Annotated in this window: 53 protein-coding genes (2 of these 53 cut by a window edge); 35 read left to right on the top strand and 18 right to left on the bottom strand. The window is 69.2% G+C overall.

The genetic code is table 11. The features are described from left to right. Positions 1-969, bottom strand: the 5' portion of a protein-coding gene (locus ACMGEZ_RS16995; RefSeq protein ID WP_436823444.1) for a LacI family DNA-binding transcriptional regulator. Its footprint begins 57 nt before the window's first position; the window shows 969 of its 1026 coding nt (coding positions 1-969); the start codon lies at positions 967-969; its stop codon lies beyond the left edge, outside the window. A 137-nt stretch (positions 970-1106) separates the two neighbouring features. Between ACMGEZ_RS16995 and ACMGEZ_RS17000 the strand changes: the two genes are divergently transcribed. The 7 genes from ACMGEZ_RS17000 (at position 1107) to ACMGEZ_RS17030 (ending at position 8140) form a co-directional block, all read left to right on the top strand. Further along, positions 1107-1973: a dioxygenase family protein gene (locus ACMGEZ_RS17000; RefSeq protein ID WP_436823445.1), complete on the top strand. Its 867-nt coding sequence runs from the start codon at positions 1107-1109 to the stop codon at positions 1971-1973. 31 nt (positions 1974-2004) lie between these two features. Next, complete coding sequence (locus tag ACMGEZ_RS17005) at positions 2005-2769, top strand: SDR family NAD(P)-dependent oxidoreductase (RefSeq protein ID WP_436823446.1); 765 nt, start codon at positions 2005-2007, stop codon at positions 2767-2769. Between the two features lie 76 nt (positions 2770-2845). After that, entirely contained in the window at positions 2846-3739 is an 894-nt protein-coding gene (locus ACMGEZ_RS17010; RefSeq protein ID WP_436823447.1) for a beta-keto acid cleavage family enzyme, read from the top strand. Further along, complete coding sequence (locus ACMGEZ_RS17015; protein ID WP_436823448.1) at positions 3736-4737, top strand: quinone oxidoreductase family protein; 1002 nt, start codon at positions 3736-3738, stop codon at positions 4735-4737. The genes ACMGEZ_RS17010 and ACMGEZ_RS17015 overlap by 4 nt, the downstream gene beginning before the upstream one ends. 12 nt (positions 4738-4749) lie before the next feature. Further along, a complete protein-coding gene (locus tag ACMGEZ_RS17020; protein WP_436823449.1) occupies positions 4750-5112 on the top strand; it encodes a cupin domain-containing protein in 363 nt (120 codons plus the stop codon). Positions 5113-5156: 44 nt separating this feature from the next. Continuing rightward, a complete protein-coding gene (locus ACMGEZ_RS17025; RefSeq protein ID WP_436823450.1) occupies positions 5157-6137 on the top strand; it encodes a Bug family tripartite tricarboxylate transporter substrate binding protein in 981 nt (326 codons plus the stop codon). Then, positions 6137-8140 carry an amidohydrolase gene (locus ACMGEZ_RS17030; RefSeq protein ID WP_436823451.1) on the top strand — a complete coding sequence of 668 codons (2004 nt, stop codon included), beginning with the start codon at positions 6137-6139 and terminating at the stop codon, positions 8138-8140. The genes ACMGEZ_RS17025 and ACMGEZ_RS17030 overlap by 1 nt, the downstream gene beginning before the upstream one ends. Before the next feature lie 43 nt (positions 8141-8183). Here the strand turns inward: ACMGEZ_RS17030 and ACMGEZ_RS17035 are convergent, their stop codons facing one another. Both ACMGEZ_RS17035 and ACMGEZ_RS17040 read right to left on the bottom strand, forming a co-directional pair. Next, positions 8184-8699: a cupin domain-containing protein gene (locus tag ACMGEZ_RS17035; protein ID WP_436823452.1), complete on the bottom strand. Its 516-nt coding sequence runs from the start codon at positions 8697-8699 to the stop codon at positions 8184-8186. Further along, positions 8696-9442, bottom strand: coding sequence for an NAD-dependent epimerase/dehydratase family protein (locus ACMGEZ_RS17040; RefSeq protein ID WP_436823453.1), 747 nt, complete (start codon positions 9440-9442; stop codon positions 8696-8698). The genes ACMGEZ_RS17035 and ACMGEZ_RS17040 overlap by 4 nt, the downstream gene beginning before the upstream one ends. 98 nt (positions 9443-9540) lie before the next feature. On the opposite strand from ACMGEZ_RS17040, the gene pdxR reads away from it, so the two are divergent. Then, positions 9541-10971 carry a MocR-like pyridoxine biosynthesis transcription factor PdxR gene (pdxR, locus tag ACMGEZ_RS17045; protein WP_436823530.1) on the top strand — a complete coding sequence of 477 codons (1431 nt, stop codon included), beginning with the start codon at positions 9541-9543 and terminating at the stop codon, positions 10969-10971. Positions 10972-10978: 7 nt separating this feature from the next. Here pdxR and ACMGEZ_RS17050 read toward each other — a convergent pair whose 3' ends face one another. Further along, entirely contained in the window at positions 10979-11446 is a 468-nt protein-coding gene (locus tag ACMGEZ_RS17050; protein ID WP_436823454.1) for an Lrp/AsnC family transcriptional regulator, read from the bottom strand. Positions 11447-11550: 104 nt separating this feature from the next. Between ACMGEZ_RS17050 and ACMGEZ_RS17055 the strand changes: the two genes are divergently transcribed. Genes ACMGEZ_RS17055 through ACMGEZ_RS17065 form a run of 3 tightly spaced genes read left to right on the top strand, consistent with a single transcriptional unit; the run spans position 11551 to position 13415 of the window. Further along, complete coding sequence (locus ACMGEZ_RS17055) at positions 11551-12519, top strand: threonine ammonia-lyase (RefSeq protein ID WP_436823455.1); 969 nt, start codon at positions 11551-11553, stop codon at positions 12517-12519. 10 nt (positions 12520-12529) lie between these two features. After that, the gene (locus ACMGEZ_RS17060) at positions 12530-12904 is read left to right on the top strand and encodes a VOC family protein (protein ID WP_436823456.1); all 375 of its coding nucleotides are present in this window, start codon (positions 12530-12532) and stop codon (positions 12902-12904) included. A 52-nt stretch (positions 12905-12956) separates the two neighbouring features. Further along, on the top strand, positions 12957-13415 hold the full coding sequence (locus ACMGEZ_RS17065) for a CopD family protein (RefSeq protein WP_436823457.1): 459 nt from the start codon (positions 12957-12959) through the stop codon (positions 13413-13415). A 7-nt stretch (positions 13416-13422) separates the two neighbouring features. Here ACMGEZ_RS17065 and ACMGEZ_RS17070 read toward each other — a convergent pair whose 3' ends face one another. The 3 genes from ACMGEZ_RS17070 to ACMGEZ_RS17080 form a co-directional block, all read right to left on the bottom strand. Next, entirely contained in the window at positions 13423-14550 is a 1128-nt protein-coding gene (locus tag ACMGEZ_RS17070; RefSeq protein WP_436823458.1) for a Fic family protein, read from the bottom strand. 86 nt (positions 14551-14636) lie between these two features. After that, positions 14637-15869: a CaiB/BaiF CoA transferase family protein gene (locus ACMGEZ_RS17075; protein ID WP_436823459.1), complete on the bottom strand. Its 1233-nt coding sequence runs from the start codon at positions 15867-15869 to the stop codon at positions 14637-14639. Between the two features lie 28 nt (positions 15870-15897). Further along, entirely contained in the window at positions 15898-17094 is a 1197-nt protein-coding gene (locus ACMGEZ_RS17080; RefSeq protein ID WP_436823460.1) for an acyl-CoA dehydrogenase, read from the bottom strand. Between the two features lie 177 nt (positions 17095-17271). On the opposite strand from ACMGEZ_RS17080, the gene ACMGEZ_RS17085 reads away from it, so the two are divergent. The 6 genes from ACMGEZ_RS17085 (at position 17272) to ACMGEZ_RS17110 (ending at position 22214) form a co-directional block, all read left to right on the top strand. Continuing rightward, complete coding sequence (locus ACMGEZ_RS17085) at positions 17272-18195, top strand: LysR substrate-binding domain-containing protein (RefSeq protein WP_436823461.1); 924 nt, start codon at positions 17272-17274, stop codon at positions 18193-18195. 109 nt (positions 18196-18304) lie between these two features. Continuing rightward, the gene (locus tag ACMGEZ_RS17090; RefSeq protein ID WP_436823462.1) at positions 18305-18469 is read left to right on the top strand and encodes an FmdB family zinc ribbon protein; all 165 of its coding nucleotides are present in this window, start codon (positions 18305-18307) and stop codon (positions 18467-18469) included. Positions 18470-18608: 139 nt separating this feature from the next. Next, the gene (locus tag ACMGEZ_RS17095) at positions 18609-19268 is read left to right on the top strand and encodes a peroxiredoxin (protein ID WP_436823463.1); all 660 of its coding nucleotides are present in this window, start codon (positions 18609-18611) and stop codon (positions 19266-19268) included. Positions 19269-19281: 13 nt separating this feature from the next. Further along, complete coding sequence (locus ACMGEZ_RS17100; protein WP_436823464.1) at positions 19282-20322, top strand: MBL fold metallo-hydrolase; 1041 nt, start codon at positions 19282-19284, stop codon at positions 20320-20322. 96 nt (positions 20323-20418) lie between these two features. Next, the gene (locus ACMGEZ_RS17105) at positions 20419-21234 is read left to right on the top strand and encodes a phytanoyl-CoA dioxygenase family protein (protein ID WP_436823465.1); all 816 of its coding nucleotides are present in this window, start codon (positions 20419-20421) and stop codon (positions 21232-21234) included. A 92-nt stretch (positions 21235-21326) separates the two neighbouring features. Then, the gene (locus ACMGEZ_RS17110; RefSeq protein WP_436823466.1) at positions 21327-22214 is read left to right on the top strand and encodes a LysR substrate-binding domain-containing protein; all 888 of its coding nucleotides are present in this window, start codon (positions 21327-21329) and stop codon (positions 22212-22214) included. A gap of 13 nt (positions 22215-22227) precedes the next feature. On the opposite strand, the gene ACMGEZ_RS17115 is transcribed toward ACMGEZ_RS17110, so the two are convergent. Continuing rightward, positions 22228-23034: a hypothetical protein gene (locus ACMGEZ_RS17115; protein ID WP_436823467.1), complete on the bottom strand. Its 807-nt coding sequence runs from the start codon at positions 23032-23034 to the stop codon at positions 22228-22230. Between the two features lie 491 nt (positions 23035-23525). Between ACMGEZ_RS17115 and ACMGEZ_RS17120 the strand changes: the two genes are divergently transcribed. Both ACMGEZ_RS17120 and ACMGEZ_RS17125 read left to right on the top strand, forming a co-directional pair. Beyond that, complete coding sequence (locus ACMGEZ_RS17120) at positions 23526-24131, top strand: hypothetical protein (RefSeq protein ID WP_436823468.1); 606 nt, start codon at positions 23526-23528, stop codon at positions 24129-24131. A gap of 10 nt (positions 24132-24141) precedes the next feature. Beyond that, positions 24142-24543 (top strand): phage holin family protein, encoded by a 402-nt coding sequence (locus ACMGEZ_RS17125; RefSeq protein WP_436823469.1) that lies wholly within the window; start codon positions 24142-24144, stop codon positions 24541-24543. 24 nt (positions 24544-24567) lie between these two features. Here ACMGEZ_RS17125 and ACMGEZ_RS17130 read toward each other — a convergent pair whose 3' ends face one another. Next, positions 24568-25788, bottom strand: a complete 1221-nt coding sequence (locus ACMGEZ_RS17130) for an MFS transporter (RefSeq protein ID WP_436823470.1) — start codon at positions 25786-25788, stop codon at positions 24568-24570. Positions 25789-25849: 61 nt separating this feature from the next. Next, the gene (locus ACMGEZ_RS17135) at positions 25850-27892 is read right to left on the bottom strand and encodes an acetoacetate--CoA ligase (protein WP_436823471.1); all 2043 of its coding nucleotides are present in this window, start codon (positions 27890-27892) and stop codon (positions 25850-25852) included. A 133-nt stretch (positions 27893-28025) separates the two neighbouring features. Here ACMGEZ_RS17135 and ACMGEZ_RS17140 point away from each other — a divergent pair, with 133 nt between their 5' ends. Genes ACMGEZ_RS17140 through ACMGEZ_RS17150 form a run of 3 tightly spaced genes read left to right on the top strand, consistent with a single transcriptional unit; the run spans position 28026 to position 30225 of the window. Further along, positions 28026-28733 (top strand): phosphatase PAP2 family protein, encoded by a 708-nt coding sequence (locus ACMGEZ_RS17140; protein WP_436823472.1) that lies wholly within the window; start codon positions 28026-28028, stop codon positions 28731-28733. 32 nt (positions 28734-28765) lie between these two features. After that, entirely contained in the window at positions 28766-29014 is a 249-nt protein-coding gene (locus tag ACMGEZ_RS17145) for an acyl carrier protein (protein ID WP_436823473.1), read from the top strand. Further along, entirely contained in the window at positions 29011-30225 is a 1215-nt protein-coding gene (locus ACMGEZ_RS17150; RefSeq protein WP_436823474.1) for a beta-ketoacyl-[acyl-carrier-protein] synthase family protein, read from the top strand. Before ACMGEZ_RS17145 ends, ACMGEZ_RS17150 begins: the two co-directional genes overlap by 4 nt. A 6-nt stretch (positions 30226-30231) precedes the next feature. Here the strand turns inward: ACMGEZ_RS17150 and ACMGEZ_RS17155 are convergent, their stop codons facing one another. Continuing rightward, positions 30232-30474, bottom strand: a complete 243-nt coding sequence (locus tag ACMGEZ_RS17155) for a DNA-directed RNA polymerase subunit alpha C-terminal domain-containing protein (RefSeq protein ID WP_436823475.1) — start codon at positions 30472-30474, stop codon at positions 30232-30234. Positions 30475-30809: 335 nt separating this feature from the next. Here ACMGEZ_RS17155 and ACMGEZ_RS17160 point away from each other — a divergent pair, with 335 nt between their 5' ends. From ACMGEZ_RS17160 to ACMGEZ_RS17195, 8 genes are all read left to right on the top strand, one after another. After that, a complete protein-coding gene (locus ACMGEZ_RS17160) occupies positions 30810-31841 on the top strand; it encodes an ABC transporter substrate-binding protein (protein WP_436823476.1) in 1032 nt (343 codons plus the stop codon). A 3-nt stretch (positions 31842-31844) separates the two neighbouring features. Beyond that, positions 31845-32627, top strand: coding sequence for an ABC transporter ATP-binding protein (locus ACMGEZ_RS17165; protein WP_436823477.1), 783 nt, complete (start codon positions 31845-31847; stop codon positions 32625-32627). A gap of 15 nt (positions 32628-32642) precedes the next feature. Further along, the gene (locus ACMGEZ_RS17170; protein ID WP_436823478.1) at positions 32643-33494 is read left to right on the top strand and encodes an ABC transporter permease; all 852 of its coding nucleotides are present in this window, start codon (positions 32643-32645) and stop codon (positions 33492-33494) included. Positions 33495-33612: 118 nt separating this feature from the next. Beyond that, positions 33613-34992 carry an FAD-dependent oxidoreductase gene (locus tag ACMGEZ_RS17175; RefSeq protein ID WP_436823479.1) on the top strand — a complete coding sequence of 460 codons (1380 nt, stop codon included), beginning with the start codon at positions 33613-33615 and terminating at the stop codon, positions 34990-34992. After that, a complete protein-coding gene (locus ACMGEZ_RS17180; protein ID WP_436823480.1) occupies positions 34989-36152 on the top strand; it encodes a CaiB/BaiF CoA transferase family protein in 1164 nt (387 codons plus the stop codon). The genes ACMGEZ_RS17175 and ACMGEZ_RS17180 overlap by 4 nt, the downstream gene beginning before the upstream one ends. A gap of 58 nt (positions 36153-36210) precedes the next feature. After that, entirely contained in the window at positions 36211-36987 is a 777-nt protein-coding gene (locus ACMGEZ_RS17185; RefSeq protein WP_436823481.1) for an enoyl-CoA hydratase-related protein, read from the top strand. A 29-nt stretch (positions 36988-37016) separates the two neighbouring features. Beyond that, positions 37017-37355 (top strand): ferredoxin, encoded by a 339-nt coding sequence (fdxA, locus tag ACMGEZ_RS17190; protein WP_436823482.1) that lies wholly within the window; start codon positions 37017-37019, stop codon positions 37353-37355. 36 nt (positions 37356-37391) lie between these two features. After that, positions 37392-38306: a LysR family transcriptional regulator gene (locus ACMGEZ_RS17195; protein WP_436823483.1), complete on the top strand. Its 915-nt coding sequence runs from the start codon at positions 37392-37394 to the stop codon at positions 38304-38306. A gap of 197 nt (positions 38307-38503) precedes the next feature. On the opposite strand, the gene ACMGEZ_RS17200 is transcribed toward ACMGEZ_RS17195, so the two are convergent. Then, positions 38504-38707 (bottom strand): DUF3606 domain-containing protein, encoded by a 204-nt coding sequence (locus ACMGEZ_RS17200; protein ID WP_436823484.1) that lies wholly within the window; start codon positions 38705-38707, stop codon positions 38504-38506. A gap of 119 nt (positions 38708-38826) precedes the next feature. Then, positions 38827-39702, bottom strand: coding sequence for a LysR family transcriptional regulator (locus ACMGEZ_RS17205; protein ID WP_436823485.1), 876 nt, complete (start codon positions 39700-39702; stop codon positions 38827-38829). Positions 39703-39837: 135 nt separating this feature from the next. Between ACMGEZ_RS17205 and ACMGEZ_RS17210 the strand changes: the two genes are divergently transcribed. Both ACMGEZ_RS17210 and ACMGEZ_RS17215 read left to right on the top strand, forming a co-directional pair. Then, positions 39838-40806 carry a DMT family transporter gene (locus tag ACMGEZ_RS17210; RefSeq protein WP_436823486.1) on the top strand — a complete coding sequence of 323 codons (969 nt, stop codon included), beginning with the start codon at positions 39838-39840 and terminating at the stop codon, positions 40804-40806. An 88-nt stretch (positions 40807-40894) separates the two neighbouring features. Further along, positions 40895-41212: a hypothetical protein gene (locus tag ACMGEZ_RS17215; protein WP_436823487.1), complete on the top strand. Its 318-nt coding sequence runs from the start codon at positions 40895-40897 to the stop codon at positions 41210-41212. Between the two features lie 177 nt (positions 41213-41389). Here ACMGEZ_RS17215 and ACMGEZ_RS17220 read toward each other — a convergent pair whose 3' ends face one another. Next, a complete protein-coding gene (locus ACMGEZ_RS17220; RefSeq protein ID WP_436823488.1) occupies positions 41390-41923 on the bottom strand; it encodes a hypothetical protein in 534 nt (177 codons plus the stop codon). A gap of 294 nt (positions 41924-42217) precedes the next feature. Here ACMGEZ_RS17220 and ACMGEZ_RS17225 point away from each other — a divergent pair, with 294 nt between their 5' ends. Further along, entirely contained in the window at positions 42218-42475 is a 258-nt protein-coding gene (locus tag ACMGEZ_RS17225; protein ID WP_436823489.1) for a hypothetical protein, read from the top strand. A 7-nt stretch (positions 42476-42482) separates the two neighbouring features. Here ACMGEZ_RS17225 and ACMGEZ_RS17230 read toward each other — a convergent pair whose 3' ends face one another. Further along, entirely contained in the window at positions 42483-42641 is a 159-nt protein-coding gene (locus ACMGEZ_RS17230; RefSeq protein ID WP_436823490.1) for a hypothetical protein, read from the bottom strand. 249 nt (positions 42642-42890) lie between these two features. Further along, a complete protein-coding gene (locus ACMGEZ_RS17235) occupies positions 42891-44795 on the bottom strand; it encodes a hybrid sensor histidine kinase/response regulator (RefSeq protein WP_436823491.1) in 1905 nt (634 codons plus the stop codon). A gap of 281 nt (positions 44796-45076) precedes the next feature. Between ACMGEZ_RS17235 and ACMGEZ_RS17240 the strand changes: the two genes are divergently transcribed. Next, positions 45077-45643 (top strand): GNAT family N-acetyltransferase, encoded by a 567-nt coding sequence (locus tag ACMGEZ_RS17240; RefSeq protein ID WP_436823492.1) that lies wholly within the window; start codon positions 45077-45079, stop codon positions 45641-45643. Between the two features lie 13 nt (positions 45644-45656). On the opposite strand, the gene ACMGEZ_RS17245 is transcribed toward ACMGEZ_RS17240, so the two are convergent. Next, positions 45657-45809 carry a hypothetical protein gene (locus ACMGEZ_RS17245; RefSeq protein WP_436823493.1) on the bottom strand — a complete coding sequence of 51 codons (153 nt, stop codon included), beginning with the start codon at positions 45807-45809 and terminating at the stop codon, positions 45657-45659. Between the two features lie 394 nt (positions 45810-46203). On the opposite strand from ACMGEZ_RS17245, the gene ACMGEZ_RS17250 reads away from it, so the two are divergent. Continuing rightward, positions 46204-54723, top strand: coding sequence for a glycoside hydrolase family 94 protein (locus tag ACMGEZ_RS17250; RefSeq protein WP_436823494.1), 8520 nt, complete (start codon positions 46204-46206; stop codon positions 54721-54723). A gap of 87 nt (positions 54724-54810) precedes the next feature. On the opposite strand, the gene ACMGEZ_RS17255 is transcribed toward ACMGEZ_RS17250, so the two are convergent. Continuing rightward, positions 54811-54949, bottom strand: partial view of a Crp/Fnr family transcriptional regulator gene (locus ACMGEZ_RS17255; protein WP_436823495.1) — the final stretch only. It continues 584 nt past the right edge of the window; the window shows 139 of its 723 coding nt (coding positions 585-723); its start codon lies off the right edge, out of view; it ends in the stop codon at positions 54811-54813.

A 54949-nucleotide genomic window follows, 5' to 3' on the forward strand; every position in this document is an offset into this window, starting at 1 on the left:
GGTGGACGCCGACAACGACTTGCCCTCGATCTCGTCGAACAGCATCTCGGCCGCGCGCCAGCCCAGCTCCCTGTGCGGCAGGCGAATGGTGGTGAGCGGCGGATCGACCATGTCGACCAGCGGCATGTCGTTGTGGCCGGTGATCGAAATGTCCTGCGGCACGCGCAGGCCCTGTGCGCGCAGCAGGTCGTAGGCGCCCAGGGCCACGAGGTCGTTGCAACACACCACAGCCTCGGGCCGCTCATGCTGCGCGAGCAGTTGCGCCATGGCATGGCGGCCGGCCTCACGACTGTAGCCCTCGCATTCGACGACCGCGGCCAGCTCCAGCCCGCGATCGCGCAGCGCCTGCTCCACGCCCTGGCGCCGGGCCACGCCGGTGGGCACGTTCTGCGGCCCGGCCAGGTGCGCAATGCGCCGGTGGCCAGCGCCGACCAGGTGGTCTACCGCGAGCTTCATCGCCAGGCGGTCATCGCTGACCACGGCGGGCAGGCGCCCGCTCTCGTCGGCGCGGTTCACCAGCACGGTGTGCATGCCGGCCTTCTGCAGATAGTCGATGAGCGGGTCGTCGCGGGTGGCGATCGCCATCACCAGCCCGTCCACCTGCTGCGCCAGCATGCGCTCGACCACCGGGCGCGCCAGCGCGTGGTCCATCACGTTAGTCACGAAGACGAAGTAGCGGCGCGCCGCGGCACTGGCCTCGATGCCCTGGAGGATGGGCGGGAACACCGGGTTGGTGATGTCGGGCACCAGCACGCCGATGGTGTGGGTGCGGCCGGTGCGCAAGGCCGAAGCGGCACGGTTGGGCCGATAGCCCAGGCGCTGCGCCGCCTCCTCGACCACGCGCAGCACCTCCTCGCTGATCAATGCGCGCTTGTCCGGGTTGAGGGCGCGCGAGACGGTCGAGACATGCACGCCGGCCGCCTGCGCAACGTCGCGGATCGTGACGGTCGAAAACGAATTGTTGCTCATCTCATGCAAACGATTGAGGCCGGGGACGTGTCGTTCATCGCCCTATTGTCATAGGGGATTCTTGCAAACTTCGATTTTGCTGGAAATTTCCTTCCCGCCATAATGTGCAAACGTTTGCAAGGACCCAGAGGCACCCCATGAACATCGTGACCACCCCCGATTCCGTGCTCGAGATGGCGACCACCGCCATGTCCCGCACGCCCGACGAGCGCCTGAGGACCGTGATGGAGGCGCTCACCCGCCACCTCCACGCCTTCGTCCAGGAAGTGCGGCTGACCGAGGAAGAGTTCGAGCAGGCGCTGGAGTTCATCGTCGGCATTGGCCAGGCGACCGGCGAGAACAAGAACGAGGTGGTCCTGGCCGCCGACCTGCTGGGGGTCTCCACGCTGGTCGCCCTGCTGAACAACCAGGACCCGCAGGGCGAATCGCATGCGGCGCTGCTCGGCCCCTTCTGGCGTGCCAATGCACCGCTGTGCCGGGCCGGCGTGTCGATCGCGCGCTGCGAAACGCCCGGTGTGCCGCTCGAGGTGACGGGCGTGGTGCGCGACACGCAGGGCCAGCCGATCGCCGGCGCCATCGTGGACGTCTGGCAGGCCTCGCCCGTCGGCCTCTACGAGAACCAGGACCCGCAGCAGGACGACATGAACCTGCGCGGCCGCTTCGAGACCGATGCCGAGGGCCGCTTCCATTTCCGCACCGTCCGCCCGGCCGGCTATCCGGTGCCCACCGACGGGCCCTGCGGCGCGCTGCTGCGCGCGCAGCGGCGGCATCCCAACCGGCCCGCGCACCTGCACTTCATGGTGAGCAAGCCCGGCCACAAGGTGCTGATCACGCAGGTCTTCGCCGACGACGACGAGAACCTCGAGAGCGACCCGGTGTTCGGCGTCACGCGCCGGCTGATCGGGCGCTTCGAGGCGCAGCGGGACGGCCAGGCCGCCACGCTCGCGCACGACTTCGTGCTCGAGCATGGCGAGATGAAGTTCCCCAGTCCGCCCATTCCCTGATTCCTTTTTTCCATCGCACCCCCTCCATCGCATGAGCTTCGATCCCACACCTCGACTCGACGGCAAGGTGGCCGTCATCACCGGCGGCCTCGGCGCCATCGGCTACGCGACGGCGCAGCGCCTCGCGGCGCTCGGCGCCACCTGCGTGCTGCTGCACCGCGGCGCCGACGACGCGGCCCAGCGCGCTGCAGCGCTGCCTGCCGCAGCCGGCCAGCGGCACGCCGCGCTGCGCGCCGATATCGTCGACACGCCCAGCCTGCAGAAGGCAGCAGCCGACGTGAAGGAGCGGCTCGGCCGCTGCGACATCCTGGTCAACAGCGCGGGCCACACCCAGCCCGTGCCCGCGGCCGACCTCGACGGCCTGACCGACGAGCTCATCGACGACCTGATGCGCGCGAACTTCCGCGGGGTCTTCGCCACCATCCGCGCCTTCGCGCCGCTGCTCAAGGCGAGCGGCGACGGGCTGGTGGTCAACATCTCGTCGATCGCGGGCTTCACCGGTGTCGGCAGCAACCTGGCCTATGTCGCGGCCAAGGCCGGGCTGGACGTGGTGGGCGACGCGCTGGCCAAGGCGCTGGCACCCGCGGTGCGCGTGGTCTCGGTCTCGCCCGGCGCGGTCGAATCCGGCTTCGTGGCGGGCCGCGGCGAGGACTTCAAGGCCAAGATGGCGGCGACCACGCCGCTGGGCCGCATCGGCAAGCCCGAGGACGTGGCGGCCACTGTCGAGGCGCTGGCGACCACGCTGCGCTTCGTGACCGGCACGCGCATCGTGGTGGATGGCGGGAGGCATCTATGAGCGCCGCATGGCCGCCCAAAGGCGCGAAGGCCCCCTCGGGGGGCAGCGTAGTACACGAAGTGACAAGCGTGGGGGCATGATGAACACGAAGACCCTGATCACGTGCGCGGTGACCGGCAATTTGGTGAAGCCGGAGCAGACGCCGCACCTCCCCATCACGCCCGCGCAGATCGCCGACCAATGCCTGGCCGCGGCCGAGGCCGGCGCCGGCCAGGTGCACATCCATGTGCGTGACCCGGAGAGCGGCAAGCCCTCGATGCAGGTCGAGCTCTACCGCGACGTGGTGGACCGCATCCGCAAGCAGAACCGCGAGCTGATCATCAACCTGACGACCGGCCCCGGCGGCCGCTTCATCCCGAGCGAGGACGACCCCAAGGTCTACGCGCCCGGCACCAGCCTGCTGCCGCCGGAAAAGCGCGTGGAGCACATCGCGCTGATCAAGCCCGACGTCTGCTCGCTCGACCTCAACACGATGAACTCCGGCCCCGACGTGGTCATCAACACGCCGAAGAACGTGCGCCGCATGGCGAAGGTGATCCGCGACGCGGGCGTGAAGCCCGAGCTCGAGATCTTCGACTCCGGCGACATCCACATGGCGCTGGACCTGATCGCCGACGGCACGCTCGAGGGCCCGGCGATGTGGACGCTGGTGCTGGGCGTCAAGTACGGCTTCATGGCCACGCCCCAGACCGTGCTGTACGCGCGCGACATGCTGCCGCGCGGCGCCTTCTGGAGCGCCTTCGGCATCGGCCGCATGGAGTTCCCGATCGTGGCGCAGGCCTGGCTGATGGGCGGCCATGTACGCGTGGGCATGGAGGACAACATCTACCTGGAAAAGGGCGTGCTGGCCGAGAGCAACGCGCAGCTGGTGGCGAAGGCACGCGACATCATCGAAAGCCTCGGCGGCGAGATCGCGAATCCGCGCGAGGCACGCGCGATGCTCGGCCTCGCGGAAGGAGGCGGCCGATGAGCGCAGTCCTGAACACGGCGACGGCCGCCCGCGCAGTACGGGTACACGAGAAGGCCGCGACGCTCGACGCCTTGAAGCTCGACATCGCGGAGCAGTCCGAGCCTGCCGCCAGGCCCGGCTTCGCGGTGGTGCGCGTCGGCGCGGCGGCGGTGAACCCCAGCGACGTCAAGGCCAGCCTGGGCCTGATGCCGCAGGCCGCGTGGCCGCGCACCCCTGGCCGCGACTTCGCGGGTGTGGTGGTCGCGGGCCCGACCGAGTGGGTGGGCCGCGAGGTCTACGGCTCGGGCGGTGACATCGGCATCACGCGCGACGGCTCGCATGCGCGCTTCCTCTCGCTGCCGGTGGCCGCGCTGCATGCGCGCCCGCGCAGCATCTCGATGGACGAGGCCGGCGCCGTGGGCGTGCCTTTCGTCACTGCCTACGAGGGCTTCCGCCGCAGCGGCATGCCGCAGCCGGGCCAGACGGTGCTGGTGCTGGGCGCCAACGGCAAGGTGGGCCAGGCCGCGGTGCAGCTGGCCGCGCAAGGGGGCGCGCGGGTGATCGCGGTGCAGCGGCGCGCCGGGCCTTTCGAAGGCTTCGCCTGCGGGCCGGTCGACGTGGTCGACGCCGGCGCGGGCGATGTGGCCGCGCGGGTGCGCGAGCTCACGAACGGGCGCGGCGCCGACATCGTCTACAACACCGTGGGCAGCGCCTACTTCGAGGCCGGCAACAAGGCGATGGCCAAAGGCGCCACGCAGATCTTCATCGCCACGCACGACCGCGCGGTGCCCTTCGACATCTTCGCCTTCTACCGGGGCATGCACACCTACGTGGGCATCGACTCGCTGGCGCTGGACTGCGTGGCAGCGACCGCGCAGCTCGATGCGATGCGCGAGGGCTTCGAGCGCGGCACCCTGAAGCCTTTCCCGGTCGCGCGCGCCTTCACGCTCGACGAAGCGGTCGACGCCTATCGCCTGGTGCTCTCCGGCAGCACCGACCGCGTCGTGCTGCGGCCCTGAAGGATCGGGCCCATGCACGTCACCCGATTCGACCAGGCGCCCCCCTACGAGGCGCCCAACCACATCGACATGCGCTGCCTTCGCCTGCAGGGCAAGGAAGCCGGGCCCAGCACGCAGGTGTGGATGGGCATGAGCCAGATCCTGCCCGGCGGCCACACCGGCCTCGACGGCTCGCCGGTCGAGAAGCTGTACCTGGTGCTGGAAGGCCAGCTGCATGTCGTGTCCGAGCTCGAGGGCCGGCGCGACGAGCAGGTGCTCGGCCCCTATGACTCCTGCCGCTTCGCGCCGGGCGAGAAGCGGCAGTTGGTCAACCGCAGCCCGCGGCCGGTATTGGTCGCGCTGGTGATGGCGAACGCGCCGCCCGCAGGCAGCTGAGCTCATCCCCTCCTCTTCACCCCATCCAAAAACCGGAGACAACCATGACGCCATTGATTCCCGCCCGCCGCCGGCTCCTCGCTGCCGCATTGGCCGCTCTCGCCTTCACCGGCGCGCACGCCCAGGGCGACTGGCCCAAGGGCCAGACGATCAAGCTGATCGTGCCCTTCACCGCCGGCAGCGGCACCGACATCGTGGCGCGGCTGGTGGCCGAGCGCCTCGGCCCCGCGCTCGGCACCAGCGTGATCATCGACAACAAGCCCGGCGCCGGCGGCACGCTGGGTGCGGCGCAGGTGGCGAAGGCGCCGGCCGACGGCTACACGCTGCTGGTCCATTCGGCGGGGCACCTGGTCAACCCCTCGATCTACCCCAACCTCAGCTACGACACGCTGAAGGACTTCGCGGGCATCACGCCGATGGCCAGCCTGCCCAACATGCTGGTGGTCGCGCCCAACCGCTTCGCGGACGTGAAGGACCTGGTCGCGCAGGTCAAGGCCAAGCCCGGCAGCTTCAACTACGGCTCGGCAGGCAACGGCTCGGCCACGCACATGAACGCCGAGGTGTTCCGGCTGGCCGCGGGCGTGCAGGCGCAGCACGTGCCCTTCCGCGGCACGCCCGAGGCGATGAACGAGGTGATGGGCGGAAGAATCGACTGGTTCTTCGCGCCCATGGTCTCGGCCCTGCCGCTGGTCAAGGACGGCAGGCTCAAGGCGCTGGCGGTGGGCACCGGCAAGCGCTCGGGCGTGATGCCGCAGCTGCCCACCACCGTCGAGGCGGGCGTGCCGGGCTCGGAGTACCTGTTCTGGGTCGGGCTGTTTGCGCCCGCGAAGACGCCCAAGCCGGCCGTCGAGCGGCTGCAGGCGGAAGTCGCGAAGATCATGACGGCACCGGACCTGAAGGAGCGGCTGGACAAGCTCGGCGCCGAGCCCTTCGTCATGCCCTCGGCCGAGTTCGACAAGTTCCTCGTCGAGGAAACAGCCAAGGCGCAGCAGGTGGTGAAGGCGGCCGGCATCAAGGTCGACTGATGGCCATGAAGCTGTTCGGTGACGCGTCGCGGCGCGCCTACCGCCACTGGTGCGATGCGGCATGCGCGCACGGCGAAGATGTTGGCCGTGCAGAAACGCCACGCCGGCAATTCCTGCTCGCCGCCCTGGGCACCACCGCCGGCGGCATTTCGAGCACCTGGCTGTCCGGCTGCGCCACCGCAGCGCCTGCCGCCCCGGCCGACACCGTGGTGCTGAACGCCCGGGTCGCCACCATGGACGCGAAGACGCCGCGCGCGCAGGCCTTCGCCATCGCGGGCGACCAGTTCGCCGCCGTCGGCAGCGACAGCGAGATCTCGCGCTGGATCGGGCCGCGCACGCGCGTCATCGATGCGCAGCGCCGCTGCATCACGCCGGGCCTCATCGACTCGCATGCGCACTTCATCCGGGGCGGGCTCACCTACACGCAGGAGCTGCGCTGGGATGGCGTGCCCTCGCTCGCAGATGCCCTGCGCATGCTGCGCGAGCAGGCGCAGCGCACGCAGGCGCCGCACTGGGTGCAGGTGGTGGGCGGGTTCTCGCCCTACCAGTTCCGCGAGAAGCGGCTGCCGACGCTGGACGAGATCAACGCCGCCACGGGCGAGGTGCCCTGCTTCGTCATGAACCTGTACGACCGCGCATTCCTCAACCGTGCGGCCCTGCGCGTGCTCGGCTGGAACCGCGAGACGCCCGACCCCTTCGGCAGCACGCTCGAGAAGGATGCGGCCGGCAACCCGACGGGGCTGGTGGTCAACACCACCAGCCTGGGCGGCCTGGTGGCGCTGTTCGCGCGCGTGCCCAAGCTGGCGGATGCGGACCAGGCGCTTTCGACCGAGCTCTACATGCGCGAAATGAACCGGCTCGGCCTCACCAGCGTGGTCGACGCCGGCGGCGGCGGGCAGAACTACCCGGAGCACTACGGTGGCATCCGCAAGCTCGCGAGCGAAGGCCGCATGACGCTGCGCATTTCGTACAACCTGTTCGCGCAGCGGCCGGGCCGGGAGATCGACGACTACAAGCTGTGGTCGCAGCAGGTCTCGCCAGGCCAGGGCGACGACTACCTGCGGATGGCGGGCGCGGGCGAATACATCCTGTGGGCCGCGACCGATCCGGCGAACTTCGGCAAGAAGGTCACGCCGGCGCCGGCCATCATGGAATCGAAGCTGACGGAGGTGGCGACCTTCCTGGCCGGCAAGGGCTGGCCGATCCGCATGCACGCGAGCTACGACGCAACGGCCACGCGCATCCTCGACGTGCTCGAGAAGGTGAACCGCGAGGTCCCGCTCAAGAACCTGCGCTGGGCGCTCGATCATTGCGAAGACCTGTCGCCGCGCTCGATGGAGCGCGTGGCCGCGATGGGCGGACGCATCGCCATCCAGAACCGGATGTCGCTCGACGGCGAGGTCTACGCCCAGACCTGGGGCCGAGAGGCCGCCGCCGATGCACCGCCGATCGGCCGCATGCGCGCCATGGGCCTGCCCGTGGCCTGCGGCACCGATGCAAGCCGGGCCACGAGCTACAACCCCTGGGTCTCGCTTCACTGGCTGGTCACGGGCAAGACACTGGGCGACACGCGGCTCAATGCCGAGCGCAACCTGGTGAGCCGCGAAGTGGCGCTGCGCATGTGGACCCTCGAAGGCGCGGCGCTGACCGGCGAGGACGCGCGCAAGGGCTCGATCGCGCCAGGCAAGCTGGCGGATTTCGCCGTGCTGTCGGACGACTTCTTTGCCGTCCGCGAGGACGAGATCAAGGACATCACCGCCGTACTCACGATGGTCGGCGGCAAGGTGGTGCACGCAAGCGGGCCCTTCGCGGCGCAGGCACCGGCCATCGTGAAGCCGATGCCGGACTGGCTTCCCGTCAACATCTATGGCGGCTACCAGCAACGCCGTGGCGGCGCCGTCGTATCGCACGGCAGCGGCTGCTGTGGCAGCGCCGGTGCGGCGCCGATCATCATCGGCGACCAGGGCGCATGGCGGTACCAGTGCGGGTGCGCAGCGATATGAGCGCGCAACACACTGCCCTGGCAGGCAGCACAGGGCCGAGCCCTCACTCGTAGATGGTGAGCGGCCCGCAGTTCTCGTCGGTGACGAAGAAGGCAAGGAGCTTCGCGGTGCGTGCCGGGTCCGGGTTCTCTGCGAACACGTGCAGCGTGCCGGGCGGCTCGAAGAAGCTCTGGCCGGCCTGGTAGTCCGCGGGCGGCGTGCCTTGCAGCTGGGAGCGGACGGTCCCTTCGACCACCACTGCGGTGACGGAGCCCGGATGCCGGTGCGCCGGCGAATAGGCCAGCGGCGGAAACTCCACCAGCACGGTGGTCTGCGACTTGCCGGGCACGTTGGGCAAGGGCTCGCAGGACAGCGGCTTCACGATGGTCGCAGGGCGCGCGGCAGCGCCATCCGCAGCCGGGGCCGAGGCGAACATCGGCCGCCCCAGGCTGCTGCACAGATCGTCGAACCACTGCGTGGCCGAATGCGGCGCAGCGGGCGCGAGCAGCATCCACCCCGCGGCCAGCCCGATGGCCGCAATCGCCGCGTTGCGGCGGTAGGGGAGGAACAGGGCACTCATCGCAGGATCTCCGCCGGCCAGCGCAGCGCCGCACGCCAGCCGAGCTCGCGGCGTGCCTTCTCGGTGCTCAGCTCGGGGCCCTCCTCGGCAATGTTGTAGATGCCGCGCGCGTCACGTTGAACCGCCAGCAGCGCCGCCCATGCGGCCGCTTCGACATGGACCGGAGTGGCGCCGCGCGGGGTCTGGGTCGATGTGCCCGGACCGTAGAACTGCCCGTAGCGCAGCACCGTCCCCGCAAGGCCGGAGGTTTCGAGCGCGAGCGCTTCCAGCGCAGCCACGCCGCGCACGGTGATGCCGCGCGGGTCTTCGGCCGTGACATCCAGCGGCTGCTCCTCGCGCCAGGGTTTCGGGCCGGGCGCGTAGGCCCAGGCGATGCTCTGCGCGATCAGGCGCCGGCAACCGGCTGCGAGCGTCGCGGCGACCAGGTTGCGCGTGCCTTCGCTTCGGATGCGCGCGTTGCGCACCACCGCCTCTGTCATTCGCGCCGGGTCCAGGTCGCGCGGCAGGTCCGTGAGCTGGTGGATCACCACATCCGGTGCGATGCGCTTCAGGGCAGAGGCCAGCGCCGCCGCGTCGAAGACATCGACCACCACCGGTGCCACTTCCTGCGCCTCGAGCGCGCCGGCCCGCTCGGCGCGCCGGGTGCTGCCGTACACCGCGTAGCCGGCGTCCACCAGCAGCGGCGCCAGCACCGAGCCGATGGCGCCCGTGGCACCGGCCAGGAATATCTTCTTCTGCGTCATGTGTCCTCGAAGTCCTCTCTTGCGATCTCGAGGCTTCAGCTTAGGGCTACGATGCACTGCCCGAAAGATCCAAGAATCGCGAGAACGACCAGGCCATGATGAGCAGCGAAGGCGCCTTTCGCGCCGATCTTCTGACGCTCGACCGCAGCCGGTCGGAGCCGCTGTACCGGCAGATCGCCCAGCGGCTGCGCGACGCCATCGAGCAAGGTCTGCTGCGGCCCGGCGCGCGGGTCGCCTCGGCGCGCAGCCTGGCGAGCGAGCTCGGCGTGGCGCGCGCCACGGTGGAGCTGGCTTATGGCCAGCTGGCAGGCGAGGGCTACCTGCTCGCGCGCGGTCAGGCCGGCACGGTGGTCTCGCCTCGACTGCCGCCGCGGGCGCCCGCCCGCGCCAGCCGCGGCAGCACGCCGAGCGCTCCGACGCTGGCGCCGGTCGGCCCGCCACCGCCCTTCCAGCTCGGCATCCCGGCGCTCGACGCCTTTCCGCGCAAGCTCTGGGCGCGCCTGGCAGCCCGCAGGATCCGCGCGACCACCATCGCCGACATGAACTACGGCGACCCGGCCGGCTACGTGCCGCTGCGCGAGGCCATCGCCGCGTACTTGCGGGTGTCGCGCGGTGTGGCCTGCACCCCGGCCCAGGTGTTCGTCACGGCCGGGCATCGGGCAAGCCTGTCGCTGGTCTCGCGCGCACTGCTGGCGCCGAACGACCGCGCCTGGGTGGAAGAGCCGGGCTTTGCGCCCACGCGCGAGGTGCTGCAGGGCGCCGGCCAGCGCGTGGTGTCGGTCCCGGTCGACGTGCACGGCCTGCGCGTCGCCGAAGGCCGGCGCCGCGCGGCCGACGCGAAGCTGGCGGTCGTCACGCCCTCGCACCAGTCGCCGCTCGGCTATTCGATGAGCATGGCGCGCCGCCTCGAGCTGCTCGCGTGGGCCCAGGATGCGAAGGCCTGGATCGTCGAGGACGACTACGACGGCGAGTACCGCTATGCCGGGCATCCCCTGCCGGCGCTGAAGAGCCTGGACGGGCAGGACCGGGTGCTGTACGCAGGCACCTTCTCGAAGGTCATTCATCCGGGCCTGGCGCTGGCCTACCTGGTCGTGCCCGAGCCGCTGGTCGCGCGCTTCGGGCGGGCGGCCCGCACGTGGTCCAACGGCTGTCCGCAGCTCAGCCAGGCGATCGTCTGCGACTTCCTCAGGGAGGGTCACTTCGCACGTCACATCAAGAAGATGCGGCTGCTCTACGCGCGCCGGCGCGCGATGTTGGCCGCGGAGCTGCAGCACGTCTTCGGCGAGGCGGTGCACATCGAGCTGCGCAGTGGCGGCATGCACCTGATCGCCGGCTTCAAAGGCCTGGGCAGCGACGCCGCCCTGAGCCGCCTTGCGCAGGAGGCGGGCCTCAATTGCCGGGCGCTGTCGGAGCGCTACGCGGGCAGGCCCGCCCACGAAGGATTGCTCATGGGCTTCTCAAACATCGCCTCGGAGACGGAGGCCCGGCGACTGGTGGCCAGGCTGCGCAGGGCGCTCTTTGTGGACTAGGCGGCGCTCAGCGCTTCGGAATCTGGAGCGCGCCGCCGCGCTTTGCCGCGTCCAGCACGATTTGCGTGGTAAAGCTCCTGACGTTGGCGTCGTGCAAGAGGCAGGCGTTGCAGAACGCATCGTAGGCAGCGAGATCCGGCACGATGACCACCAGCACGTAGTCGACGTTGCCCGCGACCCCATAGCACTGCTGGACCTCGCCGCGCTGGATCACCTTGTCGCGGAACGCCCGCGTCGCGTGCGCCGATTCGTCGACCAGGTCAACATGCACGATCGCGGTCAAGCCCAGACCGAGTTTTGCGCAGTCGAGCGACGCGGTCTCGGCGACCACGACGCCGGTCTCACGCAGCCGCTTCAGCCGCCGCTGCACGGCTGCGGCCGACAGGCCGACCCGGGCGCCGATCTGCTCACCCGGCACTCGCGTGTCGTGCTGGTAGAGGTCGAGGATCTGGCGATCGAGCGCGTCGAGGTTCATGGTGTCCGGTCGGCCGCAGCGGCGGCACTCAAGATGCGGCGTGGCCGCGAAAGCAAGGTTCGAATCGAGGCCGAAAGCACCGGCCGCCTGTGCACACTCCCTGCATGCCGATTATCGAGACCCCCCACCGGCTCTCGCTCGCCAACATCGAGCGCGCAGCCACGCTGATCGACCCGCTGTTCCGCGAGAGCCCCCAGTTCGAGTCCGAACCGCTGTCGCAAGCGCTCGGTGCGTCTCTCATCCTGAAGGTCGAGACGCTGAATCCGCTGCGCTCCTTCAAGGGCCGCGGCGCCGACTTCTTCATGCATGAGAACGCTGCCCGCCTGCGTGGCCGAACCCTGGTGAGCGCGACCGCGGGAAACTGGGGTCAAGCCATGGCCTACGTATGCCGCGCGCGGCAACGGCGGCTCGTCATCTACAGCGCGACGACCGCCAGCGCGCTCAAGGTCGAGCGCATGCGCTCGATGGGCGCCGAGGTCCGCCTGCACAGCGACGATTTCGACGCGGCCAAGGAAGAGGCCCGGCGTTTCTGTGCCGACACGGGCGCCGCGTTCGTCGAAGACGGCCAGGAAGCGAGCATCGCCGAGGGCGCGGGAACGATCGGGCGCGAATTGCTGCGCCAGCACCGCTTCGACACCGTGCTCCTGCCACTGGGCAACGGCGCACTGGCCACGGGCGCCGGCCGCTGGATCAAGGCCCATGCGCCGGGAATCCGCGTGGTCGGCATCTGTGCCGAGGGCGCCGACGCGATGGCGGCCTCGTGGCAGCAGGGCCGCGTGATAGAACGTGAGGCCGTGCGCACCATCGCGGATGGAATCGCGGTTCGTTGCCCGGTCCCCGCAGCAGTGGCTGACATGCAAGGCACCGTGGACGAGGTGCTGCTGGTGGGCGAGGAAGCCATCCAGCGCGCGATGCGCCTGGTCTTTTCCACTGCCGGGCTGGTGAGCGAGCCCGCCGGCGTCGTTGGCGTCGCTGCCGTGCTGGAGCACCCTTCCCTGCGGTCTCAGCGCCTGGCCACGGTCCTGTGCGGCAGCAATCTCACCAACGAGCAGGTGGCTCGCTGGCTCCATTGAGGACGAAACCATGATCGATCACGTTTCACTCGGCACGAACAGCTATGCCCAGGCGGTGGCTTTCTACCAGCGCGCGCTGGCACCGCTGGGGCTGACGCTATTGCGAGATACCGGTACCGAGGCATCCTTCGGCATTCCCTCGCATTGGTCGTTCTTTCTCTACCCCGTTCCCATGGAGGAAAGGGTCACTGCGCGTGGCACCCACGTCGCATTCGCTGCGGCCTCGCGCGCCGAGGTGTCGGCGGTCCATGAAGCGGCCATGGCTGCGTCGGCCATGGACGTGTTCACGCCGCGCGAGCGGCCCGACATCAGCCCCACCTATTTCGGCGCGATCTTCCTGGACCTCGACGGCCACCGGATCGAGGTATTGACCAACGCGGACTGACCGACACCACACGGTGCCCCGCACGCGTTGTGGGCTAAGCTGCGCCCTGCCCATGACCCACGCCCTCCTGCTCCTGCTGCACCTGCTCTCCGCCGCCTTCTGGGTGGGCGGCATGGCGGTGATGCATTTCGCCGTTCGTCCCTCTGCCGTCGCAGTCTTGGAGCCGCCGCTGCGGCTGCCGCTGATGGCGCAGACGCTGTCGCGCTTCTTCGCCGGCGTGTCCGTCGCCATCGTCGCGCTGCTGGCCAGCGGCCTGGGGATGGTCTGGCTGGCGGGCGGCTTCGCGCGCGTGCACTGGAGCGTGCACGCCATGCTGGCCCTCGGGCTGGTGATGATGGCGGTGTTCCTGCACATCCGCTTCGCGCCCTACCCGCGCCTGCTGCGCGCCGTGGCCGGCCGCGAATGGCCGGTGGCCGCAGCCCAGCTCAACATGATCCGCCGGCTGGTGGAGCTGAACCTTGTGCTGGGCGTGGTGGTGTTCGCGCTGGCGATCGTCGGCCAGGTCTTGTGATGGCGCCTCAAGGCTGCGTGACCAGCTCGTAGCTGGTGCTGCGCCCGCCGGACTCAGACTTCTTCAACACCCCGCGTGCCACGAGGTCGCCGATGTCGCGCAGGGCCGTGTCGGCGGAACACTTGGCGATGGCAGCCCACTTGCTGCTCGTGAGCTTGCCCTCGAAGCCCTCGAGCAGGCGATTGAGGAGCTTGATCTGACGCTCGTTGAGCGGCAGCTCCGCCCAGCGCTGCCAGGCGTGCGACTTGAACAGCACCGCGGACAGCGACGCTTGCGCCCTCTCGACGGCGCGCAGCAGGCAGCCGAGGAACCAGGTCAGCCAGGGCGTCACGTCCAGCGCGCCCTTCTGGGTGCGCTCCAGCATCTCGTAGTAGTCCTTGCGCTCGCGCTGGATCTGGGCCGAGAGGCTGTAGAAGCGCTGTCCCGCGCGATCGGCGCGAGCCAGGGCCATGTCACCGACGGCGCGTGCGATACGGCCGTTGCCATCGTCGAACGGATGCAAAGTGACGAACCAGAGGTGCGCAAGGCCTGCATGCACGAGACGATCGCCTTCGGTGGACCGCTCGAACCAATCGAGGAAGCGCGCCATTTCTGCCTCGAGCCGCGACGCGGGCGGTGCCTCGAAGTGCACCGTTCGCCGGCCTACGGGGCCGGAGACCACCTGCATCGGCCCCGATGCATCGTCGCGCCACGCGCCCGTGCGGATCGGCGCCAGCCCGCTGTAGCCGGTGGGGAACAGTGCCGCATGCCAGCCGAAGAGCCGCTCGCGCGTGAGCGGCTGCGCATGCGCACCGGTGGCGTCGAGCACCATGTCGACCACGCCGTCGACATGCCGGTCCGCAGGCGCGAGCGCGCCGATGTCCAGCCCCAGCCGGCGCGCGATGGAGGATCGCACCGTCTCGGGGTTGAGCCGCTCGCCCTCGATCTCGCTGGTCTTGAGGACGTCGTCCGTCAGCACCCGCAGCGTGGTGGCGTCGCGCTGGGACAGCCCCAGATCGGCCATCCGGCCCAGCAGGTAGCCTCGAGCGGCGTGGACCGCGGCCAGCGGCTCGGCGAGAACCGCGAGGTCGTAGCGCAGGCGCGGCCAGCCGGCGTTCTCCCAGATGTAAAGCCCTTCGCTTTCTCCGCTTTTCATGCGGAGATTGTGCGCCTAATCGCCGCACTCGGCCGTGATTCACCGCAAGATATGCGGCGAATACGACTCCATTCGCCGCAAAGCGGCTAGATCACCCCAGCACCGCGCAGCGCCGCACGCTGCAACTCGTCGAGCCCCAGCTCGGCGAGCACCTCGTCGGTGTGCTGCCCCAGCGCCGGCGGCGCCCGGCGCAGCACCGGCGGCGTCCCCTGCAGGCGCAGCGGGCTGGCCACGCCGGCGATCTGCGAGATGCCGTCGCCGGCGTCACGCGGCAGCGTCACTGCGAGGCCGCGCGCCTTGACCTGCGCGTCCTCGAAGGCCTGGGCAATGTTGTTGATCGGGCCGCAGGGCACAGCCTTGTCCTCCAGCAGCGCGATCCATTCGGCGGTGGTTCGGGTGCGGGTGACGGCTTCCATCATCGGGATCAGCACCTCGCGGTGCCGCACCCGCAGGGTGTTGGTGGCAAAGCGTGGATCGCTCGCCCACTCCGGATGGCCCGCAGCCTCGCAGAAGCGGGTGAACTGGCCGTTGTTGCCGATCGCCAGCAGCATGGCGCCGTCCTTCGTGTGGAAGTCCTGGTAGGGCGCGAGGCTCGGATGGCTGTTGCCCTGGCGCTGGGGCGCGACGCCGGTGTTGAGAAAGGCGCTGGCCTGGTTGGCGAGGATGGCCATGCCGACGTCGAGCAGCGCCATGTCGATGTGCTGGCCCTCGCCGGTGCGGTGACGCACTTCGATCGCCGCCAGGATGGCAGTCGCAGCGTAAACGCCGGTGAAGAGGTCGGTGAGCGCCACGCCCACGCGCAGCGGCCCGCCGCCGGGCTCGCCGTCGGGGCGGCCGGTGATGCTCATCATGCCGGTGGTGGCCTGGATCATCAGGTCGTAGCCGGCGCGCGAGGCATGCGGGCCGTCGTGGCCGAAACCGGTCACGCTGCAATAGACCAGGCGCGGGTTGACGGCGCGCAGGCTCTCGTAGTCCAGCCCGTATTGCCGCAGGCCGCCGGTCTTGAAGTTCTCGACCACGATGTCGGCCTGCGCCGCCATTTTCTTCAGCAGGTCTTGGCCTTCGGGGGTCGCCATGTCGATGGTGACCGAGCGCTTGTTGCGGTTGCACGAGGTGAAGTAGGTGGCCTGGTCGGTATCGCGGCCGTGCTCATCCTTAAGGAAAGGCGGCCCCCAGGTGCGCGTGTCGTCGCCGACGCCGGGCCGCTCGATCTTGACCACGTCCGCACCCAGGTCCGCGAGGATCTGGGTGCACCACGGGCCGGCGAGGACGCGAGAAAGATCGAGAACCTTGATGCCGTCGAGTGCTGCTGGGGTCATTTGATTTTGAGGATGCCCGTGCCCGGCTTCAGTTCGAGAACGCCGCGATGCCCGTCTGCGCACGCCCCAGGATCAGCGCGTGGATGTCGTGCGTGCCTTCATAGGTGTTGACCACTTCCAGGTTGACCAGGTGCCGCGCCACGCCGAACTCGTCGCTGATGCCGTTGCCGCCCATCATGTCGCGTGCCAGGCGGGCGATGTCCAGCGCCTTGCCGCAGGAGTTGCGCTTGAGCAGGGAGGTGACCTCGACGGACGCCGTGCCCTCGTCCTTCATGCGGCCCAGGCGCAGGCAGCCCTGCAGGCCCAGCGTGATCTCGGTCTGCATGTCGGCCAGCTTCTTCTGGACCAATTGGTTGGCGGCAAGCGGACGGCCGAACTGCTTGCGGTCCAGCGTGTACTGGCGGGCGCGGTGCCAGCAGTCCTCGGCTGCCCCCAGCGCGCCCCACGAGATGCCGTAGCGGGCGCTGTTGAGGCAGGTGAAGGGGCCCTTCAGGCCGCGCACCTCGGGGAAGGCGTTTTCTTCGGGGCAGAACACGTTGTCCATCACGATCTCGCCGGTGATGCTGGCGCGCAGGCCGACCTTGCCGTGGATGGCAGGGGCCGACAGGCCCTTCATGCCCTTCTCGAGCACGAAGCCGCGGATCGGGCCGACCGCGCCGCCCTCGCTTACTTCCTTGGCCCAGACCACGAACACGTCGGCGATCGGGCTGTTGCTGATCCACATCTTGGCGCCGGTGAGCGCATAGCCGCCAGGCACCTTCTTGGCGCGGGTGACCATGCTGCCGGGGTCGGAGCCGTGGTCGGGCTCGGTCAGGCCGAAGCAGCCGATCCATTCGCCGGTGGCGAGCTTGGGCAGGTACTTCTGCTTCTGTGCCTCGGTGCCGAATTCGTTGATGGGCACCATCACCAGCGAGCTCTGCACGCTGGCCATCGAACGGTAGCCGGAGTCGACGCGCTCGACTTCGCGCGCGATCAGGCCGTAGCAGACGTAGTTGAGTGCCGGGCCGCCGTACTGCTCTGGGATGGTCGGGCCGAGCAGGCCGAGCTCGCCCATCTCGCGGAAGATCTTGGGATCGGTCTCGCCGGTGCGAAAGCCTTCGAGCACGCGGGGCGCGAGCTGGCCCTGGCAGTAGGCATTCGCGGCGTCGCGCACCTGGCGCTCTTCGCTGGTGAGCTGCTGGTCGAGCAGGAACGGGTCGTCCCAATGGAATGCGGCGTGGGCCATGTGCGGTCTCCGGTGTAGGTGGCGGGGGGAAGCTGCCTGCCATGCTAAGCCGCAGGCCCTCCGAGCGCAAACGAAGATTCGGCACCCAGTTATGCGGTTTGCTCACTTCATCGCACAATGCTTTGCCCGGTGTTCATTGGGCCGAGGACTCGATCATCCATGTAAGCCCCGCATACCATGCGCCGAAGACTACCTTCCACCCAGGCCCTGATCTGCTTCGAGGCGGCCGCCCGCCACGAGAGCTACACCCGCGCCGCGCAGGAGCTCGCGCTGACGCAGAGCGCGGTCTCGCGCCAGATCAGGGCGCTGGAGGACTTCCTCGGCATGGCGCTGTTCCGCCGCACCCGCCACGGCGTTGCGCTGACCCCGGCCGGCGCCGACTACGCGCGCCAGATCGCGCGCCAGCTCGACAGCATGGAGCGCGACACGCTCGACGCGATGGCGCGCCAGGGCGTGGGCGGCTCGCTGCAGCTGGCGGCGGTGCCCACCTTCGCCACCCGCTGGCTGATCCCGCGCCTGCCGGACTTCGCCAGGCGCCAGCCCGACATCACGGTCCACATCGAGACCCGCACCCGCCCCTTTCTCTTCAACGACACGCCCTTCGACGCCGCCATCTACGCCGGCACGCCCGCCCAGGCCGCCAACTGGGCCGGCACGCGCTCGGTGCTGCTGCTGAACGAGGACGTGGTGCCGGTCTGCAGCCCTGCCCTGCTCGGCACGAAGGCGCAACTGTCGCCGGCCGCGGTCGCGCGCATGCCGCTGCTGCAGCAGAGCACCCGGCCCGATGGCTGGCACCGGTGGTTCGACGCCCAGAAGGTCGATGCGCCGCGCGCGCGCAGCGGGCCGCGCTACGAGCTGTTCTCCATGATCGCGGTGGCCGCCGCGCACGGCCTCGGCGTGGCGCTGATGCCGCGCATGCTGATCGAGCCGGAGCTGGCACGCGGCGAGCTGGCGGTGGCCTGCGACCGGCCGCTGCGCGCGGAGCGGGGCTACTTCCTGGTCACGCCGGCGAGCGCGGACGAGCGGCCCGCGCTCGCGGCCTTGCGCGAGTGGCTGGTCGCGCAAGCCTCCGGCGAAGCACCACCGGCCGAACGCCGCTGAAGGGCTGGCCCGCGAGGGGCCTTTCGGTTTAGCATTTTGTCCCCGGCATCGGAGCCCGCTCGCCCGCGGGGTGCAGCGCCGCTTCCGGCCGTCACGATGGAGACGCGCCATGCCTACCTACCAGTACCGTTGCCAGAAGTGCGGCGAGGTGTTCGAACACGCCGAGCACATCGCCGAACATGCGACCGTGCAGCTGCGCTGCCCCAAGTGCGGCAGCGAGTCGGTCGAACACAAGCCGACGCAGTTTTTCGCGAAGACCTCCAAGAAGAGCTGAACGCCCGGCACAAGAGGCCTGCTGCGCCGTTCGCGTTTTCGATGCTGGCATCCGGCGGCACAGTCTCTTATGCTTTCGGCTTGCCGCACGACGGCGCCAGCCAGGTTTGTCGTCCACCCATTCTTTTCGAGGAGCGAACATGTCACTGCGCATCAACGACGAGGCCCCCAACTTCAAGGCCAAGACAACGAAGGGGGAGATCGACTTTCACCAATGGATCGGCGACCAATGGGCGATCCTGTTTTCGCACCCCAAGGACTTCACGCCGGTATGCACCACCGAGCTGGGCTACATGGCGAAGATCGAGCCCGAGTTCACCAAGCGCAACGCCAAGCTGATCGGCCTGAGCATCGACCCGGTCGACGCCCATGACCGCTGGTCCGACGACATCGAGGAAACGCAGGGCGCACGCCCCAACTACCCGATGATCGGCGACACCGACCTGCAGGTGGCGAAGCTCTACAACATGCTGCCGGCCGAGGAGCCGGGCACCTCCGACGGCCGCACCGCGGCCACCAACGCCACGGTGCGCTCGGTCTTCATCATCGGCCCGGACAAGAAGATCAAGCTGATGCTGACCTACCCGATGACCACCGGCCGCAACTTCGACGAGATCCTGCGCGTGCTCGACTCCATCCAGCTGACCGCCAAGCACAAGGTTGCCACGCCGGCGAACTGGAAGCAGGGCGACGATGTGATCATCGCCGGCTCGGTCTCCGACGACGACGCCAAGAAGCTGTTCCCCGAAGGCTGGAACGCGCCCAAGCCCTACCTGCGCGTGGTCAAGCAGCCCGGCTGAGCCCGGCAGCAGCATGGTCTTCGAGCAGGTCGCGACCGGCGGCTGCCAGTCCTACCTGGTCGGCTGCGACCAGAGCTGCGCCGCAGCGCTGATCGATCCGGAGCTGAGCCAGATCGACCACTATCTCGGCCTGGCCGCGCGCCACGGCGTGCGCATCCGCTACCTGATCGATACCCACACGCACGCCGATCATTTCTCGGCCACGCGCGAGCTCGCGCGGCAGCTCCAGGTGCCGGTGGTGATGCACCGCGCCAGCCCGGCGCCCTTCGTCGAGCTGCGCCTGGCCGACGGCGAGATGCTGGTGCTGGGCAAGCTCAGGCTCTCGGTGCTGCACACGCCGGGCCACACGGCGGACTCGATGTGCCTGCAAGTGGAAGACCGGTTGTTCACCGGCGACACCCTGCTGATCGGCGCGACCGGCCGCACCGACCTGCCCAGCGGCGACCCCGAAGCGCTCTACGACAGCCTCTTCAACCGCGTGCTGCGGCTGGACCCGGCGCTCAAGGTCTGCCCGGCGCACGACTACAAGGGACGCACGCATTCGACCATCGGCGAGGAGCTGGCCAACAACCCGCGGCTGCAGAAGCGCGAGCGCGCCGAGTTCGTCGAGATGATGAGGAGCCTCAATCTCACGATGCCCACCCACGTCACCGAGGCGCTGCGGACCAACATGAGCGGCGGCAAGACGGTGGCGCGGCTGCTGGCCGAGGCCGCCGCGACGGTGCCCTTCATGTCGCTGGCCGAGCTCAAGGCGCGCGTGGAGGCCGGCGAGGACGACCTGATCGTGCTCGACGTGCGCGAGCGCGAGGCCTACGAGGCCGGCCATGTCCCGGGTGCACGGCTGCTGCCGCGGGGCCAGCTGGAGCTGCGCGTCAACCAGGACCTGCCCGATCCCACGCAGCGCATCCTCAGCTGCTGCGAGCTGGGATACATCTCCACACTGGCGGCAGCCACACTGCGCAACATGGGGTTCCAGCACGCGGTCGCGCTCGATGGCGGCATGAAGGCGTGGCGCGAGGCGGGCTATCCGCTCAAGGCCGGCAAGGAACCCTAGCGGGCCGAACGCCGAACCCGGCGGCGGCACACGGCTCACGGCACGGCACACGGCACACGGCTCACGGCTCACGGCTCACAACAACCGAGACACGACATGGCCCGACTTTCCCCCGGCGAGATCGCCCACTACCAGCGCGAAGGCTGGGTCATCCCCGAGTTCCGCCTGCCGCCGCGCCGCGTGGCGCAGATGCACGATGCGCTGGACGAGCTGATCCGCCGCAACCCCGGCGTGCGGCCCGAGAAGCTGGTCTCGGCCCACATCGAGGGCGACAACGGCGAAGGCGTGCGCGGCAGCCGGCAGTTCCTCGAGCTGGCGATGGACCCGGAGATCGTCGAGCTGGTCTCCGGCGTGATCGGCGAGGACGTGATCCTCTGGGGCTGCCACGTCTTCTGCAAGCCGGCCAGCGAAGGCTTCGAGACGCCCTGGCACCAGGACGGCCACTACTGGCCGATCCGGCCGCTGGCCAACTGCACGGTGTGGGTTGCACTGGAGCCGTCGACGCGCGCCAACGGCTGCCTGCGCGTCATACCTCGCTCGCACCAGGGCGGCGTGCTGCATCCGCACCTGCACGAGGATCGCCAGGATCTCACGCTCAACCAGCGCATGGCAGCGGGCAGCTTCGACGAGAGCGCGGCCGTGGATCTTGAACTGCAGCCGGGCCAGATGTCGCTGCACGACGTCTACATGATCCACGGCGCCCGCGCCAACACCTCGAACCAGCGGCGCACCGGCATCGCGCTGCGCTACATGCCGTCCACCTCGGTGTTCGAGCGCAGCCTTCGCCCGGCCGACGGCAAGACGGGGGTCGCGGTGAACTTCGCGCAGCGGCCGCTCTGGCTGCTGCGGGGCGTGGACCGCAGCGGGCGCAACGACTTCGAGGTGGGCCACCGCCGGCAAGTGGCCGGCTAGGGCCATCCGTCGTGCCGGGCCGCGGCTGAAAACTCGGAACTCGCGAACCGCGCCTCGGCCACGGCAAGGCCCGCGTGCTACGGTCGGGCGCCATGCGATTCGACCTCATCGACCTGCGCCTCTTCGTGAACGTGGCGGAAGCCGGCACGATCACCGGCGGCGCGGAACGCACGCACATGACGCTGGCATCGGCCAGCGAGCGGGTGCGCGCCATGGAGGCCGAGATCGGCGCCGCGCTGCTCCTGCGCGACCCGCGCGGCGTGCAGCCCACCGAAGCCGGCCACACGCTGCTGCATCACGCGCGCACGGTGCTGCTGCGGATGGAGCAGATGCGCCGCGAGCTCGGCGAGTACGGCGCGGGCCTCAAGGGCCATGTGCGCCTGATGTGCAACACCTCGGCCATCACCGAGCACCTGCACGAGGCGCTGAGCGGCTTCCTGGCGCAGCACCCGCGCATCTCCGTGGACCTGGAGGAGCGCGCGAGCCCGGACATCGTGGAGGCGCTGCGCCATGAGCTCGGCGATCTGGGCATCGTCTCGGACGCCGTGGACCTGGCGGGCCTGGAGGCCTTCACCTTCCGGCAGGACCACCTCGTGCTGGTGGTGCCCAAGGGCGATGCGCTGGCCGGGCGCCGGCGCACCGGCTTCAGCGAGGTGCTGGAGCGCGAGTTCGTCGGGCTGGGCGGCGCCAGCCCGCTACAGGAGCTGGTGTCGCACAACGCCCGCCGGCTGGGGCGGCGGCTGGCCTACCGCGTCCGGGTGCGCAACCTGGAAGCGGTGTGCCGCATGGTCGAGCAGGGCGTGGGCGTCGGCGTGGTGCCGCAGGCGGTGGCGCTGCGCTGCGCGAAGTCGATGGCGATCGCGCGCATCGCGCTGACCGACCCCTGGGCGCTGCGCAGCCTGGTGGTGTGCATGCGCCGCCGCGAGTCGCTGCCGGCCAATGCGCAGCTGCTGCTGCAGCACCTGCTCGGCAGCGCCTGAGCGAGCCCCGTGTTCAGGCGAGCGCAGCTAGGCCGCTTGTCTGGCCGCCGGCCTCGGCAAGGGCGCTCCCCGAGCCGGCGAGCACCGCCGCCGCGTGGATCTTGTCGTGCCCATGGAGCCAGGGGATGGTCTCGTCGTTGCGCAGCATGGCCAGCTCGCGTTCGTAGAAGCTCATCAGCTCGGTGCCCGTGCTGTGCGAGAGATACAGCCGCATGTCGTGCTCGGCGATGCCGAGGTAGCCGTCCAGCACCAGCTCGACGTGAAGGTGATGCAGGCCGCTGGCGCGCAGGTTCATGCCGGAGAGATAGAGTGCCTCGGCCGTCATGGCCGTGGATATGGCCAGGGTGGCGCGGGTGCGCAGCAGGGCTTCGGCCTGCGTGATCCGGGCGATGAAGCCGGCGAGGTTGTGGCCGCGATAGCGCGGATGCACCCAGCCGGCGCCGATGTAGCCGAAGAGCGCGTGGGCGTTGAGCTTCGGGCCCGTGTCCGGGAGCCAGCCTTCTTTCTGCTTGCAGCGGTAGAGCGCCCCTTGATCGTAGGCCTGGCCGACGCGGCGCACCGCATGGCCGTTCTGCATGGTCCGGAAGCCGCTCAGCGCCACCGGTGCGGTGCCGTCGTCGAAGCAGACCCAGAAGTTGTAGGGGTTCGCGTCCTTCGGATCGTCCAGTACGAAGGGCAACTGGACATAGCCTGTGCCGGTCGCAGCCTCGTAGGTCTTCAGGAGCACCGAGAGATCGTCCCCGAAAGTGACCGTCAGGCCGGATTCCTCCAGCTGCTGGACGAGTTGATCCTGGTATTCCTTGATCTCCGAGAGCTGCATGACGGGGGTCCTTGAAGTGATGGCAGTGAGCGGCTGCGGCTTCGTCCGGGCCCATCGACGGGGGACGGGCAGGCGATTCCGACGACGGATTGCGCATTACTCCACTTGCGCAGCCGTGACGCAAGTTGTATGCGACGCTCGCCCAAAAAGCAGTGGGGCAAAGAGTACAAAGTGTTACGTTAAGTAATCACATTCTTGCCGTTGCCGAAATCGTGGTAATGCTTTTGTGCTCTTTTGAGAAGCCGAATGTAGGCCACACTGCCGGGTGCCGCCGTCAGCCATGTCCACAGCACGTTGCGGGCGACGGCAAGCGACTCTCGGAAGTGCAAGGCAAAACCATGGATGGCCGCGGGCGCCATAGGCCGTATGGCGGAAGACGCCGTTCGATTGGCCCTCCATCATTCGCAATTGCCCGCAGAAATCGACGAAACCGATGAAACAAAGCGCCTGCAGGCAGCGCGCAGATCTACAGTGGGGCACTCAAGGGAATCATGACCAGAGCGAAACTGCGAATCACCGGGGCCCATTCGAGCTCCTATGTGCTGGGCGAGCCGATGTACCTCTATGACGGTTCGCTCCACATCGCGACCCTCGACCCGGTTCCGGTCAATCGCGAAGGCACCGAGGTCCACATCGAGCATTTCACGCCGACCGCCACCGTCACGCAGCAGAAGCTCGAGATCAGCAAGCTCGCGCTGGTCGAGATGGTTTACTTCATCGCCGAGAACTTCACCTCGGTACAGGCCATCAGCCTGTCGCTGAGCCGCCAGGTCGAGGGCTACGGCGACGGCATGCGGCTCGCCGGCGCCCGCTCGGCCTTCCTGCAGAGCCTGGGCGCGAGCCACATCATGATCGCGCCCCAGCCCAACGCCGAGCATATGGGCCACTTCGTCGTCAGTGGGTTGTGGGAGTACAACCCCGTGAACCTCGAGGCCCTGGTCTCCGTCCTGCAGCGCGAGCGCGACACCTACTATGGGGGGCGCCCCGCCATGGAGGAGCCAAGGCGCCCCGGGCTGGGCGCATGGGTGCGGCGCTTCATTCCCGGCGCTGCGCCGCGCACCGGCAGCGGCAGCGGCAGCGGTGAAAGCGATCGCTAAGATCCATCCGATGCTGAGCACCCTCGCACCCTTTCTCCTCCACTGGGCCATCATCGCCCTCTCGCTCTGGGTAGCCAGCCACATCTTCAACGGCATCCGTTTCGAAAGCACCTCGGCGCTGGTGGTCTCCGCGCTGCTGCTGGGCTTTGCCAACGCGATCGTCAAGCCGATCCTGGTCGTGCTCACGCTGCCGCTGACCTTGCTGACCTTCGGCCTGTTCCTGCTGGTGATCAACGCGCTGGTGCTGCTGCTGGTGGCAGCGCTGGTGAAAGGCTTCAAGGTCTCGGGCTTCTGGACCGCCCTGTTCGCCAGCCTCTTCGTCTCGCTGCTGAGCATCGTCTTCGGCGCGCTGTTCGGCGGCGGCGACCCTGCCATGACGATCCAGATGCCGGACGCCGGCAACTGGCTGTAGCGCGACCGAGGGCGCGCGCCCGACTCAGCGCCCGGGGCTGGCCGCCATGGCGCGCAGCCGGCCGCGCTCGCTGGCCAACGACCAGCCGAACACACCCAGGCCGGCCAGCGCCAGGAGCGCACCCACCCAGCCGGTCGAAGTCCAGCCCAGGCCGGCCGTGATGGCAACGCCGCCCAGCCAGGCCCCGAGCGCGTTTGCCATGTTGAACGCCGAATGGTTGAGCGCCGCGGCCAGGGTCTGCGCATCGCCCGCCACGTCCATCAGGCGGATCTGCAGCGCCGGGCCGATGGCGACGGTCGTGCCGATCAGGAACACGTTGATGGCCGCCGTAGCGACGTGATGGGCCGCGAAGGTGAAGGTCGTGAGCACCAGCGCCGCCCAGACCAGCAGGCCGCCGATGGTCGGCATCAGCGCCTTGTCGGCCAGCCGCGAGCCGACCAGGTTGCCGCCCACCATGCCGAGGCCGAAGAGCGCCAGCACCAGCGGCACGCCGCCCAGCGGCAGCCCGGCCACCTCGGTGAGCGTGGGCTTGATGTAGCTGAAGACCGCGAACATGCCGCCGAAGCCGATCGCGCCGATGCCCAGGGTGAGCCAGACCTGCTTGCGCTTGAGTGCGCCCAGTTCGCGCAGCGGGCTGGCGCCCGCGGGTGCGGCCAGGTCCGGCACGTCGCGGCGCAGCATCGCCATCGCAAGCACTGCGATCAATCCGACGAAGACGAAGGCCGCGCGCCAGCCGAAGTGCTGGCCCAGCCAGGCCGCGATCGGCACGCCGACCAGCGTGGCGCCGGTGAGCCCCAGCATCACCAGCCCGACGGCACGCGCGCGGCGGTCCGGTGGCGCCAGCGCCGCTGCCACCAGCGCCGCCACGCCGAAGTAGGTGCCGTGCGGCAGGCCGCTGGCGAAGCGCAGCAGGTTGAGGGACAGATAGCCGGGCGCCAGGGCACTGGCGAAATTGCCGGCCGCGAACACTGCCATCAGCGCGATCAGCAGCGCGCGGCGGCGCCAGCCGGCCGCCAGCACCGCGAGCACCGGCGCGCCGATCACCACGCCGAGCGCGTAGGCGCTGATCACATGGCCGGCCTGCGGGATGGTGGTGCCGATGTCGCGCGCGACCTCCGGCAGCAGGCCCATGATGACGAACTCGCCGGTGCCGATGGCGAAACCGCCGACGCCGAGCGCGAGCATCGCGCGCGCAAAGCCGGGGGCCGGAGCGGAGGGGGTGACTGAGGGTGAGAGTGCGGACATGAGCGGCGGCGTCGCAGGCCAGGGATAACCCTAGGCCCACGACCTTAGCACGCCCCGCCGTCTATTTGCTGCGCTGCGGCAACGATTCCCCACCCGGCGCCTGCGACCGTGCCCGCTCGGCGGCGAACTCCACGTACCAGTCCAGGCTGCCTGGGTTGGCCATGGCTTCGCGGTTCACCACCTTTTCGATGGGCTGGCCCAGCAGCAGCTTCTTGATCGGCAGTTCCTGCTTCTTGCCCGAGAGCGTGCGCGGGATCTCCGCGACCTGGAAGATCTCATTGGGAACGAAGCGAGGCGAGAGCCGGGTCTTGATCGCGTCGTTGATCTTCGCGCGCATCGCCGTGTCGAGCGCGACGCCCGGCCGCAGCACCACGAACAGCGGCATGTAGCTCTCGCGGCCCAGGTACTCCAGGTCCACCACCATCGAATCGAGCACTTCGGGCAGGCCTTCGACCGCGCTGTAGATCTCGCTGGTGCCCATGCGCAGGCCCTGGCGGTTGATGGTGGCGTCGCTGCGGCCGTAGATGATGCAGCCGCCGTCCTCGCCGATCTTGAGCCAGTCGCCGTGGCGCCACACGCCCGGGTAGGTGTCGAAGTAGCTCGACAGGTAGCGCGCGTTGCCCTCGTCGCCCCAGAAGTACAGCGGCATGGCCGGGATCGGCTTCGTGCACACCAGCTCGCCGACTTCGCCGATCACCGGCTGGCCCTGCTCGTTCCAGGCTTCGACCGCGGCACCCATGAAGCGGCACTGCATCTGGCCCGGCACTTCGGGCAGCTCGCGGTTGCCGCCGACGAAGGCGCCGCAGAAGTCGGTGCCGCCCGAAATGTTGTACCACCACACCCCGGGCGAGCCGGCCGCGAGCACCTGCGCCGTGCCCCAGCGCTGCACCTCCTCGGAAAGCGGCGATCCGGTGCTGCCGAGCGCGCGCACGCGCGAGAGATCGCCGCAGGCCTTGGCCTCGATGCCCGCCTTCATGCAGTTCGCGAAATAGGCCGCGCCGGCGCCGAGGAAGGTGACCTTGTGCCGGGCCGCGAAGCGCCACAGCACGCCCCAGTCGGGCTTCTCCTTGCTGCCGGAGGGATTGCCGTCGTAGATGCAGCAGGTCACCCCGAACGCCAGCCCCGACAGCTGCGAATTCCACATCACCCAGCCGGTCGAGCTGTACCAGTGATATCGCTCGCCGAAGTTGTTGGCGCTGTAGCTCGCGCCCAGGTCGTGGTGCAGGCCGCAGGCGTACATCGTGAGCAGGATGCCGCCCTGGCCGTGCACGATGGGCTTGGGCAGGCCGGTGGTGCCGCTCGAATAGACGATCCAGATCGGATGGTCGAAGGGCAGCCATTCGGGTTCGAAGGCCGCCGTCTCGGCGTCGTCGCGCGCGATGGCGCCGGTCCATTCGGCGTCGGCGGGGATCTGCTGCGCCGCGAAGGGCGTGCGCAGCAGCAGCAGCTTCTCGACGCTGGGCAGCGCGGCGCGCAGCTCCTGCACCACGGCGCTGCGGTCCAGCGCCTTGCCGCCGTAGTGCACGCCGTCCGCGGCGATCAGCAGCTTGGGCTCGATCTGGCGGAAACGATCGACCACCGCGGCCGTCCCCATGTCGGGCGCGCACACGCTCCACACCGCGCCGAGGCTCGAGCAGGCAAGGAAGGCGACCATCGTCTCGGGCACGTTCGGCAGGTAGGCCGCGACGCGGTCGCCGCGGCGCACGCCCAGCGCGCGCAGCGTGAGCGCGCACGATGCGATCTGCCGGCGCAGCTCGGGCCAGGACATCTCGCGCACCTCGCCCAGCTCGTTCTCGCTGACGATCGCCGGCATGCCGGCCGCGTGCGCGGCCTCGACATGGCGCAGCACCTCGTGCGTGTAGTTGACCTGCGTGCCCGGAAACCAGCGCGCGCCCGGCATTCGCGCCTCGGCGAGCGCAACCGTCGGCGGCACGGGCGAGCGGACGCCGGCCCAGTCCCAGACGCTGCGCCAGAAGGCTTCGAGGTCGGTGACCGACCAGCGCCACAGCGCATCGTAGGAATCGAAGACCAGTCCGCGCTGCTCGCGCAGCCAGTCCTGGTAGAGGCGGATCTGGGAAATGCAGGGGGAGGAGATGGGTTTCACGGGCGCAGCCTAACGCGCCGGAGCCGTTGGCTTCAATGCGGGAAAGCACAGGCCGGGCGCGATCATGCAAGCGGCAGCCTCCGGGGGCCCAGGGTTTCACGCCAGCGCGAAAACAGGCATGCTCGGCGCCTACATGCCCGATTCCCATCCCCCGCACTGGCGCGCCGAGCTCCTTTTTCGCATCCGCCACCTGCTGGTCCTGAAGATCGTCGGCGTCACGGCTTTCACCTGGCTCTTCTTCATCGGCTACTTCCAGCTGCTGCGCTATCCGGCCAATGCCATGACCGTGATGCCGCTGACCGCGCTCGACCGGCTGATCCCGTTCCAGCCCGAGATGCTCGTCGCGTATTTCTCGCTGTGGTTCTACGTGGGCCTCGCGCCCGGGCTGCAGCGCAGCTTCAACGAGCTGGTGGTCTATGGCCTCTGGGTCGGCGCGCTCTGCCTCGCCGGCCTGGGCGTCTTCCATTTCTGGCCGACCCAGGTCCCGCCGCTGATGGCCAGCAGCTCGGACTTCCCCGGCTTCGCACTGCTGCAGGGCGTGGACGCGCCCGGCAACGCCTGCCCCTCGATGCACGTGGCGGTCGCGATCTTCACCGCCATCCGGGTAGACGACGTGCTGCGCCGCACGCGCGCGCCCCTGGCCCTGCGGCTCGCGAACTGGCTCTGGTTCGCAGCGATTGCGTATTCGACGCTCGCGGTCAAGCAGCATGTGCTGCTCGACACGCTGGCCGGCGCGCTGCTGGGCATTGCCTTTGCATGGCCCTCGATGCGCTGGCGGCCTGTCCCGGGCCGGACGGCCGCCGTCGCCTTCGGGGGAGCGGATATCATCCCCCATCGATGACCCATGGCCCGCGTGAAGACGGACATCGCCCAATGAGTTCGCTGAAAGAATTACAGACCCTGATCCAGGAAAAATACGGCCTCGACCCGGCAGCGCTCGACCCCAACGCCTCCATGCGCGACAAGGGTTTCGATTCGCTGACCCTGGTCGAATTCGTGTTCGCGGTCGAGGACCATTTCAAGATCTCCATGCCCGACCAGGACGTGAACGTCGACACGCTGGCCGAGCTGGCCGCCATGGTTGACAAGACCCTGGCCGCGCAAGCAGCACAGGCCAAGTGAGCGCCGTGGAGGTCACGGTCACCGGATTGGGCGTCGTGAGCCCTCACGGCGACGACCCCGGCGCGATGTTCGATGCGCTGATGCGCGGCGAGTCCGCGCTGCGGCCCGTCCTTCCCGAGCTGCCCAAACCGATTGCCGCCGCGCTCGCACCCTTCGACGCGGGGCGCTGGTTCACCAAGCTGCAGCTCGCCGGCGTGGACCGCGTCAGCCAGATGGCCGTGGCCGCCGCCGACATGGCGGTGCGCGACGCCGGCACGCTCGGCGATACCGACCCCGAGCGCATCGGCGTCTACGTGGGCTGCGGCATGGGAGGCGCCACGGCGGTCGAGACCGCCTACCGGGGCCCCAGCACGCGCATGCCGCCGCTCACCGTTCCCTCCTTCATGCCCAATGCGCCGGCTGCGCACGTGGCGATGCGCCAGCAGGCGCAGGGGCCGGTGCTCACCTACTCGGTGGCTTGCGCATCATCCAGCGTCGCGCTGGCCGAGGCGGCCAAGGCGGTCGCGCGCGGCGAGGTCGACGTGGCCATTGCAGGCGGCAGCGAGGCGCTGATCGTGCCCGGCGTGGTGCTCGCCTGGCAAGCCATGCAGACGCTGGCCACCTTCGCGCCCGGCGAGGAGGCGCGCGCGATCCGCCCGTTCTCCAGCGACCGCAGCGGCTTCGCGCTCGGCGAAGGCGCCGCATTCGTGGTGCTCGAATCCGCCGAGCGGGCCCGCGCCCGCGGCGCCCGCAGCTATGCACGGCTGGCCGGCTGGGGCATCGGCTCCGACGCCACCCATCTCACCAAGCCCGACACGCCGGGGCAGGTTCGCGCGATCCGCGCCGCCCTGCGCTCGGCCGGGCTCGCGCCGCGCGACATCGGCTACTGCAATGCGCACGGCACCGCCACGCGCATCGGCGACGTGGTCGAGCGCAACGCCTTGGCGGAGGTCTGGGGCGAGCCCGCGCTCGACGATCTGCAGGTGAGCTCGACCAAGGCCCTGCACGGCCACCTGCTCGGCGCCGGCGGCGCGCTCGAAGCCGTGATCACCGTGCTGGCGCTGCACCGGCGCCAGCTGCCGCCGAGCGCGCACTGCGCGGCCATGGACCCGGAATGCCGGCTGAACCTGGTGCCACAGCCGGGCGTGGACGCGCCGAATCTCGAAGCGGCGATGAGCAACTCCTTCGCCTTTGGCGGCACGAATTCGGTGCTGCTCTTCAGTCGCGCCTGAGGGCGTTCAGTCCGCGAGCCGCAGCCCCCGGCGGTTCACGCTCTCGACGATCTCCCGCAGTGAATTGCGGCCCAGCCGCGAGAGCACGAAGAGCTTTTTCGCCGGCACGCGCGTGACATCGCGCACCGTGTGCAGTTGGTTGAGGCGCAACACGTTCGTGGTGCGAAGCGAGAGCTTCAGAACTTCGATGTCGGCATCCAGCAGCGACTCGGTCGCAGGCCGGACTGTGATGGCTTGACCAGCATCCATGGGGTGTCTCCGGGAAACGATGGCTGGAACTTGCACAGTTCATGCCATCGACCCAGAGCCTGGTGCACCACGCGTTCTCATTTGGAAGACACCTCGCAAGCCTGAATTTCGAGCAATCGAATTGCCTCGATTCCGGCCACCTGTCTTGCAGTCGTACAGGGTTTTCCAGAGGCTCGGGTGAGCTAATTTTTCGCCCGCCGGTTGCGAAAAACGGTTCTTGGAGGCAACGCCTTCAGCTCCTAGCATCCCTGTCGAAAAGCCTTCACCGCCGCAGCTTCCGCGACACGAAGGCACAGGTCGCGCTCTCATTTTTCTTGCCTTCAAAGGAATCTGCCATGGCCAATCTCCGGGACCCCGGTCGCCGCCGCCTTCTCAAGACCTCACTCATGGCCGCCGGCCTGTCCAGCGGTGGGCTGCTGTCCATCGACGCATTGGCGCAGGGCAAGGCGAAGGTCAACATGCAGCTCGGCTGGATCGTCGGCGTCAACCAGATCGGCGAAGTGGCGGCCAAGCGGCTGGGCTTCTACGAGCAGGAGGGCATCGACTTCGCGATCCAGCCCGGCGGGCCCAACATCGACGGCGTGGCCATCGTGGCGTCCGGCCGCTACGAGGTCGGGCAGGTGTCCTCCAGCCCCTCGGTGATGCTGGCCGTCTCGCAAGGGTTGCCGATCAAGTGCTTCGCAGTCGGTGCGCAGAAGCATCCCTTCACCTTTTTCTCGCTGGCCAAGAACCCGGTGCGCAAGCCGGCCGACCTGGTAGGCAAGAAGGTGGGCATCCCCTCCACGGCCGCCATCCTGCTGCGCGCGCTGCTGGCGAAGAACAGGATCCCCGAGAAGGACGTCAAGGTCATCACCGTGGGCTCCGACATGGCGCCGCTGCTGACCGGCCAGGTCGATGTCGTCACCGGTTGGCTCACCAGCACCACCGCCCTCAAGGTGCTGGGCCCCGAGCGCGTCGACCTCACGCTGTGGGACGCCGGCGTGCAGCTCTACGCCCTGCCCTACTACGCATCGACCAAGACGCTGGAATCGCAGCCCAGGGTGATCGAGGCCTTCCTGCGCGCCACCGCGAAGGGATGGCATCACGTGCGCGCCAACCGCGACCAGGCGGTGGAGCTGCTGGTCAAGGAGTACCCCAATCTCAAGGCGGAAGACGAGCGCGTGGCGGTCGACGTCATGCTCGACTACAGCTTCGGTGGCCTCGCGCAGACGCAGGGCTGGGGCGCGATGGACCCTGCCGTCTGGCAGCAGCAGATCGCGACCTATTCGGAGCTGGGCCAGTTCACCGCGCGCACGCCGAAGGTGGAGGAAGTGATCACGCTCGACGCGCTGAAAGCCACCTCGGCCCTGCGCCTGGGAAAGGCCTGACCCATGGCCGCCGTCATGAACGCCGCGCCGGCGATCTCCTGCCGCGACATCGGCATGCGCTTCTTCACCGAGCGCCGCGATGTCACCGCGATCAAGAGCCTGGACCTCGACGTGGCCCAAGGCGAGTTCCTGACCTTGCTCGGCCCCTCGGGCTGCGGCAAGTCCACCTTCCTGCGCGTGGTGGCCGACCTGCTGGAGCCCAGCCGCGGCCGCATCGAGGTGCTCTCCGCCAGCCCGCAGGCCGCACGCAAGAACCGCGACATCGGCTTCGTGTTCCAGGACGCGGCGCTGCTGCCCTGGCGCACCGCGCTGCAGAACGTGGAGCTGCCACTGCAGGTGGGCGGCGGTGCCAGCCGCAAGGGCCGCCGCTCGCCCAAGGAACTGCTGGAGCTGGTCGGCCTCAAGGACCGCGCCAACGCCTGGCCGCACGAGATGTCGGGCGGCCAGCGCCAGCGCGTGTCGATCGCGCGGGCGCTCGCCAGCGACCCGAAGATCCTGCTGATGGACGAGCCCTTCGGCGCGCTCGACGAGATCACCCGCGACCGGCTCAACGAGGAGATCCGCCGCGTGTGGAAGGAAACCGGCGTGACGATCCTCTTCGTCACCCACAGCATCCACGAGGCCGCCTACCTGGGCCAGCGCGTGCTGATGCTGGCGGCCAACCCGGGCCGCGTGCGCGAGATCGTCCCGGTCGAGCTGCCGGAAGACCGCACCCTCGATATCCGCGAGACCCCCGAGTTCGTGCGCCTCACCGCCCATCTGCGGCGGGTGCTGGAAACCTGCTGAGCGAGGCCCCTAGCCATGAACACGACTTCCATCGACGTGAGCAGCGCAACCGCCGCCAGCCTTGCCGCGGCCGACACCGAGTACCAGGCCTGGGCCGCGGCACGCCAGCGCCGCCTCTGGCGCCGCCGCATCCTGCCCGCGGCCGGCATCGCCGGCCTCATCGTGCTGTGGTGGGCGGTGATCGCCATCTTCGACGTCAAGCCCTTCATCGCGCCCACGCCCTGGGCCGTGCTGGAGACGCTCTACGCCAAGCGCGCGGTGCTGCTCGACAACCTGCTGCCCACCGCCATGGAGGCGGCCGGCGGCTTCCTGCTGGGCAACCTGGCGGCGATCGCCATCGCCACCGTCTTCGTGCACAACAAGACGCTGCAGGACATCTTCTTTCCCGTGGTGCTGATGTTCAACGCCGTGCCGCTGGTCGCCAAGGCCCCGGTGCTGGTGCTGATCATGGGCAACGGCATGGAGCCCAAGATCACCATCGCCGCGCTGGTGTGCTTCTTCCCCACGCTGGTGAACATGGTGCGGGGCCTCGAGTCGGTGAACCCGCAGGCCATGGAGCTGATGCGGGTGCTGTCGGCGAGCAAGACCGAGATCTTCTTCCGCCTGCGCCTGCTCAACGCCCTGCCCTACCTGTTCTCGGCGCTGCGTATCGCGGCCTCGATGTGCGTGATCGGTGCGGTGGTGGGCGAATGGGTCGGCGCCACGGTGGGCATCGGCGCCATGATCTTGCAAGCCACCTTCAACTTCGACTCGCCCCTGCTCTACGCCGCGATCGTCATGAGCGCGAGTCTCTCGGGCCTCTTCTTCCTGCTCGTCACCCTGGCCGAGCGCTGGATCATCCGGTGGCAACCAGAAGGCACGCATTGAAACCACCCCCGTATCGGCTCACTTCGTGTAGCCGAGTACCCCTCAAGGGGCCAACACCAGCGGCCTGGCAAAGCCAGTTCCGCGGTGTTCCCCGAACAGATTTCACTAGGAGATCCCTATGAGCCGTATTGGCGACTGGATGCAAGAACCTGCGCACGACATCCGCGTGGCAGCCGAATCGGATGTGGTGGTCGTCGGCGGCGGCCCTGCCGGCCAGGCCGCGGCCGTGGCCGCTGCGCGCAACGGGGCCAGCGTGACCCTGCTGGAGCGCTACAACCACCTGGGCGGCCTGGCCTCGGGCGGCATGGTGCTGGTGCTCGACGACATGTGGGACAGCCACCTGCGGGAGATCTCGGTGCGCGGCATCTGCCTCGAGATGATCGAGCGCATGGCCGAACGCGGCCTGGCCGAGTACCCCAGGCAGAAGGACTGGGGCACCTTGCCCGAGTCGGTGCGGCGCTGGAAGCGCTGGGGCACCTTCGACTTCCACAGCAAGCTCAAGCCGCACCCGATCTGCTTTGCCGCGGCCTTCGACCCCGACGCCTTCAAGCGCGCCTCGCTCGAGATGGTGCAGCAGGCCGGCATCCAGCTGCGCCTGCACTCCTGGTTCTCGCGCACGCTGGTGGCGGACGGCCAGGTCAAGGGCGTGGTGGTCGAATCCAAGAGCGGGCGCGAAGCCATCCTCGGCAAGGTGGTGATCGACGCCACCGGCGACCTCGACGTGGCGGCCTCGGCCGGTGCGCCGCACATCAGCGGCGCCTACATCGTGACCACGGTGTTCCGCCTGGGCGGCGTCGACACCGACGAAGCCGAGCGCTTCGAGCACGAGGAGCCCGAGGCCTTCGCGGCGATCGACCGCGAGGTCAAGCACATCCTGGGCGGTGCCTGGGATTCGTGGTGGCTCAAGACCCCGTTGCCCGGCGTGGTGTGGTGCAACTGCCCGCACATGTCGGGCCTGGACGGCCTCAAGGTGGCAGACCTGACGCGTGCCGAAGTGCAGGGCCGCGCCACCATCCACAAGGTGATCGAGTTCATCCGCGCCCGCCTCCCCGGCTTCAAGGATTGCTACCTGGTCGACCTGGCCCCGCAGACCGGCATCCGCCAGACGCGCCTCCTGGAAGGCGAGTACGTGATGACCAAGGAAGACGTGGCGCAGCGTGCCCGCTTCGAAGACAGCGTGGCGCGCGGCCGCGACTACTACTACCCCTACCGCACCCTCGTGCCGCGCAGCGTGGAGAACCTGCTGGTGGCCGGGCGCCACTACTCGTCGACCTCGGCCGCGCAAAAGATCTCGCGCGAGATCCCGCCCTGCATGGCAATGGGCGAGGCCGCCGGCACCGCCGCCGCGCTGTCGCTCGATGCCGGCGTCGCGGTGCGCAACGTGGACATCGCCACGCTGCAGCGCACCCTGCGCGCACAAGGCGCCGACCCCGGCGACCAGAAGGGCCCGAACGCCGACACGCCGGCCATCGCCCGTTCCTTCGCGGAGGCCGCATGACGAATCCGAACCTGCCGCTGGCCGGCATCCGCGTGATCGACTTCACGCAGGTCATGATGGGCCCGGTCTGCACGCAGATGCTGGCCGACCACGGCGCCGACGTGATCAAGGTCGAGCGCAAGGGCGCGGGCGACCTGAGCCGCTCCACCTTCGCGCCGGTCGCGGGCGAGGACAACCCGATCTTCTGCAGCCTCAACCGCAACAAGCGCAGCGTCGAGATCGACCTGCGCGACGCGGCCCAGATGGACCTGGTGAAGGCGCTCATCGCCGATGCCGACGTGGTCTGCAACAACTTCCGCGCCGGCGTGATGGAGCGCCTGGGCCTGGGCTACGAGGACTGCCGGCGCATCAACCCGCGCATCGTCTATGCCGTGGGCACCGGCTTCGGCGAGACCGGGCCCTACGCGCACAAGGGCGGGCAGGACGTGCTGGCGCAGGCGCTGACCGGCGTGATGGCGCGGCGCGCCGATGCCTCGGTACCGGTCTCGATCTACCCGACCGCGCTGGCCGACTACACCGCCGGCATGCACATGGTGCAGGGCATCCTGTTCGCGCTGCTGCAGCGCGAGCGCACCGGCGAAGGCCAGAAGATCGCCGTGTCGCTCTACAACTCCATGCTCGCCATGCAGATGCAGGAAGCCGCGATGGTCATGATGGAGGACTCCGAGGTCAACTGGGCCGCGATGCCGTTGTCGGGCGTGTTCGAGACGCAGACCGGCCCGCTGGTGCTGGTCGGCGCCTTCAAGGCCAACCCGCTGCGCGACATCTGCGCGGCGCTGGAGATCGAGGACCTGTCGCTGGACGCGCGCTTCGCCGACCTCGCCGCGCAGTTCGCGCACAAGGCCGAGCTGCACGCGATCTTCCGCGAGCGCTTCGCCAGCCACACGCGCGAACACTGGCTGGCGCGCCTGGAAGCGCAGGACCTGCTCTCGGCGCCGGTGCGCGACATGCGCGAGGCGCTGGTCGATGCACAGACGCTGCACAACGAGATGATCCTGGAGGGCCATTCGCCTTCGGGCCGCAAGCTGAGGTTCATTGCCAGCCCGATCCAGATGTCGGGCGCGCAGGCCGAGCTGCGCCGCGCGCCGCCACGGCTGGGCGAGCACACCGCCGAGCTGCTCGCCGAGGCGCGGGCCCTGATCGAGGAGGCCGACGCATGAGCGCCGCACGGCCGCCCGAAGGCGCTCGCACCGCAGCGCGAAGCGCGGAGGTTACCCAATGACCGTTCTCTTCAACGTCGCGAACCACGTCGCGACCGTCACCATCGACCGCCCCGAGGTGCTCAACGCGGTGGACATGCCCACCGAGGCCGAGCTGCTGCGCATCTGGGACGAGATCGAGCGCCGCGACGACGTGCGCGTAGTCGTGCTCACCGCCACCGGCGAGCGCGCCTTCTGCGCCGGCGCCGACCTCAAGAACACCTCGAACCTGAAGGGCGTCGAGTACTGGGCCGCCGCCCGCCCCGGCGGCTTCGGCGGCATCGCGCTGCGCGAGACGCTGGATGTGCCGGTGATCGCACGCGTCAACGGCCTCGCGCTCGGCGGCGGGCTCGAGATGGTGCTGGGCTGCGACCTCGTCGTGGCCTGCGAGGAAGCAAGCTTCGGCCTGCCCGAGCCGCTGGTCGGCCGCCTGCCGCTGGATGGCGGCATGGTGCTGCTGCAGCGCCAGATCGGCTTCCGCCATGCGATGGGGATGATGCTCACCGGCCAGCGCGTCAACGCCCGGCGGGCGCTCGAGATCGGGTTGATCAACGAGGTGGTGCCGCGCGCCGAGCTCGACACCGCCGTCGAGCGCTGGGTGCAGCAGCTGCTGGCCTGCGCGCCGCTCTCGCTCAAGGCCATCAAGCAGGTGGTGCGGCAAACCGGCACGCTGTCGCCGACGCAGGCCCACGGCCAGCGCCTGCCCGCGCTCATGGCGGCGCTGCAGTCGGAAGACGCCAACGAGGGCGTGCTCGCCTTCCAGCAGAAGCGCAAGCCGCAGTGGCTGGGCCGCTGACCTGGGCAGCACGGCACTGCACTTCAGCCATGGCCCACGTCATCACCACCGCCTGCATCGACTGCAAGGACGGCGCCTGCGTGCCGTGCTGCCCGGTCGATTGCATCTACGAAGGCGAGCGCACTCTGTACATTCAGCCCGATGAATGCATCGACTGTGGCGTTTGCGTGTCCGCCTGCCCCGTCCAGGCGATCTACGAGGAGCATCGGCTGCCGCCCGAGCTCACCCACTACATCGCCATCAACCGCGAGTTCTTCGATACCGAGGTCAGCGGCCTCGGCTCGCCCGGCGGCGCCGATGCGCGGCGCATCGCCTGCGACCATCCACGCATCGCGCAGGAAGTGCCGCCTACGGCGACAGCGGGATAAGACGAAGGCCCGCGCCTTCTTCGGGAGGGTGCAGCCATGCACGCCAGCGTCCTGAAATACTTCATCGAGGTGGCGAGCTGCGGCTCGGTGCGCAAGGCGTCCGAGCGGCTCTTCGTCGCGGCCAGTGCGGTCAACCGCCAGATCCACAAGCTGGAGGACGAGCTGGGCGTGGAGCTATTCGACCGGCTCCCCAACGGGCTGCGCCTCAACCCGGCCGGCGAGCGCCTGCTCAAGCATGCGCAGGAAACGCTGCACCAGTTCCAGGTGATGCGCACCGAGCTCGATGCGCTCAAGGGCGAGCGCACCGGCCATGTGAAGGTGGCGGCAATGGACTCCTTCTTCGAGGAGCTGCTGCCCGCCGCCGTCGAGGAGTTCCTGCAGATCTTTCCCGCGGTGACGTACACCATCACCTCGACCCAGCCGATGGAGGTGCCGCAGCTGGTGATGTCGGGCCAGGCCGACGTCGGCCTCAGCTTCGTGAGCCGGCTGCCGGGCGGCGTCAAGGCGGTGACCCTGGCCAACCTGCCGATCGGCATCGTGCTGCCGCCGGGCCATCCGCTCGCCAAGCACGAGCGCATCGCGCTGAAGGACTGCGCGGCCTATCCCTTTCTGCGCTCCAGCTCGCACCCGGTGATCAGCGCCACGCTGTCGCCCGAGTTCGCGGCCTTCTGGGACGAGATGGAACCGGCCGCCACCTGCAATTCCACGCCCCTGCTCAAGCGGCTGATCATGGGCGGCAAGGGCATCTCCTGCTTCTCGAAGATCGCCTTCATCGAGGAGCTCAAGCGCGGGGAGCTGCTGTGGCGGCCCTTTGCGCTGCCGACACTGAATCAGCTGCAGGTGGGCATCGTCGTGCCCAGCCAGCGGGCGCTGCCGCACGTGACGCAGAACTTCGTGGGGCGGATGGCGCGAAGGCTGACGCAACTGGAGCTGACCGCAGCGGCGCTCTGACCCGGGCTCTCGGCTGACAGGCAGGCCGTCCCGGCAGCACCAGAATGACTCGTCGGGCCCACGTGCGCACCCGCACGGCCCGCCCGAAGGAGACGATCATGAAGCTTCGGACACTCTCGCTGGTCCTTGCCTCTTTGACATTCGCAGCCCTCGCCGGCTGCGAGCCCAAGCCACAGCCGCCCAAGGCGCAGCAGGCGTCACTTGCCGAGGTGGTCGCGCACGTCCTGCACTGAGCTGCCCACGGCGGCGACGGCGAGCCGGAGCTCGGTTTCGCTCACGCCGAGGGCTTCGGTCCAGTAGTCGACGTCGGTGGGGTCGGTCACGTCGATCAGGCGCACGTTCGCCGCCTGGGCCACGGACGGGATGAACAGATGGGCGGGGGAGGTCGTGGCTTCTTGCATGGCGTTGGTGCTTAGGGTGGATCTTGGCTGAGAGCCTGCCCTGGCGTGCAGCCCGACCTCGTAGGAAAAGCCTGCATCGTCCTATGCGGGAAAGGCGCATGCGGCTGGCGCGCCGCCGATCAAGCCCAGGCGTCCAGCACCGCTGCCCGCACCGCGTCCACGGCCGGCGCCCGCCGGCCCTCGGGCTCCACCCAGCACAACCAGGTGTGCGAGCGCCAGCCCGGCCAGATCCGCAGCTCGCCATTGCGCTCGGCCTGCTCGGCCTGGTCCCGGCGCAGCAGGCCCGGGCCCAGCCCGCTGGCGACCATGCTGCGGATCGCGCTTTCGCTGTCGGCCGTGCGGCTCGGGCGGTACTCGCGGCCGACGCCGGCGAACAGGCTGTCGAGGTGCCTGCGCATCACGCAGGACGTGGGCGTGCCCACCCAGGACAGCTCGGTGAGCTCTTCCAGCTTGAGCGCGGGCCGCGTCTCGGCCAGCGGCACCGGCAGCGCCACCACCAGGTCGACGGCGCCCAGCCGATGCAGCGCCAGGCCGTCGATTGCCTCGGCGTCGCCGAGCGCGTAGGCGCAGTCCAGCTCGCCGCGCTGCACGGCCGACAGCGTCTGGTGCGACAGGCCCTGCTGCAGCTGCAGCGAGACCTGGGGATGGCGCTCCGCCAGCTTCACCAGCACCTCGCCCAGCCGCAGCGCCACCGGGTCTACCACCGTGCCGAAGCGCACCACGCCCTGCGCCGCGCCGCGGATCTGCTCGGCGGCCGAGCGCATGCGCATGGCCGATGCCAGGGTGCGCTCGGCTTCCTCGAGCAAGGTCTGCCCGGCCTCGGTCGGCGTCATGCCGCGCGGCGTGCGCTCGAAGAGCTTCACGCCGAGCTCGTCTTCCAGCGCCTTCAACTGCGCGCTGACCGCCGGCGCGCTGGTGAACACCCGCTCGGCCGCCCGCGTCAGGCTGCCTTCGCGGGCGATGGCCACGAAGGTCTTGAGTTGGTAGAGCTCCATGGCGGCGATTGTGAGCGTGTCGCGCGCATGCGGCCATTCGCAAATCCTGAGGCCCCTGTCCAAAGAAACGAATGGTTTTCCGCAGGCCGGCCCTCCATTCTTGGGGGCATCGATTCATCTTCCGGACCTGTACTCATGCGTATCCCTTCGTCTTCGCTCGGCATCGCCGCGCTGCTTGCTGCCACCGGTTCCTGGGGCGCCATGTTCCTCGTCAGCAAGGAGGTGCTCCAGCACGTCGACCCCTTCTGGTTCACCTTGATCCGCTACAGCCTTTCGGCCCTGCTCTTCGCCGCGCTGCTGGTCCCGCGCGGCGCCGCGCCGTGGCGCCAGCTGCGCAGCCATGCCGGGCCTCTCGCGCTGCGCGGCGTGGCCGGCTTCGGCGTGTTCAGCGTCATGGTGCTGACCGGCCTGGCCCACTCGGTGCCTTCGCATGGCGCCATCATCATGGCGACCACCCCGATCACGACGCAACTGCTGCGCTGGCTGCTCGACGGCGTGCGGCCCACCCGCATCACGCTGCTGAGCAGCGCGCTCGCACTGGCGGGCGTGGTCGTCGTCTCGGGGGTGCTGGTTTCGTCGAGCGGCGATGCGGCGTTGACCGCATGGGGCGACGCGATCGCCCTGGCGGGCACGCTGGGCTGGGTCTGGTACACCCGCGGCGCCACGCAGTTCGCAGGCCGGCTCGACGTCGTCGAATACAGCGCGCTGACCGTGCTGGCCGCGTGGCCCCTGCTGCTGGTGGGCGCGCTGGGTGCGACGGCCCTGGGCCTGGCGGAGCTTCCGCAGCCGCAGGGGCTGGAATCGACCTGGCATGCGCTGCTCTACGTGGGGCTGATCCCTTCCGCCATCGCCGTGCTGGCCTACAACTTCGGCGTGCGCACGCTCGGGCCGGTGACCGGCACCGCCTTCATCAACTTCGTGCCGGTGTCTGCGCTGCTGATGAGCATCGCGCTCGGCAAGCTGCCTTCGGGGAGCGAGCTGGTGGGGATGGCGATGGTGGTGGGGGCCTTGCTGATCCACACCGCGGGCAGCCGTTCGGCGGCGGCGGTGCTTCGCGACGCGAAGCCAGCCCAGCAAGGCAGGGCCTGTGGCGCGGTCTCGTGAGCGCCTGCGGCGGGCGCCAAGCGCTACCTGCGCGATCTGGGCCGCGAGCTCCTCGCAGCCGCCGCCCTGCTCTGCTGGTCAGTGACATTTGACCCATGGCACCCCCAGCAGCGTCGGCGCATACTTCCGGCAGAAAGATCACCCCAACCAGCAGATGAATATTTCCCCGGCGCGCCAGCCTTCCGACCCGCCTCCTGCTCCACCTGATTGGACCATCGAGATGGGATGCGAGCCTGCGGGAGAAGCCATGTATTTCTTCGCCGATGTGAAGCGATCCGGCAAGGTCATGTCCCGGGTCAGCGTCGGCGGCATCTCGGAAGAGGCAGCGGCCCGGAGGCACCTTGCGACAAAGGCGCGCGCCTGGATCGACGAGTACCTGACCCGAGAACAGCAAGCCGGTGCCTGATCGCCGATGGATCTTGCTTGCCCGCCGGCTTCAGCTTTGTGGAGCTTCGGAGCCTGCCGGCGCCGGCACGGCATCGACGTACGCCTTCCACGTCGAGCAACCTTGCCGCGGCCGTTGCGACGGCTGGCAGCTTGACCACGTCCAGCCGCTCACCGGTGGGACCGTTGATCGAATGACCTATTCCAGTCGGAAGGGCGCCACAAAGTACGTATCGAGCGGCACAGCTTCAGCAGGATAACCAAGCCGAGGCACCGGTTGGACCGGTTGGCAGTTGCCTTCAGGCGCACGCTGCGAGTAAATCGGGAAGCTTCCGATGGTCGTTGTTTTTGGCAAATAGGCGATGTAGCGGCCGTTCGTGTCCTTGAAGCCGGTCACCGGAATCGTGCCAGTCACACTCACCGTTATCGCCTGAAGAATAGGGTTGCCCGCGCAGTTGGGTGCGCCAAACCAAAGGCCGCCGCCGCCAGTGGCTTCGACAGGGCGAATGTCGCCGTGCGGGCCTTCAACTCTGAGTGAGACTAGCGCGTCGCCGTACCTGAAAACGACGAAGTCGCTGTTGCCCTTGCCGTAAAGATTCCCGACGACATGACCTGCAGCGTCGACAATTCTTAAAGGCTTGGGGTTGTAATCCGTCGCAAATGCTTCAATGGGCATCGATGCGCTCGCCACGATGCCGCAACCTGCAATAAGCGCTGCAATTTTCTGGTTCACATCTTCTCCTTAAAGGAGCGCTAGTATCAGAGGGGCAACAGCAGTGTGCAACCAAGAGTTCGCAGTCTACCAGCGTCGGCCTGCTATCGAGCAGTCCGGAGAGGAGCGCGGAGCGGGGGTGGAGTGAAGCTTTCCACCCTTCCGCTGTCGAAAATAATGCAACGGGGAAAAGCGACTCGCCCCAAGGCGGAGTGCCCATCCCGCGGGATCCCGAGCGGCTAGGCGAAGTAGAAACGGCCGGACAGCCCGACTGCGGTTCTCTGAAATGTCATGGGCGCTTTCCACAATCGCCGCATGGCCCGCCCTCTTCTCTCCATCGCCCTAACCGTAGATCAGCACGACGAGGGCGATTTCTATTGGGTGCTAATCGAGTCCTTTGACCGCTCGATGGAGTTCGAGCCGCTGATGGAATCGGGCAAAGGCTTCGCGACCTACATCGGTGCGCTTGAGGCCGGCTTCCTGGCACTCAAGGCCTTGTCCGACGACCTGATGACAGGCCCGCGCGACGAGGTCGACGAGGATGATTCCGGCGACGGTCTAGACGGCGAGTGAGACCGGATCAGGCGCAGCCGCCCATCACCCGGCTGAGGCGAGTGAGTTCCTGGGCCGGTCGCATCGCCTCGACGCGAGGGGAGCGCACATCGCGGCGCAGCAGGAGGAACTGCTTGGCATAGGCGTCCGTCAGGCGCGCCCATTGCCCGAAGGCACGTCCCCGCAATGCGGCAACGTGCCGGGTAAGCCAAAACTATTCGAGAGAGACTATTTTTTTGCGTCGTGTCGGCGCACTGCGACACCCCTGCGGAGCGGATTCTTAAACTTTGTCAATGGGATTGCGCAGCGGAGCTGGACACGCTACGTTCCGCAGCCCGACTGCGCCTTCCGAAGCGCTTCTCTGAAACACTCGGCCAGCCCGCCGATCCGCATCGGCAGCGCAGTCAGTCACCGCGATCGCCACACGATGTCTGCGTCACGCGGGTCCCAGCAAGCGGCCGAGGGTGTCGGCGAGCTGTTCAAGCTGGACCGGCTTGGTGAAGTGTTCATGGAAACCCACGTCGAGGCTTTTCGCTCGATCCGAGGGCTGCCCGTAGCCCGTCACTGCGATCAAAGGGGGAGGATCGGCCACCTCGCTGCGGACCTTCTGCGCCACTTCCCAGCCGCTCAGGCCGGGCAACCCGATGTCCAGCAGGACGAGGTCCGGCCGATGGTGCTTGATGGCCTCGATCGCCACATGACCGTCAAACGCCGAAGCGGGAAAGTAGCCCAGCGCCTCGACCATCAGTGCGAGCGTCTCTGCTGCGTCTTGATTGTCGTCAACCACCAGAACGCGCTTGCCCTTCTGCGGCCCTGCCTCCTGGGGAACCTGCATCGGAGCAGGGATGATCGGCAGGTTGAGGATGAATTCACTGCCTTCGCCAGGAACCCCCTTGCTGAACGCGCTCACCTCCCCGCCGTGCAGGCGCACGATGTTCTGCACGATCGTGAGTCCAAGACCCAGGCCACCCTGCGATCGGGCGATGTCCTGATCGCCTTGGGCAAACAGATCGAAAACGCGCGACAGGTACTTGGGCGCGATCCCCGGCCCGTTGTCCGCCACGCTGATTTCGGCTCCGCCAGGCCGGGCAGCCAGATACACCCTGATCCGGCCTCCCGTTGGCGTGAACTTGCCGGCGTTGTGAAGCAGGTTCGAAACGACCTGGACGAGGCGGCTGTGATCCCCGGTCATCCACAGTGACTCATCCCGAAGGTCCACCTCGAGCACGTGGTTCTTCGCGTCAAGAAACGGCCTGATCGCCTCGATGGCCTCCACCACCACCGAGGCAAGCCTGAGCGGCTTGAAATCGAGATGGATCTTGCCGTTCGCGATGCGGCCAACGTCGAGGAGGTCGTCCACCAGTCGTGTGATCTGCTTGACCTGGCGAGACGCCACCTGGGTCATCCGCTTGAGCTGAGGCTCGAGGGCCTGGCGCTCCATCATCTGCACAACGTTGGCGATGGGCGCCAAGGGGTTGCGCAGTTCGTGGCCCAACATGGCCAGAAAGGTCGAGATGCGCCGACCTTCATCCTCGAGTGCCGTGACCCGCCGCCGTTCCGTCAGGTCGCGCGTGACCTTGCCGAAGCCGCGGTGCTTGCCCGACTTGTCGAAGAGCGCGGTGATCACGACGCTGGCCCAGAAACGACTTCCATCCTTGCGCAGGCGCCAACCTTCGTCTTCGAAGCGCCCGGTTTCCAGGGCCGACTTCAGCTCCATGTCGGGGAATCCGGTAGCAACCACCTCCGGCGGATAGAACACGGAGAAGTGCTTGCCGATGATCTCCTCTGCTTCGTACCCCTTGGCAGCGCGCGCGCCCTTGTTCCAGCTCACCACATAGCCCGCAGGGTCGAGCATGAAGATTGCATAGTCCTTAACCCCCTCCACGATGAGCCGAAAACGCTCCTCGCTCGCGCGCAGCAGGTCCTCCTGCCGCTGTCGCTCGCTGAGGTCCCGGGTGATCTTGGAAAAGCCTTTGAGGGAACCGTCCGGATGGTTGAGCCGCGTCAGGACGATGCTGGCCCAGAAGCGCGTTCCGTCCTTGCGCAGGCGCCATCCCTCATCCTCGAAACTGCCTTGCTCTGCGGCGGACTTGAGTTCATGCGCCGGCCACCCCTGGTCAAGAAGTTCGGGGGGATAGAACACGGAAATGTGCTTTCCGATGATCTCCTCGGCCGCGTAGCCCTTGAGCACTTGCGCGCCGGCGTTCCACGTCAGGATGAACCCCGATGGATCGAGGAAGAAGATCGCGTAGTCGCGCACGGCGTCGACCATGGCATGGTAGTCGGCGTCGGAGATGGTGTCGTGTCGAAAAGGAGGGAAAGGCTCCCGTCTGTCTTCCATTGGAGTCGCCTGTCGAGCCGAGGGAGCGCGCAGCGTACAGGGCAGGCGACGCAACGTACGTGGGACGCGATCTACACATCGGCGTACGGTCGGGGCGGCGCACCGCCGTGCCCCGAGCAACGCGGCATTGATCAGAACCCGGTCTTGCTTTGGACATCGGCCGCATGGCCTATGTCGCGTCGGACAAGATGTCGCGTTCCTTCAATATGGCGCGCGCCCCCACGCCTAAGCTGAGCTCCTTCACCGGTCAACCGACCGCCCGAGGAATGAAGGAGAGAGCCATGCTGGACTTCGAGGGGACCATCGCCGTAGCTGCGGGCTGCCGCATCCGCCCCGCCGAGCGCCACGAGGCCACGCCGATCGCATCGATCCGCATGGCCGCCTATTCCCAGTACAGAAAGAGCGTGCCGCCGGCCGTCTTCGAGGCCTACCTCGACGATCTGCGCCACGTCGAGAAGCCGGGGGAAGGCACCCAGCTGCTGGTTGCCGAATGGCAGGGCCGGGTGGTCGGCAGCGTGGTGTTCTACCCCGATGCGGGCCTGGAGGGCCTCGGCCTGCCCAAGGGCTGGGCCGGGTTCCGCAAGCTCGCGGTGCACCCGGACGCCCGCGGCCGCGGGCTGGGGCGCCGGCTCGCGCAGTACTGCGTGAACCGCGCGCACGAGCTCGGCGCGCTGACGATGGGTATCCACAGCTCGTCGTTCATGACGGCGGCGTGCAAGCTGTACCACCGCATGGGCTTCATCCGCTGCCCCGAGCATGACCTGCGTGCCACGGCGATCCTGGGGTTGGCGCCGGTGGTGGACGATGTGACGGTGATCGCGTTTCGGATGAACCTGCGCGGGCGCTGAGCGCGGCCGGATGCTAGCGCCGCAGCAGGGCGCACAACTCCGGGTGCGCTGCAGGAACTTCGACACCATCGGGACGAGCAATCGCGTGGTGGTCGATGTCGCTTCGCAGGATTTCGTCGAGAACCGGCTTCTCGCCGCTGCTCAGTCGCGAGGCGACGACCCACACCACCGCGTCCTGAAGGCCCGGGGCATCAAGCGCCCGTTCAGGTAGACGCGAACCAGCGATTCGGCGGTGTTTTCGCGGGAAGTCATGGCAGTCCTGTCCAGGAAGGGGTACAGGACTGCAACGGTAGCGCCTCTGATCGGTTTGTACTGTGCGGTGGCGCACGGACGCCCGACCTGCGAGGCGAACGTGCGCTACCGCACAGACGCGCAATCTGCCCGCCCCTACCCTCATCGCAAAGGGCGCACCACCGGAATGCCGACCAGGTCGGTTCGAGTGGAGGCGCCTTCGTGCTCGCCGGTCATGTGCGAGCGCTCGACCTGCCCGTGGCCTAGCTGCGAAGCGCGGACCAGCGACATCCTTCGCCCCGCGCACCCGAGTTCGCGGAAAGGCGTTCATGGACTTCATTCTTCCCCGCGCCTTCTGGCGTGACACCCGCTCCACCCCGTGGGCCGACAGGGCACCGGTTCGAGAGGAGCTCTTCGGCATCGAGCGCCTGGAGCAGCATGCCCAAAGCCTCGCGGTTGCGCAGACCGTCACGCCGACGCCGCCCGCCGCGCGCCCCTTGCGGACCAGGCTGGACGACAACGCCCGCGTGCTGCTCGCTGCCTACCGGGCCAGCGCCGCCGAGCTGGAGGCGGGCCGGCGTGTCGCACCCGCCGCCGAATGGCTGCTCGACAACTATCACCTCGTCGAAAAGCAGATCCGCGAGATCCGCAGCGACCTGCCGGCCGACTACTACCGGCAACTGCCCAAGCTGGCGACGGGACCGCTCGCCGGCTACCCGCGGGTCTTCGGCCTGGCCTGGGCCTTCGTGGCGCACACCGACAGCCACATCGACGCGGCCGTGCTGCGCCGCTTCGTTGCCGCCTACCAGCGGGTCCAGCCACTGACGATCGGCGAGCTGTGGGCCGTCGCGATCACGCTGCGCATCGTCCTCATCGAGAACCTGCGCCGGCTGGCCGACCAGATCACCGTCGGGCGCACGGCGCGGGCGGATGCCGACCTGCTTGCAACCCGGCTCACGCTGCCGGGCTCGGCGCGTGCCGCCCTCGAGGAAGACATCGTCGCACGCTCGCCGCTGGCGCTGTCCGAGCTGTTCGCCGCCCAGCTGGCCAAGCGATTGAGGGACCACGACCCCGACACCATGCCCGCCCTTGGCTGGCTCGAGGAGCGGCTCGGCCAGCAGGGCGCCACCATCGACGACGCGGTCGCGCATGCCCAGCAGCGCCAAGGGGCCTCCAACGTCACGGTGCGCAACGTGATCACCAGCCTGCGCCTGATGTCGGACATCGACTGGGCCGACCTCTTCGAGAGCGTCAGCCTCGTCGACGCACGGCTGCGCGAGCACAGCGGCTTCGCCGCCATGGATTTCCAGACCCGCAATCTCTATCGCAGCGCCATCGAACAACTGGCACGCGGCTCGTCCTGCTCCGAGCTCGACATCGCAAGCCATGCGCTGGCGGCTGCGCGGGCCGCATCAGCCCACGAGACCGACGCGCACGAACGCGCAAGGGTCGAAGACCCCGGCTACCACCTGCTCGCGGAAGGCCGGCGCGCGCTGGAAAAAGCCATCGGCTTCCGCCCGCCGCTGCACCTGCGCATCGGCCGCTGGCACAGCAGCCTGGGCATCGGCGCCTATGCCGGCACCGTCTTCGCGAGCGCAGCCGCGCTGCTCGGCCTGGCGCTCTACCTCGTTCCCGGCGGCGGCGCCGCGGCCGTGCTGACGTTGTGGATGCTGGGCCTGCTGGTGCCCGCGACCGAGCTGGCGATGGCGCTGGTCAACCGTGCTGCAACCTGGCGCTTCGGCGCCATGCCCCTGCCGGGCCTGGAACTGGCCGGAGGCGTGCCCGCGCCGCTTCGCACCCTGGTCGCCGTGCCCACGCTGCTGACGAGCGAAGCAGACCTGCTGGAGCACATCGAGCGGCTGGAGGTCCACCACCTCGCCGGCGGCGGCGGCGACATGGTCTTCGCCCTGCTCACCGACGGCCTCGATGCCCACAGCGAAGAGCTACCCACCGATGCGCCGCTGCTCGCCATCGCTACCGAGGCCATCGCAGCGCTGAACCGGCGCCACGGCCCCGCGCCCGCAAGCCCGCGCTTCCTGCTGCTGCACCGGCGCCGCGTCTTCAATGCGGCCGAGAACACCTGGATGGGCTGGGAACGCAAGCGAGGCAAGCTCCACGAACTCAACCGGCTGCTGCGCGGCGCGGCCGACACCACCTTCGTCTCGCCAGACGGTGCCGCACCGGCCGTGCCCGAAGGCGTGCGCTACGTGCTCACGCTCGACGCCGACACCCGCCTGCCGCGCGGTGCCGCACTGAAGCTGGTCGGCAAGATGGCCCATCCGCTGAACCGCCCCCGCTTCGACAGTGCCTTGCAGCGGGTCGTCGGCGGCTACGCGATCCTCCAGCCGCGCATCACGCCGTCGTTGCCCGTGGGGCGCGAGGGCTCGCTGTACCAGCGGATCTCCTCCAGCCGCGGCGGGATGGACCCGTATGCGATGGCGATCTCCGACATCTACCAGGACCTGTTCAGCGAAGGCTCCTTCACGGGCAAGGGCATCTACGACGTGGATGCCTTCGAGGCCTCGCTGCGCGCGCGCGTGCCCGAGAACGCCATGCTGAGCCACGACCTGTTCGAGGGCGTGTTCGCCCGCGCGGGCCTGGCGAGCGATGTCGAGCTGGTCGAGGAGGCCCCCGCACGCTACGACGTCGCGGCCCGGCGCCAGCACCGCTGGACCCGCGGCGACTGGCAGTTGTTGCCGTGGATCGCCGGGCACCGCACCGGCCTGCAGGCCGCGCCCGCCCTCGGCCGCTGGAAGATGTTCGACAACCTGCGCCGCTCGCTCCTGGCGCCGTCGGCGCTCATCGCGCTGTGCGCCGCCTGGCTGCTGCCCCCGCACGTGGCGCCCATGGCCGTGCTGCTGGTGCTCGCGGCGCTCGCGATCCCCGCACTGCTGCCGGTCGTCTTCGCCCTCCGGCCGCCGCGCGGCGGCGTGCACGTGCGCAGCTACTTCATTGCGCTGGCGGGCGATCTGAAGATGGCCGCGCTCCAGGCCGGCGCCACGCTGGCCTTCCTGCCGGACCAGGCGTGGCGCGCGCTCGACGCGATCGGCCGCACGCTCGTGCGCCTGTTCGTCTCGCGCCAGCATCTGCTCGAATGGACGACGGCCGCGCAATCGGCCAGGCGCCCCCGGCTCGACCTGCTGGGCTTCTACCGCCTGATGGGCGGCGGCACGGCGCTCGGGCTGGCGCTCGGGGGCGCCGCGCTGCTGCTCGCGCCTTCGCTGCCGGCTGCGCTCGCGTGGGTGTTGCCGTTCATGCTGCTGTGGGGCGCGGCGCCGGCAGTGGCGCTGTGGGCCAGCAGGCCGCCGCAGATCGCGCGCTGGCGCGTCCTGCAGCCCGCCGAGGCCCGTGCATTGCACCTCATCGCGCGGCGCACCTGGCGCTACTTCGAGACCTTCGTCACCCCGGCGGACCACATGCTGCCGCCCGACAACTTCCAGGAAGTTCCGCGCCCGGTGCTCGCGCGGCGGACCTCGCCCACCAACATCGGGCTCTACCTGCTGGCCGCCGCCACGGCCCGCGATTTCGGCTGGGCCGGCACCGAGGACACCATCGAGCGCCTCGAAGCGACCTTTGCCACCTTGCACAAGCTGCCGCGCTTCAAGGGCCACTTCTTCAACTGGTACGGCACCGAGGACCTGCGCGCGCTCGATCCCCCCTATGTCTCTTCAGTGGACAGCGGCAACCTGGCGGGCCACCTGATCGCGCTCGCCAATGCCTGCGAGGAGTGGCAGGACGGCGCGCCCTTGATGGACGCCAAGGCCGGCATGGAGGATGCCCTTCAACTCGCCCGCGAAGCCGTCGACAGCCTGCCTGCCGCGCAAGGCAGCCGGGGCCGGCGCATCGTCGAGCTGCTCGACGACATGACGACGCAGCTCCAGGGCCCGCAGGCCATCGACGCCCTCGCGCCGGCGATCGGCCGCCTCGCCGACAAGGCCGCCGCCACCGCCCGCCTGCTCGGGGAAGCCGGCAACCACGAGGCGGACGAGCTGGTGTTCTGGATCGAGGCGCTGGGCCGCTGCGCCGCCGCGCATGCGCGCGACCGCCTCCACCGCGATGCGCCGAAGGCGCTGGCCGTGCGCCTCCAGGCGCTCGCCGACACCGCGCGCGAGATGGCGCTCGCCATGGATTTCGCCTTCCTCGTCGACCCCGAGCGCAAGCTGCTGTCGATCGGCTACGCCGTCGTCGAGCAGCGCCTGGACCTCAACTGCTACGACCTGCTCGGCTCCGAGGCCCGGCTGGCGAGCCTGTTCGCCATCGCCAAGGGCGACGCGCCCACGCGCCACTGGTTCCGCCTCGGCCGTGCCGCCACTCCCATCGGCAGCGGATCGGCCTTGATCTCCTGGTCGGGCTCTATGTTCGAGTACCTGATGCCATCGCTGGTGATGCGCGCACCCGTCGGCAGCCTCCTCGAACAGACCAACCGCCTCGTGGTGCAGCGGCAGATCGCCTACGGCGACGCGCTGGGCATCCCATGGGGCGTTTCGGAGTCGGCGTACAACGCGCGCGACCTGGAGTTCACCTACCAGTACTCCAACTTCGGCGTTCCCGGCCTCGGGCTCAAGCGCGGGCTGGCCGACAACCGCGTGATTGCGCCCTATGCCACCGGCCTCGCGGCCATGGTCGATCCGCAGGCCGCATGCCGCAACTACGCGCGCCTGGCCGCCATGGGTGCGCTCGGGCACCACGGCTTCTACGAAGCGCTGGACTTCACGCCAGCGCGCGTACCGCAGGGCAAGACGGCGGCCATCGTGCACAGCTACATGGCCCACCACCAGGGCATGACCATCGTCGCCATCGCCAACATCCTGCAGGGCGGCATCATGCGTGCGCGCTTCCATCGCGAGCCGATGATCCAGTCCTGCGAGCTGCTGCTGCAGGAGCGCCTGCCGCGCAACGTCGCCGTCGAGCATCCCCGCGCCGAGGAAGTGCATGCATCGCGCGACGAGAGCGCCGCGCAGACTCCGGCAGTGCGGCGCCTGTCGGCCGCCGCGCTCGGCCTGCCACCCGTCACGCACCTGCTGTCGAACGGGCGCTACACCGTGATGCTGACCGCGGCGGGCGGCGGCTTCAGCCGCTGGCGCGGCCTGGCGGTGACGCGCTGGCGAGAGGACGTCACGCGCGACCCCTGGGGCGCCTTCGTCTACCTGCGCGACGTGCGCAGCGGCCAGGCCTGGTCTGCCAGCGCGCAGCCGCTGTCGACCGACACGCGGCAGTGCGAGGTGGTGTTCAGCGAAGACCACGCCACCTTCACCCACCGCGAGGGCAGCCTGAGCACGACGCTCGAGGTGCTCGTCTCCGGCGAGCACGACGGGGAGGTGCGCCGTGTGTCGCTCGCCAATGCGGGGCGGCGTGCACGCGAGGTCGATGTCACGTCTTATGCCGAGGTGGTGCTCGCGGCCCAGGCCGCCGACGACGCCCATCCCGCCTTCTCGAAGCTCTTCGTCATCACCGAGCACCTGCCGGAGTTCGGCGCCCTGATCGCGAGCCGGCGCACGCGCACGCCCGAAGAGCCGCAGGCGTGGGCCGCGCATTTCGCGGTGGTCGAAGGCGACATCACCGCCGAGCCGCAGTACGAATCGGACCGCGCCCGCTTCCTGGGCCGCGGCCGGCACGCCGGCTCGGCCGCCGCCGTGCTCGACGACCAGTTGCTGTCGAACACGGTGGGCACAGTGCTGGACCCGGTGTTCTCGCTGCGCCAGCGGGTGCTCGTGCCGCCGGGCGGGCTTGCGCGCATCGCCTTCTGGACCGTGGTCGCGCCCTCGCGCCCCGCGCTGCTGGACCTGATCGACCAGCACCATGACCGCAACGCCTTCGGCCGCGCGGCAACGCTCGCGTGGACGCAGGCCCAGGTGCAGCTGCGCCATCTTGGCGTCGATGCGCAGGAGGCCGCCGACTTCCAGCGCCTGGCCGCGCCGCTGCTGTACGCCGATCGGCGCCTGCGCGCATCGCCCGAAGCCATCGTGCGCGGCGCAGGACCGCAGTCCGGCCTGTGGCCGCACGCGGTGTCGGGTGACCTGCCCATCGTCCTCCTGCGCATCGACGACACCGACGACATCGACCAGGTCCGCCAACTGCTGCGTGCGCACGAATACTGGCGCATGAAGCAGCTCGGGGTCGACCTCGTCATCCTCAACGAGCATGGGTCGTCGTACATGCAGGACCTGCAGGTGGCGATCGAGACCGCCGTGCGCAGCAGCCAGTCGCGCCCCCGGCTCGGCGCGGAGCTTGCGCAGGGCGCGGTCCATGCGCTGCGCGCGGACCTGCTCGGCGCGCAGTCCAGCGCGCTGCTGCGATCCGTCGCGCGCATCGAGCTCGTCGCCCGCCACGGGTCCATCGCCGACCGGCTCGCTCGCCTGGCGCCGCCGCGCGCCGCCCCGCCCGACGAACGCGCGCCGCCGCGGGCCCCCGCCCGGTACTTGCCGGTGCCGCCCTCCCCGCAGGACCTGGAGTTCTTCAATGGCCTGGGCGGCTTCGCACAGGACGGCCGCGAATACGTGGTGCGCCTGCATGCCGGGCAGACCACGCCCGCGCCGTGGATCAACGTCATCGCCAACCCCGGCTTCGGCTTCCAGGTGCCGGCCGAAGGCGGCGGCGCGACCTGGTGCGGCAACAGCCGCGAGAACCAGCTCACGCCCTGGTCCAATGACCCCGTCACCGATGCGCCCGGCGAGGCCTTCTATGTGCGGGACGAGGCCAGCGGCGAGTTGTGGACACCGACCGCGCAGCCGATGCGCGGCCCCGGCCGCTACGAAGCCCGGCACGGCCACGGCTACAGCCGCTTCACACACGCCGCCCACGGCATCGCGCTCGAGCTGCTGCAGTACGTGCCGCTGGCCGACCCGGTCAAGATCTCGCGCCTGACCCTGCGCAACCATTCGGGCGTTGCGCGCCGCCTCACGGTGACGGCCTATGCGGAGTGGGTGCTCGGCACCTCGCGCGGCGCATCGGCGCCCTTCATCCTGACGGAGATCGACGCCGCCACCGGCGCAATGCTGGCCACCAAGCCCTGGGCCACCGCGTTCCAGGGCCGCGTCGCCTTTGCCGACCTCGGCGGCCGGCAGACCGCATGGACGGCCGACCGCACCGAGTTCCTGGGGCGCCACGGCAACCCCGGCGCCCCCGCGGCGCTGACCGGCGCCCTGTCCCTGTCGGGCGCTACCGGAGCGGGACTCGACCCCTGCAGCGCCATGCAATGCGTCGTGGAGCTGGCTCCCGGCGAATCGATGGAGATCGTCGCCTTCCTCGGGCAGGCCGCCTCCACCGAAGAGGCGCAGGCCTTGATCGCCCGCTACCGCGCATCGGACCTCGATGCCGTGCTGGCCGAGGTCGAGGCGTACTGGGAGCAGACGCTTGGCGCGGTACAGGTGCGGACGCCCGACCGCGCGATGGACATCATGCTCAACGGCTGGCTGCTCTACCAGACCATCGCCTGCCGCCTGTGGGCCCGCGCGGCCTTCTACCAGGCCAGTGGCGCCTACGGCTTCAGGGACCAGTTGCAGGACGGGATGGCGCTGAGCTTTACCCACCCGGCGCAGGCCCGCGCGCATCTGCTGCGTGCGGCCGGCCGTCAGTTCGCAGAGGGCGACGTGCAGCATTGGTGGCTGCCGCATTCGGGCCAGGGCGTGCGCACCCGCATCTCGGACGACCGGGTGTGGCTGGCCTATGCCGCCGCCACCTACATCACGGCCTCCGGCGACGCGGCGGTGCTCGACGAGAGAGTGCCCTTCCTCGAAGGGCCCGCGCTGCGTGCGGGAGAGCACGACGCATTCTTCCGGCCCGAGCCCTCGGGCCAGTCGGCCACGCTGTTCGAGCATTGCGCGCTCGGCCTGGACCAGTGCCTGGCCCTCACCGGCCGCCTGGGCATGCCGCTCATGGGCACCGGCGACTGGAACGACGGCATGAACCGCGTCGGCGCCGGCGGCCAGGGCGAGAGCGTGTGGCTGGGCTGGCTGCTGGTGCGCACCATCGCGCTCTTCGCGCCGATCGCGCAGGGACACGACGACGAGCGCGCCGCCCGCTGGCGCGCCCACGCGGAATCGGTACGCGCCGCCATCGAGCGCGAAGCGTGGGACGGCGCCTGGTACCGCCGCGCCACCTTCGACGACGGCACCTGGCTCGGCTCGCAAGGCAGAGAGGAATGCCGCATCGACGCCATCGCGCAATCGTGGGCCGTGCTCTCCGGTGCCGCGGACCCCGCGCGTGCGGCCACCGCCATGGACTCGCTGGCGCAGCACCTGATCCGGCAAGACGATGGCCTGGCGCTGCTGCTTGCGCCGCCCTTCGACAAGACGAGCCCGGACCCCGGCTACATCAGGAGCTACCCGCCCGGCCTGCGCGAGAACGGTGGCCAGTACAGCCATGCCGCGATGTGGGCCATCCTCGCCTTTGCGCAGCTGGGCGACGGCGACCGGGCCGCATCGCTGTTCAGCCTTTTGAACCCGATCAACCATGCGCGCAATCCCGAGGAGGTCGACCGCTACCGGGTCGAGCCGTACGCCGTCGCGGCCGACGTCTACGGCACCGCACCCCACACGGGACGCGGCGGATGGACCTGGTACACGGGCTCGGCGGGGTGGATGTACCGCGCCGGCATCGAGGGCATCCTGGGCATCCGGCGCGAAGGCGCGTGCCTGGTGATCGAGCCTTGCATCCCGGCCGATTGGCCCGGCTTCGAGGCCACCGTGACCATCGAGTCGACCGCGTACGCCATTCAAGTGCTCCATCCGTCGCGGCGCGGCCGCGGCATCTCCCGGATGCTGCTGGACGACGAGTCGGTCCCGCTTGGCGAGCACGGCGTGCGGGTACCGCTGGACGGCCGGCCGCACCGGTTGCTGCTGGAGATCTGACCGCGATGGCGCCGGGTCAGCGCAGCGGTTCGGCGGAGCTGCACCCGTCGGGGGCATAGCACCCGGCCGCCGGCTGCTGCGGCCGCCTCAGGTCGCCAGCTTCTGCGGAAGCAGCCGGTCGTATTCCTTCTTGACCACGCCGTAGCACTCGCAGGTGCGGGCTTCCAGGCCCGGGCGGTCCAGCACCGAGATGCGGCCGCGCGCGTAGCGGATCAGCCCGGCTTGC

Origin of the sequence: Variovorax stachyos, from assembly GCF_051400855.1 — a bacterium.
Classification (GTDB): Bacteria; Pseudomonadota; Gammaproteobacteria; order Burkholderiales; family Burkholderiaceae_C; genus Variovorax.

Bases quoted from the DNA above. Each gene is read 5' to 3' on its own strand.
- fdxA (WP_436823482.1), top strand. From the start codon at position 37,017: ATGGCCCACGTCATCACCACCGCCTGCATCGACTGCAAGGACGGCGCC.
- ACMGEZ_RS17145 (WP_436823473.1), top strand. From the start codon at position 28,766: ATGAGTTCGCTGAAAGAATTACAGACCCTGATCCAGGAAAAATACGGC.
- ACMGEZ_RS17200 (WP_436823484.1), bottom strand. From the start codon at position 38,707: ATGCAAGAAGCCACGACCTCCCCCGCCCATCTGTTCATCCCGTCCGTG.
- ACMGEZ_RS17085 (WP_436823461.1), top strand. From the start codon at position 17,272: ATGCGCCGAAGACTACCTTCCACCCAGGCCCTGATCTGCTTCGAGGCG.
- ACMGEZ_RS17015 (WP_436823448.1), top strand. From the start codon at position 3,736: ATGAGCGCAGTCCTGAACACGGCGACGGCCGCCCGCGCAGTACGGGTA.
- ACMGEZ_RS17000 (WP_436823445.1), top strand. From the start codon at position 1,107: ATGAACATCGTGACCACCCCCGATTCCGTGCTCGAGATGGCGACCACC.
- ACMGEZ_RS17225 (WP_436823489.1), top strand. From the start codon at position 42,218: ATGGCCCGCCCTCTTCTCTCCATCGCCCTAACCGTAGATCAGCACGAC.
- ACMGEZ_RS17035 (WP_436823452.1), bottom strand. From the start codon at position 8,699: ATGAGTGCCCTGTTCCTCCCCTACCGCCGCAACGCGGCGATTGCGGCC.
- ACMGEZ_RS17080 (WP_436823460.1), bottom strand. From the start codon at position 17,094: ATGGCCCACGCCGCATTCCATTGGGACGACCCGTTCCTGCTCGACCAG.
- ACMGEZ_RS17185 (WP_436823481.1), top strand. From the start codon at position 36,211: ATGACCGTTCTCTTCAACGTCGCGAACCACGTCGCGACCGTCACCATC.
- ACMGEZ_RS17195 (WP_436823483.1), top strand. From the start codon at position 37,392: ATGCACGCCAGCGTCCTGAAATACTTCATCGAGGTGGCGAGCTGCGGC.
- ACMGEZ_RS17030 (WP_436823451.1), top strand. From the start codon at position 6,137: ATGGCCATGAAGCTGTTCGGTGACGCGTCGCGGCGCGCCTACCGCCAC.
- pdxR (WP_436823530.1), top strand. From the start codon at position 9,541: ATGAGCAGCGAAGGCGCCTTTCGCGCCGATCTTCTGACGCTCGACCGC.
- ACMGEZ_RS17065 (WP_436823457.1), top strand. From the start codon at position 12,957: ATGACCCACGCCCTCCTGCTCCTGCTGCACCTGCTCTCCGCCGCCTTC.
- ACMGEZ_RS17240 (WP_436823492.1), top strand. From the start codon at position 45,077: ATGCTGGACTTCGAGGGGACCATCGCCGTAGCTGCGGGCTGCCGCATC.
- ACMGEZ_RS17205 (WP_436823485.1), bottom strand. From the start codon at position 39,702: ATGGAGCTCTACCAACTCAAGACCTTCGTGGCCATCGCCCGCGAAGGC.
- ACMGEZ_RS17050 (WP_436823454.1), bottom strand. From the start codon at position 11,446: ATGAACCTCGACGCGCTCGATCGCCAGATCCTCGACCTCTACCAGCAC.
- ACMGEZ_RS17105 (WP_436823465.1), top strand. From the start codon at position 20,419: ATGGCCCGACTTTCCCCCGGCGAGATCGCCCACTACCAGCGCGAAGGC.
- ACMGEZ_RS17010 (WP_436823447.1), top strand. From the start codon at position 2,846: ATGATGAACACGAAGACCCTGATCACGTGCGCGGTGACCGGCAATTTG.
- ACMGEZ_RS17115 (WP_436823467.1), bottom strand. From the start codon at position 23,034: ATGCAGCTCTCGGAGATCAAGGAATACCAGGATCAACTCGTCCAGCAG.
- ACMGEZ_RS17250 (WP_436823494.1), top strand. From the start codon at position 46,204: ATGGACTTCATTCTTCCCCGCGCCTTCTGGCGTGACACCCGCTCCACC.
- ACMGEZ_RS17090 (WP_436823462.1), top strand. From the start codon at position 18,305: ATGCCTACCTACCAGTACCGTTGCCAGAAGTGCGGCGAGGTGTTCGAA.
- ACMGEZ_RS17075 (WP_436823459.1), bottom strand. From the start codon at position 15,869: ATGACCCCAGCAGCACTCGACGGCATCAAGGTTCTCGATCTTTCTCGC.
- ACMGEZ_RS17170 (WP_436823478.1), top strand. From the start codon at position 32,643: ATGAACACGACTTCCATCGACGTGAGCAGCGCAACCGCCGCCAGCCTT.
- ACMGEZ_RS17040 (WP_436823453.1), bottom strand. From the start codon at position 9,442: ATGACGCAGAAGAAGATATTCCTGGCCGGTGCCACGGGCGCCATCGGC.
- ACMGEZ_RS17155 (WP_436823475.1), bottom strand. From the start codon at position 30,474: ATGGATGCTGGTCAAGCCATCACAGTCCGGCCTGCGACCGAGTCGCTG.
- ACMGEZ_RS17160 (WP_436823476.1), top strand. From the start codon at position 30,810: ATGGCCAATCTCCGGGACCCCGGTCGCCGCCGCCTTCTCAAGACCTCA.
- ACMGEZ_RS17235 (WP_436823491.1), bottom strand. From the start codon at position 44,795: ATGGAAGACAGACGGGAGCCTTTCCCTCCTTTTCGACACGACACCATC.
- ACMGEZ_RS17020 (WP_436823449.1), top strand. From the start codon at position 4,750: ATGCACGTCACCCGATTCGACCAGGCGCCCCCCTACGAGGCGCCCAAC.
- ACMGEZ_RS17140 (WP_436823472.1), top strand. From the start codon at position 28,026: ATGCCCGATTCCCATCCCCCGCACTGGCGCGCCGAGCTCCTTTTTCGC.
- ACMGEZ_RS17165 (WP_436823477.1), top strand. From the start codon at position 31,845: ATGGCCGCCGTCATGAACGCCGCGCCGGCGATCTCCTGCCGCGACATC.
- ACMGEZ_RS17100 (WP_436823464.1), top strand. From the start codon at position 19,282: ATGGTCTTCGAGCAGGTCGCGACCGGCGGCTGCCAGTCCTACCTGGTC.
- ACMGEZ_RS17180 (WP_436823480.1), top strand. From the start codon at position 34,989: ATGACGAATCCGAACCTGCCGCTGGCCGGCATCCGCGTGATCGACTTC.
- ACMGEZ_RS17025 (WP_436823450.1), top strand. From the start codon at position 5,157: ATGACGCCATTGATTCCCGCCCGCCGCCGGCTCCTCGCTGCCGCATTG.
- ACMGEZ_RS17060 (WP_436823456.1), top strand. From the start codon at position 12,530: ATGATCGATCACGTTTCACTCGGCACGAACAGCTATGCCCAGGCGGTG.
- ACMGEZ_RS17095 (WP_436823463.1), top strand. From the start codon at position 18,609: ATGTCACTGCGCATCAACGACGAGGCCCCCAACTTCAAGGCCAAGACA.
- ACMGEZ_RS17005 (WP_436823446.1), top strand. From the start codon at position 2,005: ATGAGCTTCGATCCCACACCTCGACTCGACGGCAAGGTGGCCGTCATC.
- ACMGEZ_RS17125 (WP_436823469.1), top strand. From the start codon at position 24,142: ATGCTGAGCACCCTCGCACCCTTTCTCCTCCACTGGGCCATCATCGCC.
- ACMGEZ_RS17110 (WP_436823466.1), top strand. From the start codon at position 21,327: ATGCGATTCGACCTCATCGACCTGCGCCTCTTCGTGAACGTGGCGGAA.
- ACMGEZ_RS17055 (WP_436823455.1), top strand. From the start codon at position 11,551: ATGCCGATTATCGAGACCCCCCACCGGCTCTCGCTCGCCAACATCGAG.
- ACMGEZ_RS17130 (WP_436823470.1), bottom strand. From the start codon at position 25,788: ATGTCCGCACTCTCACCCTCAGTCACCCCCTCCGCTCCGGCCCCCGGC.
- ACMGEZ_RS17175 (WP_436823479.1), top strand. From the start codon at position 33,613: ATGAGCCGTATTGGCGACTGGATGCAAGAACCTGCGCACGACATCCGC.
- ACMGEZ_RS17070 (WP_436823458.1), bottom strand. From the start codon at position 14,550: ATGAAAAGCGGAGAAAGCGAAGGGCTTTACATCTGGGAGAACGCCGGC.
- ACMGEZ_RS17210 (WP_436823486.1), top strand. From the start codon at position 39,838: ATGCGTATCCCTTCGTCTTCGCTCGGCATCGCCGCGCTGCTTGCTGCC.
- ACMGEZ_RS17120 (WP_436823468.1), top strand. From the start codon at position 23,526: ATGACCAGAGCGAAACTGCGAATCACCGGGGCCCATTCGAGCTCCTAT.